The organism is Sphingomonas sp. Leaf4, assembly GCF_920939515.1.
GTDB lineage: Bacteria > Pseudomonadota > Alphaproteobacteria > Sphingomonadales > Sphingomonadaceae > Sphingomonas.
The window spans coordinates 1-55,635 of sequence record NZ_CAKLBB010000015.1 but is presented as its reverse complement, the minus strand read 5'-3'; the positions used below and the strand labels follow the sequence as shown (position 1 = coordinate 55,635).

Genomic DNA, 55,635 nt, shown 5'->3' with positions numbered 1-55,635 from the left:
CGGCGCGGACCCTGGCGCAGTTTCGAAGCCGTCGAGTACGCCACGCTCGAATGGGTCGACTGGTTCAACCATCGTCGGCTGCTGGAGCCCATCGGGAACATCCCGCCTGCCGAAGCCGAAGATCAATATTATGCTGCTGCGGACAACATCGATATGGCAGCATGACTCACAACCCAAGGCCTCCGGCAGACCCGGGGCGGTTCACATGCCTCGGTTCATTCAAAGCCACCCGCCCATTCATTTCGCATGGGGCGATGCCTGAAGGCGTCGTAATGCTTGTATTTTACCTACCGCTTTGCAGCGAGCGCGTTGAGGAGTGCGGCGATGTTGTCTGCCTCAGACCCGTAGAGGCACTCGTCTACGCCGGTAAAGTTAGCGACCGCCGCCTCTCGGCCAGCGTCCTCAGGGTCCGCGCCTGCGGAGATGAGCTGCCCAACCAGTTTTGACCAAGCCGCAATCTGCTCGTTTGAAGGATCGCGACGGAGCCCGTACTTCACTTTAAGCTTTACTTCGATCGGGATCATGAGTGGGACTCCAACAGCGGCCGGACCTTCAACCAGGTTTCATGGTCGTGACGATCAGCCACGAGCAGCGCCCCCTCGTAATCGCTCTCGCGGAACGCGCCATCGTATGGGATGCCGTAGTCGGCGCATTTCGCTGCCAACGTCTTGTAATAAAGCGGTATGTTCTTGAGCAGCGCATCCGCAATCTTAGGCACGAAGTCTCGATCGCGGGCGCTGTCGGTGACCCTTCCCTCAAGGACGGCTTGCGACATGACCCTGATAGTCTGAAAGTATGCCTCGCCGGTGCTCATCACCGCATGAATGTCCTCGATAGCTGGTTTCGGCTTTCGGACAGCCTTTGCTAACGCCGACGTGAATTCGTTACTTTTGTCGGTCTGCTTCGCGAGTAGGTCGGCGGAGTTCTCGAAGCGAGTTTGGTTCGCCTCCGTGCGGTCCTTACGCGACATGAAAGCCCAGTTGAAGGCAAGTGGAAGGGCTACGCCTATGAGCGTGAAAGTGGCCAGCACGACCGCGAGCGGCAGCTGCATTCCGAAGATGCCGACGGCACACGTCGCGCTCACTTCTTGGAGAGCTCCTTAAGTAGTGCCTCGATGTTGTCCGCCTCTGACTTGAATACTCGCGTTCTGTAGCCGGGAAGCACGTACTTGGCTGCAACGTCGCCAGCTTTTGAATTCGGCTCACCCTCGGCGATGAGGTTTTTCGTGACCCTGTGCCACTCATCTACCTCGTCCTGTGTCGGTTGGCGTTCCAGCCCGTATCTGAGCCGTAGGTCCTCGGCGACGTCCATCAAGCTCTCCCTAGCGATTGGCTCTAGTCTCTGCGGATAGCCGCCGTCATGCAAGTGGTCCCGAAGGTTTCGCAAGCCTCTCCCCCCGCACATCCACATCAACAAGCTCTGTCTTCGCGGTCAGTTTAGTGTGCCGCGACACGTCGGATAGGCGGCACGATCCGCTAACGTGTATCTGTGCCCGTTCTTTGTCACGGACCCGAGTTCGCTATTTCTGCGACGAGCGTGGCGGGCCACACTCGGCCAAGCTGAGCATCTCCGACGTCGTTCGTATGAAACCGGCCAGAGTAAATTCCGACAAAGCGGCAACCTCCGTCGCCAGCAACCATCCGACCGTGCGCGCCTTCAAGTTCGATCTCGCCGTGGACACGCTGGATGACCGGCGATCCCGACATTCCTGGTCGCGAAGCTGTGTCGACGATCAGATAGCGCTGCGCATCGTGGGCTGTGAAATATGGTTCGCTTGCGAAGCTCCCCTGTTTCCAGACCGGCATACCTAGACCTTGCCGACCGAACGGGTAGCCAAGGATGAAAAGCGGAAATCCGACGCGCTGTTTGAGGGGAACGGTGCGGACCGCGTTCATCGGCATCGTGGCGACGACGTCGGACGGTGGCAACGATATCGGCAGCGCGACGACATCCACCGCCCGCCCGTGTCGCTCGTGCTCAATCCATAACGCTTCGCCATCGCTGCCCACGGTAGGGATCTTGATGATAAGGGGAGGAATCGTACGATCTACATACGGCATGTGAAGCCGGAGGTGATCAGGAATACCGCCCATTTTGGATAGGCACTCGCCCGTTTCGGGGTTTCGCCCCGCGACCACGTGCCAATTCGTCATCAAGGCAAGCTTGCCATCGAACCTTAGCCATAGAAATGCGGTTGCTTGGCTGAGCTGCGTCTCACGGAAATGTGGCTCGACATAGAGCGGGACCAGCGAACAAGTGTCTATTCCTGGGGCGGTCACCGCCGTTCGGCCAATGCGGCGCCGCGCAGAAGGTAGACGCTGACGGCAGAGGCGACCGTCACGACAAGTTCGGCCTCTTCGAAGCATGGCTCCCTGCCCTCCTGGATGTGGCGTCCCTGCTCAGACGCAAAACCCCACAGCCGGTGCAGAGCACCGTCCAGAGGCGCAGGGAGCGTCAATCTGGGGATGATCTTGCCGAGTGTATCCTTGCTGCCATCAATCTCCCGAGCAACACATTCGAGCGCGGCCATCGCATGCTGAATTGCGCCCGTTACGTCGGCCTTGGGACGGCGCGAGATATCAGTCAGCGCTTCGTGGATTTCCGTTGCAGCCGTCACTTTGCCGGCGTCGCGCATGGTCGCGACCGCCTCTCTCGAGGCAATTGTAAAAGCTTCAGATCCTCGCGCGATGATAGCGCCGTTGTCCATTTGCCAGCCAACGCCATGCTCGCGAAACAGCCGGTTTAGCCGCCGCTCGAATTCGACCTGCTTGGTGCCAGCATAATCGTCCTTTCGGACTTCGCCATGGAGGCGCTCGGCGATGTCGTAGACATTGTACCAGGGGGCGTGATCGATCAAACGCGAAACCTCGGCCTCGACATTCCCCGGCGACCAGTTGCCTGGGTCCGGCCGTTTGAGCAGCACTTCGCAGATCGTGGACCGAAGTCCTGATGGCCCCATGCCGGCTGCGTAGCCGAGCATGAGGACCCCTGATCGGATGTCCTGAGGCGCATCTTCGCGAATGGTAATTTCTAGATCGTCACCGTGGTAGCCGTGCCGGTCCGAGAAACCTGATCGAAAATCGTTCATGAAGCTCGCTATAACACGCCGATCAGAGATCGCCGACCGTACCGGGCGGCTGAAGGACGCGTTCAGCACCGTCCTTGATATAGATCGCACGTTCCGTTTGGCCCGCAAACGCCAAAGATGCCGATGTGCGTCTTCGGATCGCAACTTCTGACGCACGGAGTATTTTCCGGATCGCGGGTACAATCCACGTTGTCGATGCTCTTTGAGAAGCGGTGGTGCCGCGCGTTGAACTCGTCGACGGTGATATCGAGGTTGTCGCGTAGGAACGTCTCAAGGCTTTCGATCCGCTCGTAGCCAAGCGCCCTCGCCTCCTCCAAGGTTGTGGGCATCTTTTCGTCTGACATTATGGTCTCCTTCAGCGGATGGCCTGTCCGAACAGTGCCGAGAAGTGGGCTTGGCTGGCTCGGTCTGTCGGTGCACCCTTTTTAGAATGATCGGTCGGACCGATGGTAATCAGGAGATCGTCGGTTCGCTTGCGCGAGGCACCAATGAGACTCCCGCTACCGGGGTTGATTACAACCCGCGCGAGGCTCCAAGTTGGATTGATCCCGCCGCTCGTGACGACGACGAAACTGACTTGGTAGGTGAACGCATCAAGGGGGGCATTGTCAGCGGGATGGTCTGGGCGAGGCTGCAGCAGACCCGGAACCTGCGCAACCCGGACCTTGCTGACAATGAATTCGTCGATCTTCAAGTCGCCATTTATGAAAAAGTCACCGTGCGGCTTACAACGAACTTCCCGCCCGCCGTAGCTCTCAGCAAGATCGGGAAAGTAGAAGTAGAACTGTATTGTTTCGGTACGCGTGGCCTGCGATGTGGCGGTAGCCGTGATGGGTAGGCCGAAGGATCGGGCGGTTGTGACGTCACCGGTCGAGAACTTGGTGAGGGCGCTCCTCATAGGCGTTTTGAAAGTAGCGCCGGGCGAGATGTTTGAGTTCTCGTCGATGGCTACCTTGAGCGATACCTGCGCGCCCCAATCAGCGAGCCACGGAGCGGGATTCATCGGCGCGAGCTTACCGTATTTAAGGCGATCAGCTGCATTTGCTGACATCACGTCGCGGAGAGCTTGGCCGATTGAACACTTGATATAACCGATGAGCCTCCCCTGACTCAGCCCCTCCTCAAAGTCCCCCCCGTTGATAGGTAGCCGCAGATCAGGGGTGGTAATGGCGCATCCAGAAAAGGCGAGCATCAATGATAGCGCACAAAGCTGTGTCAGTACGCGCGGTGCCAATGACGGGGAATTGTCGTGCACGGTGCAGCCCCCTTCTGCGTAAGTGTTGGTGCAAAGGCTCGATGATCTTCGCTATGAATGCAAGGCAAATGTGAGATCGCAGTTCATCGACTAGATCGGAATTGGTATCGTCTGAGAGAATGAATGTAGCGACAGGTCAGGCGACCGTGTCGGGTACGTAGCCGAGCGATGACGATCGGCTGTCTGTAGCGGTCTTGATAGGATAGGTGCTCTATGGTCCTCAATAACTCTAGAACCCAAAAGGACTTCGGCTAAAAATGGCCGCTGCTTTTGAAGCTTATTATCTACGGAAAAAGGACCAGCGCCCGGCGGTGCCCGAAGGGTATACCCATTAAGTACCGTATGTTTCTATCGGTGATGATAACAGGGCAGGGTAGAGGCTTCAAAACTTCGGAGCAAAACATCTACATTTCTAGAGGTAAGCGAGCGTTGCGGGTATCGAGCTGCAACATTTTGGGTACCAGCGGCGCACTAAAGCGCAAAGACGCTCGCGTGGGGCGGAGGGCACCTACGCCTTCAAAGGATCGAACCCAACTGAGGGTGGCTCCGACGAAAGAAAGGAATGGTGTCAAGCACGACTTGACAACGTAAAGCATCGCTTTACATTAAGACCATGGACGTTGAGAGCATCTCGCACAAGGCGCTCAAGCGGTTCTTCCTGACCGGCGATACTCGCGGGTTGGATGGGTCGCTGATCGACCGGCTACGCAAGATGCTGGCGTTCCTGAACGCCGCGAGCGAACCTGATGAATTTCGCGTTCCGCCAAATTACGGCGCGCACCAACTCACGGGCGATCGCGCCGGTGTCTGGTCCCTGACCGTCACAAGGAACTGGCGGATGACCTTTTCCATCAACGAGGCCGGCGCAATCGTCGACCTGAATCTGGAGGACTATCACTGATGCCTCTTACCATGCACCCCTCGCTAGCCGTCCATCCGGGTGATTGGGTCCGCACAGAGATCATCGACGCGCACGGCGTCGGGATTGGAGAAGCGGCCACGATGATGCGGATCAGCCGTCAGTCGCTCAGCACCTTGCTGAACGGTCGGTCGGACCTGTCGTCGACCATGGCGATCCGGTTGGAGAAGGTGTTCGGCGTCCGGGCCGACACCTTGATCCGGATGCAGGCCGATTGGGATATCTATCAGGCGCGCGCCCACGAAGACGAGATTGAAGTAGAGCGGGCCTACGCCTGACGGATACCACGATGCGGGTATCGAGCGGATCCAGTTTCCTGCTGACCCCGCGCGAATGGAGCATTTTTGCCATCGCGCTACATAACGACGGAGGGTGCATCCGCCGCGCGAAGGTCCGGATTTGGGCTGAATGCAGACGGTCCGTATTTGGGTAAAACTGGTGGAAAGCGGAATGGCCGGTTTCGGGCGATAGATGAGCATTCTGCCCATTCGTTTATGTCTCAGTGCCGCATCCCACCGGGGCGAAAGATAGGAAAGCCAGCAGGCGCAGTGGCATCGCGCTGGGGCCGTGCATGATGGGCGCCTTGGTGAAAGGCCGCACTGTTTAACGAGCAAGCAAAAACGCAATGACGCCTTGGCGACTGCGAATCCGATGCCAACTCGGTCTGCGACGCGGTCTAGAGGCTGTTATGAACCTGTGGCGAGCGCAGCGGCCTGTTTCATCATAAGGCAAGCGAAGGCGACGACGTGAAGTCCGGCGAGTGTTTCGGCATAGCGTTCATAGTCTTTGACGAGGCGGCGGAAGCGGGTGGCCCAGGCGAATGATCGCTCGACCACCCAGCGCCGCGGCAGCAGGACGAAGCCGCGCTTGGCGTCAGGCAGTTTGACGACCTCCAGGGCGATACCGTGTTCGGCCGCGGCGTTGGCGGCACGTTCGCCGGTATAACCCTGATCGACCCAGGCGACTTCGACATGGTTGTCGGTGACAGCCTGCACGGTGCGGGCAAGCCGTTCGACCTCGCCACGATCTTCAGCGCTGGCTGGCGTAACGTGCAGCGTAAGCAGGTGTCCCAGCGTATCGACGGCTATGTGGATTTTCGAGCCCTTCTTGCGTTTGCCGCCGTCATAGCCCGCACGCTCGCCGCTCTCCGGCGTGGAACGCAGCGTTCGACTGTCGATGATCGCGGCACTGGGTTCAGCCTTTCGCCCTGCCGCCAGCCGCAGCACGCCGCGCAGATCGTCCACCATCGCTTCAAAGCAGCCCGCCGCCAGCCAGCGTTGCGTCTGCTGGTACACCGCTGCCCACGGTGGCAGGTCGTTTGGCATCCAGCGCCACGGCGCGCCCGTCTTCACGATGTAGCGAAGGCCGTTGAACACCTCGCGCAGGTCATGCTCCCGCTGCCCGGCATCCTCACGCTGCAAAAGTAGATACGGGAATACCAGCGACCACTCCTCGTCGCCGATGTCAGACGGGTACGGCTTATGGAAAGTACTCATCCGACAACGGATGAATCAGCCTCACTCACAAGTCCATAACAGCCTCTAGGCCGAAAACATCTAGACCTAAATCGAATTCATAGATTGAAAAGTAAAATATTAGCTAAAATTGGCATCAATGTCGAAGACGAATTTGTATAGATATCATCTCGGTAGGTTAGCACTAGCGTTTCATCGTCAATTATTATGATTGCTACCGACGGTTTTATTTGCTGATTTTGCCGTCACCATCATCGCCATCCGATGCATTGAGCAACAACTATTGAACTATCTGAGCCATAAATGCCACAGCATAATAGTGCCGGGCGTGTTGTGAGGCGCAGCTATATGTCGATAGCTAAAGGCGCGATCGTGGACCGATGCTGCGACGTCCGCCAACGTCGGCATGAGCGCGGTGGGCGCCGTCTTGACGAGGTAAGTCGCGGCGTTGGCGGCTTGAGCGAGATACGGTGTGAGCTTGGTTGCGATCTTGGTGCCGTCGCGAACATAGGCGATCATGAACGCTTCCTGGCAGCCCCAGGCATACTCGCCCTCGACGAAACGACGTATCCCGTTGGTGCAGTAGAGGCGTTCGCCCACAGTCCTGTCGATGAGCTTGGCTTCCGCAATCAATGGAAAGCGTGCGGTTCGGTCGGAGAGGTGTATCGAGAGATCTGGGCGCTTCTCAAGAAGGCTACCGTCGTAGTTTAGGCTTTCCGAGCCCCTCGTCACGCAATTCACAAGGCGTCGCCAGAGTCCTTCTTCCTCGTCGATCATGCTGTTGAGCCGCGTCACAAGGAGCGCCGTCACCTCCGCCTCGCTGCCCGTGGCGACCGCGGCAGGGCTGGTGCGGCGGATCGCATCGAACGCGTCCGATATCCCCTCCGCTATGATTTCAAGAAAGACGTCGTCAATCGGGCCGAGCGGGAGAGCGAGGCCGCGGGTAAGCTCCGCGATCTGGTCGGGGCGGGGAGACGGCGCCGCCGAACTCATCCGCGGCGCTGCGCTTTAAAAAAATCAAGGCGTGACCAGATCAGGTGCTGGGCGAGCAACTGAGCCTGAGTGTCGCTCCAATAGCGTTGCTGTGCGAGGCGGCCGATCAACAGCGTCCCGGCGCCGCCATCCACGACGAGTTCGGTGGCCGCCGTCGCATCAGCAACGGCGAGCAGCGTCTCCCAATCTTTGGCGGGAAGAGAGGCTTCGGCGTCGGGTCCCAACTGCAGTACTAGACCCATCCAGGGCGAGGTCGGGCGGGCATCGATTAACTTGACGCTGAAATTCTTGGTGAAACGTCGCGCCCAAGGCGCGAGTTCGTCATGTAGGCGCGAACGAAAGATGTGTCTGGCCTTGACGTCAGGACGCGCTTGCGCGCTCGCCTTGGTCCTGGCGAAGGGCAGATTGTAGGTGAGGGTGTCTCGGATGATGCGCAGGTCGGTAGCCCCCAGCCCGTAGAGGTTGGCCACCCAAGCATCGACCTCCGGCCAGGCGTCTGGCGAGGCACGGACCTTATTAAAAAGTTCCTCGATCTTCGTACGTGCAGCCTCGTCCAGCCCGCGGAAGTCCGGCAGCGGCATGCGATCCAGGGCGAGCTTCTCAATTACCTCTCGCTCGAACCCGAACTCGCCGCTCGTTATCAGAGCAAACCAGAGCGCGAGCTCACTGCCTATGACGAGCGCGAGATATCGGGCCAGCGTCCGGCCGCCCGGAAAATCGCGGGCGCTGTACCCGTAGAACGTCTCGTTGTAGATGACCGGCTCGTCCGCTACGCCGACCCTAATCCGGCCACGACCGGCCGGCGGCGACTTGTGCACCAGCATGATGGGCGCATCGTAGTTTCTAGGATCGCGCAAGCGGTGGACGCGCCTCTCGCGAAACAGATCGAGCTTGCGGATGTCGACCAAAACATCGTCGAGCGCTGCCACCGATACTTCGCGGAGGTGGTGCAATTCGCTGGCATCCCGGCCAGGCGGGCGGCCATCGGCGCTTACCGACCCGCTGCTTTTGCGCAGCTTCTGATAGCCCTGCCCCGAGCGAAGCATGGTGTCGCCCGGAGCGATGCCGATGGCGTCCCGCCAGAATGCCTCCAGCGTCGAAAAGCCCCGGCCTCGGATTCGCTCGACAAGGCCTAGATCTGCTTTGGTGCCGCGAAACATGATCTTCAGGATGTCCGGCGTGGCAACCATCCGCTGGGTTGAGATGATCTCGGCCGAATGTGCGTCGATCCGCATCGCGCCGGCGGCGTTCAGGCCATGCTCCAGCCTGGGGCTGATCAGGCGGAAGCCGGCGCCGGGCTCTGGCGTCCGATTGGTGGCAATGAGTAGGCAGAAAGGCGCGGTGATCTCCGGCCACACCCGAGTCTGGCGCAACTCGACGCCGTTTATGATCGAGGTGATATCAAGCGCCTGAAACAGCATGCGCCTCGCGTCGGTCATCCCGTCGCCTTGCTGAAATAGAAGGCGGGCGTGCAGCGCGAAGGCGATCTGGCCCCCCGGCTTGGCCCATTCCATCGCCCGCCAGACGAACGGCAGGTCAAGGCTTTCGTTGGGAAGAGGTGGAGCTAGATCGACACCGGCGCGCGCACTCGCAATGGCGGACACCCGGGCAACTACTCGTGACCAGTCGGCGAGTTTAGTGCCGCTCGACCAGGGCGGGTTGCCGACGACCATGTCGTAGCGGCCCCGGTGCTCTTCGCCGATCCGTTCGCCGAGACTGCCGAGTCCGGTGCCGGGCAGCTCGTCTAAGCTCGAGACATGGTGCAAGACGCGGCCGCGCAGGTTGTCGAACTTTAGCTTGTCGATCGGACGCGGTTCGGGATCAAGCTCGATCGAGATCAGGTACAACGCGAGCGCCGCGAAGCGGAGCGCTTCCTCGTTGATGTCGAAGCCGGTCACTTGGTCGTAGAGGATCGTGCGCAGCACGCCGGTATCGGGGCGGGCGCCGTCCGCCAGCCACCGCGCTGCGACGAGTTCCCGGAAAGCGGTCAGCAGGAAGACGCCGGCACCTGCCGCGGGATCCAGTACTCGTGCACCAACGCTCCCGCCGTCGCGCTCAAGCGCGCGGAACGAGGCACGCACCAGCAGGTCTGCAATAGGTCGTGGAGTGTAAAAGCCTCCTTCCTTGCGCTGCTGCTCGGGTGCGTGTTTGCGTAGATATAGCTCATAGGCCTGGCTCAGCACCCCAACCGGGATGTGGGCAAAGTCGAGCCGATCCCAGCGTTCCGCCCACTCGAAGTAAAGCTGGCCGCCTGGGGCCCTCATCATCACGTTGCCCAGCACCTGAAAGGTCGCTTCCGGCAACGCGTCGAAAATGTCGCCCGACAAGGGCAGAAGGTCGCCGTTGAACGTCTGGTCGAGCCACGCGCAAGTCGTGCGGGTCACGAAGGCGTCGTCAAATAAGCTCGCCACCGTGGCAGGTGCAGCGAGTTCGTCCGGCAAAAGCTCGCGATCGCCAAGAAAGCGAGTGAACAGCGCCCGCCCAACGAGCGAGATCGCATCGCCGTTCGCGATCCCGAGCGTGACAAGGCTGTCGATTGCGCTGGTCAGCAGATTAAGCACCACGTTGGAGATCCAGCCCTGTCGCGTGCGAGCCGCCCGCGGGCGCGCGTTGGCCAAGAGCGCGAACAGGTCCTTGCTCGCATCGCCGGCGGCAGGCACCGCGACGCGCGCCTTGCCCGGCGTTTTGCGGTCGAGCGCGATCACGTATACGTCGATCCGGCCTGGCGCGACGACGCCAAGATAGGGTGCGTCACCGCGCATCGCGAGCAGGCGGCGTAGCCGATGCACCTCGTCCGGGCCGCTGATACGGTCGGCATCGGCCAAGAAGATCAACGGTGCACCCTGCCATTCGTAGACGGCTCCCACGTTCGAGAGTGGGGAGGCGTCGTCGCGGCGGGCGTTGGTCAAAGCCGCATAGGGGAGCATCTCGGGGCCGACGTCGTCAAGCCGGTGGAGCGCTCCCGGGTCGGCGCCGAACGGAGCGAGGCTGGTGAACCAGTCAATCACCGTCATATGCCTTCGCGACATGCGGCGCCGACGGTCCTAGATCGAAGGCGGGTTGCCGATCACTGCCGAACTGGCCGCGCGGTCTGCCCCTTGGCTGCCGTCCCGGCGCAACCTTAGTGATCGCGTCGGCATAGCCCACCCCGTGCGCCGTCATCTCGGAAACGAGCACCGCGATGATCGCGATATGCTGCGGTACCTGGCCCCGGGCAGCATAGTTGGTGATTGAGTTAGGATTCATGCCGATCAGCTGGGCGAAGCCACGCACGGTCAGGCTTGCCCGCTCCATCTCAACCAAGAAATCGGCGTAGAGCACCGCGTGCTACCCCTCCACAGTAATCGCTGTGTATGAGCACATTGCTAGATGTGCAATAGCATCGTTGGCGACGCGTTCAACGTATTTGCCACTACGGGAGCGCTTGAAGTCGGCAGGCATGATTGCCGGCGATTGACCGTTGGCGGACCGCCTCGCGCGACAGCCACTTCGCGACTGCGGCATGGCTCGACGGGCCCAGCCGGTAGGAGAAAAGAGAAGCCACCACATTAAGCGGCCTTATCGTCGAGCCTCCTTGCGACGCTCACCACGATCGATTGCGCATGTGATTGTGCAGCAGCTGCCAGATCACGCGTCGGCTAGTCAAACGACGGGGCCGGGCGGCGATGCGGCATACCCATCCCGCGCGACCACCCGGATCGCCCGCACCGCGCCCGCCGACCCGCCGTTGCGCTGCTCAGCCAGTGTAACTGCCCCTTCCGCTACGACGACGGCTCCAACGGCAATGCCATCTGTCCGGCCAGTTCGAGCTGAAGGCGCGGGCCGTCAAGCAGCACCGCCCGCAGCTGAGCCGCACTGGAGAAGCCATCCAGCATCCTGTCACCGTACTTGCGGCGTTCGGAGGCCTTTAACGCCGCGAACGTACCTTCGTTGAGCCGGTCCACGATGAACTTAGTCAGCACTGGCCCTGGCGTCAGACGCCATCGAATTATTCGACGCGCCGCGCGCAGCAGATTGCCCATCTCCCCAGGGTTGGATCGAAGGCTGATCTCGAGTTGGCGGCTATGGATGCGCGTGAAATAGGTCTTTTCGCACACGACCCGGCGGTTGCGAAGGTCATAGACCACCGCGTCCCAATCAAAAAACGTGCATTGCACGAGGTCAGCCAGATCGCGAACGGCGACATGACCGGCCGTTGCCGCCCACGTGTTCTGGAGCGCCCAGAAATCAATCTTCCATGGACCTTCGGTGTAGCCAAATCCACCAAACCTGTTCGCCACCGCGCCTACGCTCGACGCCAGCTGCGCAACCTCGCGCGGGTCGCCCTTAATGACTAGGTCGAGATCCGACTTAAACGCGTAGCGGCCGCCGAGTGCGAAATCGCGGACTAGCCCACCGATGATGCCGACGCCTTCGAAACTCATGAAATGCCGCTTCAAAAGTTGACGCAGCAATACGGCCTCTGGCGTCGTGTTCTCCCACACGAACCGGTCCAGCCGCCCCTTTAAGGCGCGACTGTCACGCGCGAACGATAATTGGGACATCGCTCAGCTTCCGCCACGTATTGATTGCAAAACCGTCCGTCATGCCTGAAATCATGTCGGTCAGCAGGCGCAGCTCGTGATAGCGACGGACGCGGCCGCCACCGCCGGTCGCCTTCGCTTCGCGGCATGCCGCCTCGAGATAGTTCGGGCTGATAAGCGAGAAAGCGTAGCTGTCGCGAGCCTCCATCCGCTTTGACATGAGGTCCTCGGGCCTCTTCCTGTTCTGGATAGCACTCCAGAACACCGACATCAGCCCGTCGATGGCGGCTGCGCCGATCGCTTCGGAATGCAGGACGGTCGGGTTCGCAAATGCATACTTTTTGGCGATGTCCTTCATTACGTCGCAAAGGGCGTTGCCCTGCATGATGGGCTTCTCAAACTTGTACGCCATGATCGCATCAGCGTTTCGCGCGTAGGAGTCGCCAGCGTCCGCGATCAGCGCCTTCATCATGTAGGCCCGGACAAACTGCTCCTTGATGTCACGCCGGATCTCGGTGCGTCGGGGACTGTCGTTCACCTCGATAAACTTCTCCTCGAGTTTCGCCACCGAACTCAGGTCACGGACACCGGCGGTATGCTTTAGTACTGTCAGGACATCGTCGGGCGAGATGATACCCTTCTTCAGCAGGTCGTCGACGTCGAGCACCGAATAGGCTATGTCGTCGCAGGCCTCCATAATCCACGTCAGCGGATGGCGTTGGCCCTCTTCCAACCCGGTCTCAGTGCGTATCCACTCGACTATGTCGCGTTCGGACTCGAAGTAACCCGCCTTCTTGATGTGGTCGCGATCCTTATCCCGCGCGTCGGCATGGACCGGATACTTGAGTGAGGCTGCTAGCGTCGCCGCGGTCAGGTCCAGCCCGACGTTGTGATGCGAGGTCTGCAGACGCGCCATCACGCGCATCGTCTGAGGGTTGCCGTCAAAGTCAACGAATTCGGCGATCAGGTTTGCCGGTACCTTTTCCTCGAGCTCGTTGGCTCCATCACCTTCACGTTCATGACTAAATATCCACGACCGCCGGCTTTCGAACCAGCTCCCGATCGCCACCTCGCCTTGGTGTCCGAAGGGCGGATTGCCGAGGTCATGCGACAATCCGATGGCCGAGACTATCGGCTGGATGGTGCGGTAGAGTTCCTGACGGCCGAAAGCTGCACCACCGCTTGCGCCCGCCACCGCAGTGGCGATGGACCGCGCGAGATTGGCCACCTCGTGCGAATGAGTCAGGCGTGTACGAACCCCGTCATTGGCATCCATCGGCCACACCTGGGTCTTGTCGGCCAGGCGGCGCACTGGCGACGAGAACAGCAGTCGATCATAGTCCTGTTGAAAGATCGATCGATCACCTTCCGACGATTCACGCTCGCTGACGATCTTGCCGGATTCATCATATCGGCGGCGAACGTCGGACCAGATGCTGGGCGTCGAGATTGTAACTCTCCTTCGCGATCGTCTTCCCTCAGATCGCGGACCAATGACCGTGGGTTCGGAAGATCTGCATCCATAGCAGATGCCCCACCGACGGTAAGGTGTCGACGCTCAATCCGGCGCGATCTGGATCGGATACCCGCAAAAAAGCATTACGAAGGAGCATGAGGCGACTGCGATTCGACAGGCTGGGGAACGTGACTGATGAGCGTGCCGCCGCACAGCCGAGGTGAACGAGCGGCCGGAGTTGAGGATGCGAGAAGAAGCTGGGAGCGTCCGCATCTGGGTCGACCCTAACGGGCGAGTTTATCTCCTAAGGTGAGCTGGTCCTTGCGCCTTCGTCTACAATCAGCGCCGCGGAATAATGATGTGGTCCAGCAAGAAGACCCGTCGCGGCCCCGAGCCGTTCAAACCGTGCTCGATCTGATTGCGCGCTACGATGCCCGTCACCGTGAACGTGGTCTTGAGTTCGTCCATGAAGGTCTTCCGTCCCGACGCCGTCGCTCGGTAGCGGCTCGCCCGCCAGTGCCCCAAGGCGGTCTCGGCGGGCGGCATGACCTCCGCCGCGTAGGCTCGGTCCCGCTGTTCTACTGCAACAGGCATGCCGCCGTTCAGGATGAGGACGGCGCCCAGCGCGCGATCCCGATCAACCAGAAGGTGGCAGAACTCGCGCGCGGCTGTGATCCTCTTCTCGAGAACGCTCTTGAATCTTGCTAGCCCCTTGCTCGCCCCTTGACCCCCATGCTCCCGGCCGGCAAGCGCACCGCGGAGACGGACTTGGTGCTCACTGCTCTTCCAACAGCGCGAACCGCACCTCCGGCAGCGGATCGTTCGCGGGGACAGCGAGCCACGTGCCGACGCCGGGTGCGTCGATATTCTTCGCGGCGAGCGCGCAGGCCAGTCGGACGCAAGCCGCGCGGACGAGCGAGACAGAGCCAGCCTCCTCCGTCCCGGCCTCGATGGCCCGGTAATCCGCTTCAGCGAGCAGCTCCTCAAGACAGACGGCGAGCCTATCGTTCTGCTCGAGTGTCGTCAGCCCCGCCCCGACCAGCCGGGACGCCGCCAGCAGCAGGTGACGCAGCGCGTGGGTCCGCCTGAACTCAATGGACGAGACCAGCGTCTCGACCAAGCCGTCGAGCTCCGCCGCCGCCTCCGGTTCGAAGGCCCGGTCCTGCCAGGCGAGCACGACCTCGAGCGCGTCGTACACCTCGCCCTCGTCGGTGGACCTGAGCGCCGCGCGCACACGGCGTGCTACGTCGCCGGGTGCACCCGCGTGTTCCGCGAACCTGAGTAGTGCGCTGGCCGCGACGACGGATCGGTTCCGCTCGGCGAAGCCGGCCACCAGGTTGCCGCGAGCCGCGGTCCGCTCCGATGAGTCGATCGCGCCCGCGAGGGCGGCGATCGCGTAGCCGAGCAGGCGGCGGCGCACGGCCGCGTCCCGTCCGGCGAACCGGGCGCTGATCACCGCGCCTGGGTCGCCCGGGTCGGGATCGGCGGGCGTCTCCCCGCACAGGCTGGCCAGCAGGGCGGCGGCTTGCGGGCCGGACGGACCGACGCGGCCCATCTCAATGGCGACGCGCAGGTCGACGAGGCGGTCGTCGCCGATCGGGTCGGCGTCGGCGAACACGCGCCGGCGAACCGCGTCGGCCGGGTCGAGCCCGTCGGGACGGGCCACGTCGTGCCAGAACGAAGGCCGGATTTGCGTGCTAGCCGGCAGCGCGGGGCTGCCTGCGTCCCGACGCGACCATACAGCCTCGGCGAAACTTGTTTCCTCGTCGGCTGTGAGCGGAGCCGCTTGCCTCAGAAGCAGTAGTCGTTTGAGGGCGGCGGGTCGCAGCTCCGCGACGTCGCGCGCGGCGGTGATCCAGGCCCTGGTCCACCCAGATCGGCGGGGGTCGGCCGCCGCGCGGTCCGCCGGTGTGGCGAATATCCAGTCCGTCGGCTCCACACCCCCATGGGCCGCCGCGAGCGGCAGGTCGAGCGTGTCCGCGACGAGATCGGGGCGCCGCTGCGGCGGAATAGCGGACCAGCTCCCCTCCAGCAGCAGCTTGAACACGTCGGCGTGCGCGGGCCCGCCAATCGCGCCGGCCACGCCCAGCCCCCAGAGGTAGAGGCGCTCCGCCTCGTCCGCGTCCAGGCGGACGGCTAGGCGCGCGAGGACGCGCAGGTGCAAGGCGAGGCGGCTGTCGGCTAGCATGATCGGCTCCCGTCGACTGGTCAGCCGCTCAAGCCAGTAGACGGCTCCGGCGTGGACCCGGGCCGCGAGCGCCCGCACCGCGTCGGGCCGCAGGTGCGCGACTGCGAGCCGGTTCAGGTCCTCCTCGAGGTCATCGTTCTGCCCGCCAACGGCGCGCAGGACGTGGAGGAGGCGGTCCCCCAGGTCCTCCCCGGCGAGCCGCAGCGCGTCGCGCCGCTCGTTCAAGAACAGCGAGACGTGCTCGAGCCGGGGCGGGACGCCGCCGTCCAGGAGCATCAGGTCGAGCTCGGTGAATGGCTCCATCTCGCTCCAGGACCTGAACCGCAGCGTCTGGGAGCGGTCCTTCACCCGGCCGGGTTCAAACCTCGGCACGCGGCCGGTAGTCGGCTCCTTGCCCATCCGCTCGAGTATTCTGTCGCGGAGCCCGGAGACCTCCTCAAAGGGGTCGCTCCGGAAGGCGCGGTGCCGGTCGTCCCAAGGCCGGAAGTCCAGCCGACTTTGAGCCATGGCACGCGCCAGCATCTCGGCCCAGGCGAGCCGCGAGTCGACCCAGATGGATCCGCGGTCCATGCGTGACCTCTCGCGCAGGTCGGCGAGAGCCTCGCGCAGCGCGTCCTCCGCCTCGTGCTGCAGCCCGGCCTCGGCCAGCATCGCTGCCCGCCTTGCGCCCCAGAACGGGTCGTCGCCCAAGACCCGGTCAGCGAGGGAGGGGATCTCATCGAAGCGCATCTCCAGGCAGGCGCGCGCCGCGGCGAGGTGAGCGATTTCGGCGGTTGCGTCAGACCGGGCCGGGGCCAGCGCGGCGATCGTCCGGTCCATTTCGGCGAACCTGGCCCAATCGCCGTCGAACCGGGTCTGCCAAGCAAGGGTGCGGGCGACGAGGAGACGGTCTTCGCGCGAAAGCATCGTGTCACCGTCCGGCGGCGCGAGGCGTCCCACCCGCTCGACAGTGGTCGGGTGCATCGGCCAGAGAGCGGTTCGGTGGCGCCAGCAGAGCTCCACCATCAGTCCGGCGGCCTGCAGGCCGGGCATGGCGTCGAGCGCCTGATCCGGCATCCGCTCCGAATCGACTGATAGCCTGAGCTGCCTGCGCTCCGCTCCCGGGCACACCACCCAGCCGGGATAGGACGCTCGCTCGGCCCCCCATCGCTCCGCAACGCTCGCCAGGCGAGCGGCCGCCTCGGCCGGCTTTTCGTCCAGAGTCATCGTCGGCGCGGCGGGCGACCACAGGTGGGCCGGCTTGGGTCTGGCGGCGGCAAGGTGTGCTAGCAGCAGGTCAACTGCGGCGCGGTGCCGTTGGGCGGGATCGAGGTGACGCACTAGGTCAGCGAGGTCGATGGGGGCGACGTTCCTCGCCTCGAGGAACTTGCGTTTCGCGGGGCCGAGGTCCAGCGCCCCGACCAAGTATATTCGCCGGGCGGTGGCACCGAGATGGTCGCGCACCCATCCCGACCAGGCGGCGAAATTAGGGTCGTCGCCGCTGAACCCGATCAGCGCTAGCTCATTCTCAACGAAGACCTGTCGCGCCAGGTTCACGAACGCGGCGTGGCGCTCGGGGTAGCTCCGGTAATCCTCCTCGGCGATGACGAAGCGCTCGCTCGCGCCCATTGAGCCGTGCAGCTTGACGATCCGGGGCGCTCGGGCGTGGGCCAGGTCTGCCTCGCACGCGACCGGTTCGTATTCCCGGTCGGCGAGGCGCGCGGCGCGCTCGAGCAGAGTGTCGTAGTTGGTGGTGAGGACGTCGGCCCACGGCAGCGCCAGCAGCGCGCCGTGGGTCTCGGACGGGGACCATGCGCCGTCCGAGACAAGGCTGCGTAGCAGTTCGTCGAGCGAGGCCTGACCGAAGTAGGTGCGGTACTCCTCCGCGAGCCTCAGCGGGTCCGCCGGCGCGTCGCTGATGCGGCCGGCGTAGAGCCTGGCCGCCAGCTCCCGGGAGATGTCGGGCCAGAGCGGCGGTGGCGGCGAATTCGCGGCGGCCAGTCGTGCCGTCCGGCTGAGGCCGGCGCCGACGAGCACGGCCGCGCCGCGGCCGCCGCCGGTCCGCCACAGGGCGCGGGACAGCTGCTGGAGCGTCGGAAAATCCGGGAGGCTTGTGATGTCGGACATCCTGCCATCAAGAGACCTGAGCGCGTACGACGTCAACGGGGTGGTCTTCGAGTTTCCTTAGCTTCGACCGGGTTGCCGCGCTCCCGCCACTTTCGAGTCATTCCTCCGCCCGGGCGCATGCGTCACGGTCCGATCACGTGCGGGCTGGAGGTAGCGGTCTAACCCCGAAGGACTGTACGCGCGGCTTATGTGGAATGGCTGGTCAGCATGTTCATGGCGGACCGCATCCGGCGCCTGAACGAACGTCCGAAAGTGGGAGACCTGCTAGCGCCGCCGAGTGGCCGGAACTGGGTCGGTCGCTGGTGCGGCGTGTATCGACCAGAGCGGGTCGTACAATTCCGCCCCGGTGAACGTCCGGTCCTGACGGAAGCCACCGATGGGGCTAATCGAAGCGAACGATCGGCAACGCGCCAATTTTTTGTCGTTCCTCACGGCATATGCGATGCAAAGCCGACATTTCTTCACCTGCACTGCGAGGATGCGCCGCGGCTCGCCCTAGTGTAGGGCTCACACCATCGCTCGCGTTATCTGCAGCACGTAAAAAGGACGGGAATGATCAAGGTCGAAAAAGATCATTTTATTCGGGCCGCTTTTGAAATCGGTAATAGCGGTGACAATGATACACTGCCTTACGATCTCGATGCTGCTTTCATCAAGGACAAGGCCACGGATCTCGCGGCGCTCTGCTTGGCTCTGTTTCAAGGCGTTGAAACGGGCGCCGTTGGGAAACCGGTTAATTTCATGAACGGGCTAGCGATAGGGTCGGAACGCCTACTCGTCCCTTCCGGGTCACATGGCTTCCGCATCACCACCAAGATCCATCCCTTCTGGAACCTCTATCTGAACGGTCTAGGTCTGGCGATCGCGGAGGTGAACGAAGGCCATCGGAGCATTCGCGCGCATTCTTATCGCCTTGCGGTGCAGGGGCCGGGCTTCTTCGACCGAACCAAATCCTGGCGCGCGTACAAGCTCGCGACGTTGAACGAGCCCGGTCTGGGTGACGAGCAGGCGGTTGTCATCCAGACGGATATCTCAAGCTTCTACGAGCATATCTACCATCATCGGCTTGAAAATGTCGTCAAGGATCTGGCGCCAGGATCGACCTTGGCGATGCAAATCGATCGCATCTTGAGCAAGCTGGCGGCAGGCCGCTCCTTCGGCCTGCCGGTTGGCGGCCAGTGCGCTCGAATCCTGGCGGAAGTGATGATGACTCCCATCGACCGGTCGCTGACCGACGTCGGGATCGTTTGGCACCGCTATGTCGACGACTTCACATTGATATGCCATTCGCAGCAGGACGCCTACAAAGCGCTGTCGGCGCTGTCGCATACCTTGGCGGACTATGGCCTGTCGCTCAATCGCAGCAAGACGACCATCTTGAGAGCCAAGCATTACAGGGACTTCGTTTCAGCGCAGTTGGGCGAGACCGAGGATTCGAGCATCGCGCTGCGAGAACTAGATCTCCATTTCGACCCTTATTCCGACAATGCGAGCGCCGAATATGAGAAGCTCAAACAGTCGTTCGAGAAGATTGATATCTCGTTTCTACTTGATCTCGAACGGGAGAAATCGCAGCCCGATGCCTTCGTCCTCGCGCAGATCGGTCGCGCGCTCAAGTTTCAGGAGCCGGCTGTCGCGGTTCAATTGTGCGCCACGCTCCTAGACCCGAACAATCTGGACTCATTCCGCGCCTCATGGTCGAAAATTATGCGAGGCGTGTACGCGGTCCGGTCGAACGACCAATTTGCATCGATCTTCGCTGCCCTCGACGATTTGCTCGATCGGATACCGTCCGCTGGCGTCCACTTGCTGGTTCCTGAGGCCAATATGCTGCATTTCCTAAGGGCGATCCGGTTCACCAGAACGGATATTCGTGGCGCGTTCGTCCGACAGACCTACGATATGACGATGTCTGCCTCGGTCCGACGAGCTTGCATCGATTGCTGGAGACATTGGGCCGACCGATCGAACTTCACACGCCTGCGCAACCAGTGGCCAAACCTTGGCGCCGGCGAGCAGCGGATGCTCTGGCTGGCGGCAGGCGCGTTCGGCGACGAAGGCGCGAAGACAAGGGACCAACTGCGCGGGTCCCTTGGACAGGCTTGGCAACTTGGCATCGAGGCCGGTGCATCAGATAGCTTTGCGGCCTGCTACGAAGACTGGGTCAAACATGCCGTTTAATAGGCTGCCGGCACGAGACCCAAGGACCGTCGCGCGTGACATCCCCGGCGTTCTGGACGTTCTGTTCCCCCGATTGACCGGCGGCCTCGTCAACGCTTTGAACGCAACAATGTTTTCCTTCCCCGGCATCAGCCCAATCCCAAACGAGATGATCGAGAAAAGCCGCCTGCAAAAGGCGATGATGTTCGAACTTTCGATGGCGCGAGCTGAAAGCGAGCTGCGCGGCGAGGTGGCGTCGTGGGAAGCGTGCCTGGCGATCGCATCGAAACGGCAGCAGCGCCATTTCGACGCCCGCATCCCGGGGGGACTCGAGCCGGGCGACATCCTGGTTGCCGATCATGCCGTTCGCAATCTCGTGGCGATGCTGCACAGCGTTCAGGCACAACGACCTTCAGCCATTTTGGAGCATGCGCCTCTTATCCCCGGCTTGGGCTGGGTGGCGTCCGGCAACGGGGATTTCACGATCGGCTCGACGCTTATCGAGGTCAAACATACGGCGCGCAACTTCGGCGCGGCCGATTTTCGCCAAGTCCTGATGTATTGGCTTCTGCGCTATGCGCGGACCGTCGAGAGCAACGGGGATATGTGGTCGGACGTTCTGCTGCTGAACCCGCGACGGAACGCAGCCCTTCTCGTCAATTACGATCATCTTCTCCGGTCCGCATCTGCTTCATCGAACCGCGTCGAGCTGGTCGAACTGCTGCGCTCGGCCGTTGGACAGGAATTCGATCGGCGCTGAGGGCAGCGATGAAAGGTCAGCTCTGCCGTGATCGGCACCCGAAAGCGGAATGGAGGTAACGGTAAGCCATTTTCGTTCGGAGCTACGAGACCGGTGAGCGTTTGAAGGTCTGCTACGGCTGGAAGCTGCTGTTTGCCACCTTTGTCAGGGACGGCGGAAATGTCCCACTTCTCGCCATTTCCGCCATCGCTGGTCGAGGCGTCGGGCGAACATGAATGGATGTCCTAAGTTGGGAAGCGCGAAATGACCGCTGAATGTCGTGTTGTGGGTCGTATACGATAGGGTCAATGATGCCTCCTACCGATCGAGTAGTCGTGCGATCGGGCGGAGATACCTGGGCGAAATCGTCAGCAAGACGATCACTGCCGCTGTCGCGGATGCGATCAGCAGGGGTCCAAGCAGCAGGCCAAGCCCCGGTCCGTCGCCTGCGATCGTTACGGCGAAGGACAACAGCAGTGCCGCTGATCCCCACAATGTGCTCCGGCGCCGACGCGTTGTGGGGGCGGCGAGGCCGGTAACGATACGGGACGAGGCTTGATTGGACATCGCGATCGTGGCGACGCCGAGGAAGGCGAGCAGCCAGGCCGTTAAGATCATTACCGAACCCCCCCGACCTTTTGTGCGCCGCCTGTCCGCGACAATTTTTGTGCCGCGCCGAAACAGATCCCTGCCGTCAGCAGCAGAACCAGATCGACCCACGCGACGCTCCATTGGCTCGAAAATAGACTGACCGGCAGGGCATCGGCGGTCGTGATTGCGTTCAGTGCCACGGCTACGACGCCACCGATAGCGATTGCCAGCGTTTGATCCCGCCAAGCGGTACGCGGGCGCAACCACGCGTGGACGAAGCCCAGGAGCCAGGCCGCGAAAAAGATGCGGACTTCGAGCCATTGCCGGGGCACGCCGACGACGAACGGCTGATCGGGCAAGACCCGGTTGGCAACCAAGAACATCAGTGAGGCGAAGATGATACCGGCCGTCGCACCCACTGACAGCCCGCGGATCAGCGCCATACCACGCACGCCGTGCCGCTCGTGCCGCTTGGCGCGTGACTGGACCCAGAACAGAAAGCCGGTCGCGATCAGGACGCAACCGGCAAGGCCGCTGAGGAAATACAGCCAACGCAGCGCCGCATGGCGAAACCATGCGTAATGCATGCCCGACAGATAGCCGAAGGTTCGCATGGCCGGGCTGTAGCGGTGCGGTCCGGCCACGACGCGACCGGTAGAGCCGTCGCAGACGACCGTATTCGCATCCATCGTCACGCGGGACGACGTGTCCTGATTGACGAAAACCGACGCTGCTTTGTCGCCCGGATTGAAGACAAGGATTGTGGCGGGGGTACCGCCGCCCCAGCGCCGCTGCGCTTCGGCGACCATTGCATCAAGCGACGCCAAGTCCGCCTTCTCGCCGGTAGGGGCGCCGCGGGGCGTCCCATACGCTTCGACTGCGAAGGCTGCTGGTCCGTCTGGGTACAGCACCGTGCGGATGCCGGGCAGGTACACGGACATGAAGATAACCAGCCCGGTAAAGGCGATCAGGAAATTGAACGGCAGTCCCAGCACGCCGGTGACGTTATGCAGGTCTAGCGTAGTCCGCTGCGGCTTGCGGACGATGCGTAGCGTAAAGAAGTCGGCGAAGATTCTGCGATGGATTACCACGCCCGACACACACATCGTCATCATCGTCAGCGCGGCCAACCCGGCCAGCCATTCCCCCAGATCCCAGTGGTGTATGAACAGGCTGAAGTGGAAGGGATAGAAGAAGCCTGTCGCGCCCAACGTCCGTTCCTCTGCAAGGACGCGACCGGTCGCGGGATCGAGATGCAGCACCTTTCGCTCGGTTTTGGTATCAAAATAGGCACGCGCCGTTGGTTGCCGCTCGCTCGGCATCTGGATGGCCCAGCGTCGCGCTTCGGCCGCGACTGCCAGAGGGTGCATCGTGCGCGCAATCGCGTCGAGCGACACGGTCTCGGCCATGGCGACGCGGGTCTTCGGCATCATCCAGCGGTCGATCTCCCGATCGAACACCGCAAGCGTCCCCATCCAGAAGATGGCGAACAGCAGCGCACCGAGCACAAGGCCGGCCCATGTGTGCAGCCAGTGCATCGACTGGCGGAACCGTTCGCTCATGGCAGAACGGGTGCGAGCACGCGGCATAGCGCGGTGGCGATGCCGGTAACAATGAGCAGCCCGACCCAGAAGCGCAGCAGGCGCGGCGTGTGGAACGCCCAGAGCAGCACGACTAGAAAGGCGAGGATCGCGACGATCGACGCCAGCACGACCGCGTCCGACCGCGCCATGCCTGCCGCCGCGAGCAGAATCGCCAGCAGCGAACCCGTCGCATCGATCGCAGCATAGTTGCCGGGCAGTGCCGCGCCAATCCGCAGGACGATCGTCGCAGTCGTGCGGAAGGGCGAAGCGCCGGCGATCGTCACCATCGGAACTGCACGCGCGCGGTTAGGCTGCGGCCCTGTCCGTAATAGCAGGCGGCGACACTATTGCAGGTCGCGACGAAGCGTTCGTCTGACAGATTGCGTGCGTTGAGTGACACCAGCATCCCTCGCAGCGCCGGGTTCGCCTTGCCAAGGTCGTAGCGGACGAACAGATCGAACAGGGTGTAGTCGGGGATGCGCAGCGTGTTGTTGGTGTCGCCCCAACTCTTCCCGGTATAGCGTACACCACCGCCCAGTCCGAGCCCTGCAAGCGCGCCGTTTTGAAATCGATGATCGACGAACGCCGACGCGAGCCATTCGGGAACCTGCGGTAGCGTCAACCCTACCTGCGAACGGCGTGGCCCGCCGGTCACAAGCGGCGGCAACGTCGCGTTCGACTTGGTGATTTCCGCATCCGATCGCGTACCGGTCAGGATGATGGCGGTGCCCCACGGCAGGCTGGCCTTGCCTTCCAGCTCGACACCGCGGACGCGCCCCTCGCCGGTCTGGACCAGACACACCGCCAGCCCGCACAGCGCGCCGCCCGGATCTGGTGTGGTGATGTTCTGCTGCGTGATCTGATAGCCGCCCAGCGTCACATAGATGCTGCGGCCGCGCTGGAAGCGCAGCCCGGCCTCGATCTGCTGACCGGTCGTCGGCACGAAGGGTACCGCGTTCAGTGCGGAGGCGGGGTCGCTGACCTGCGGCTGAAAGCTTTCCGCATAGCTCGCATAGGGGGCCAAACCATTGTCAAACAGATAGACCGCGCCGGCGCGCCAGGTGAAGGCATCGGAATCGATGCGGTAGCGGCCGATCGCCGCCGGGTTCGTGCGGTTGATGCTAACGTCTTCTGCCTTGTCGTGCCGCACGCCAGCAGTGACGCGCAGTCGTCCGGCCTCGATCTGATCCTGCGCATAGAAGCCACGCTGTTTCGTCACGCTCTGCAAATAGCCGACGGGGCTGAGGCTGGTCGCGTAGCCGACGGCACCGCGTGACACCGGGTTCAGCACGTCGAGGATCGGCAGCACCCGCGCCGCCGCCACGCCATCGCGGTCATGCTGCCATTCGGTGTGGAAATAATCGAACCCGGCGAGCAGCACATGTTCTACGGCGCCGGTGGTCAGCCTCGCCTCCACCTGTGTGTCGGTGGCGAAGCCATCGCTGTCGCCGATGCCCTGTACCGCGCGGCGTTGCACAGTCCGGCCGGGAATGCATCCAGCGATCGTCGCGGGGCACGTTGCGAGTGTGCCCCCGGACAACAGGACGCCGCGATACAGCGTCTCCAGTCGCGCATAGCGCGTGTTGTTGCGGATCATGAAGCGATCGCCGAAGTGATGTTCGAAGAAGCTGGCGACCAGATACTGGTTACGGTCGAACCGGTTCCAGTCGCGCTCGCCCAAATTGTCGTCGTTCGCAATGTAACTGTCATTGATCGGCGTCAGCGCGCCGACGCTCGGTAGGAACTGGAAGGTCGAATTGCCTTCGTCGCGTTGATATTGGCCGAGCAGCGTCCAACTGGTTTGTGGCGTCGCCTGCCACGTGACCGCCGCAGACAGATACTGGCGGGCATTCGTCGTATCCCTGACCGACGTCTCTCCATAGCGAGCAAGCCCCACGACCCGGGCGGCAATCGTATCGGTCAGCGGGCCGCCGACGTCGCCGGCACCCTGATAGCTCCACCGGCCAAGATCGTTATAGCCGACGCCTTGCAACAGCACCTCGCCGTGCGGAGTGAAGCTGGGGCGTTTGGAAACGATGTTGACGACACCGCCCGGGGCCGTCTGGCCGTAGAGCGCACCCGACGGCCCCTTCAGCACCTCAATCTGCTGGAGGGCGAACGGGTCGAAACCGGGGCGGGTCCATTGGCCGCCGGAAGGCAGGCGCAGGCCATCGACGAAATTGTTGTTCGACGAGAAACCGCCCGCACCAAAGCCCCGCACGACCACTTCATCGGTGCGGTTATCAGCTCCATAGGGTTCGATATAGACGCCCGCCGTGTAGCTCAGCGCGTCGGCGATCGTGGGAGAAGCCCGCAGGTCGAGTTCCTCGCGGCTCACGATCGAGATCGACTGAGGCGATTCCACCACCGGCGTATCGGTCTTGGTCGACGAACTGGCTCGCGATTGCGCAGTAGCAACAACGACAATCTCGTCATTTGTCGAATCAAGTTCGTTACGGGTTTGAGCAGACGCGCCGGTAGCGATCGCTATGGCTATTGTCGACGCTATGCCGGTTGCGAAGTCGATCATCATCATTCCCCTTTCCACCGGGGATAATGCGATAGAGTCGCATTAGCAATGTCGTATTTGCGAGAGGCTTGCATTAAGCTATGCGACATCGTGCGTTTAGAAGTTAGAGGGGGGTCGGCTAGCCGCGGATGCGATTGCAGCCTTGGTTGCGCCGGTCGACCGTTCTGGAGATAGCGGTCGCAGTGATCGGCGGCATAGTGCTGGTCAGCTAATCGGTGTCCGCCGCAGTCTCGTGTTGCTACGCCAGATTGTGGCGCACCGGCGTAGCAGCCGATGCTCCGTCGTCATGCGGATTGTACCCGATCTGACATGGTCGGCATCACGTCTACAGTGGTGCAGGCTGCACGTGCTTTGTCGATGAACTCGCCAGCAGGCAGGGCGCGGTGGTCGATCCACCATTTGGCATCGCTGATCTGCAAGCATAGTGCGCAGTCGGCGTCGGCCGTTCTGAACGGATCGAGTGTCAGCGCGGCAAGCCGACTGGCGCGGATGGTGGTCGCCCATTCGATTTGCCGCCCGCTACCGGCCAGTTCGGGCAAGTCGAGATGGGCAATGGCTGCTTCGTTCCGTGCAGCCTCTTTCGCCTGTTCAGCCTGTTTGTCGGCGATGAAGCAGGTGCGACATTGGGTGGAGCGCAGCCATCGCGCCTTGCGTGCAACCTGCGCATCGAAGCCGTAGATGACGTGAACCTGCTCGTGGCCGCAGGCATGTACGATCCGCTGTTCGATGTCGGATAGCGTGCCGTTAGCAATCCATTCGATCAATTGAGATGAGTCGGCCTGAATCGTTCTCACGACGAACGGTTACACCCCGCGCAGGCGCTCGATCAGATTGATGAAATTCCCCGCTCGCTTCTTCCTAAACGAAGAGGCCGTCCGCCAGAACTCGATGAACGAATGGCAGAAGCTGGGAGGAGGGCGGGGGGCTTTGAATGACCGCATCTGGGTCGTAACACTAGTGGCAGTCACCTGGCGGGCCTGATGTCAGCCGAAGCGCACCATCCCGTCCAGTCCTGCAACCTTGCCTGCGAGGCCGGGCACCTCCTCCAGTTGTCGCAGCGCGTCGAAATGGCCGCGCTCTTCGCGGTAGCGGACGATCTCGAAGCCGTGCCCCTTGAGCGCGGGGAGCGCGTCGATCTCCTCCGCAGTGGCGACGTTAACGTCAATGCTGTCGGGCCCGCTCATAGGTTCGCCTGCTCGTCACGCGGCAGATCGGCGTCCGGCGGGTAGTAGAGCGTCGCGCATTCAGCGCGAAGACAACCGCCCTCGATCGTGATGTCGCCGCGGTAGGCGTCAGCGATGAACGACAGCGTGTCGACGTGCCGTGCCTCGAAATACATCGGATGCACGTCGTCGCGCCCCGCGCCGTAGACGACGCGCCCGACCTTGGACCAGATCGAGGCCATGGTGCACATGCCGCACGGCTGGAGCGTCGAGTAGAGCGTCGCACCCCGCAGTTCCATCTCGCCCGTACCCTCGCACGCCCGGCGGATCGCCATCATCTCGGCGTGCGCGGTGGCGTCCGGCAATTCTTGGGTCTGGTTGCGCTCAGCCGCGATTTCGCGCCCGTCGAGCACGATCACGCAGCCTAGCGGGGATGTTGACGGATCGGAGCCCCGGGATCGTGCGACCTCGATCGCGCGGCGCATCCAGTGCTCGTCCGTCGGCGCAGGGGCGTTGCCCGCCATCTCAGGCCTCAGTCACGTCGTCGGCGTGGAACTCGGCGAAGGCTTCGCGGACCTTGGCGGCCTTCGCGTCGTCCTCGATGTCGACCGATACGCTGACGGCTCCGTCCAGCGGTGCGTCGTCCCGCGGCTCTGGACTGGGCTCGCCCGCCTCCGCGTCGGAACCCGCCAGTTCCTCGCCTGCGCTGTTTTCTTCGCCCTCTGCAGCGATGAAAACATCCGTTCGCTCGATGCCGTGCTCCTGCACCAAGCGCTCGACCGTCATCTCGGCCTCGCGCCGCGTCTCGAAGGTGGCGGTCAGCGTCGTGCCCATGATCGTTCTCCGGTGCCGCCGACAGGGGCCGGGGTCGGGGGGCATAACGTTTGGCAAGGCACCGGGTCCATGCATCGCGCGTTAGCCGTCGATGAAAATCGTTCGATTGCCTGATGGCACCGATGTGCCCGCCTTGGGTCAGGGCACCTGGATGATGGCCGAGGACCCGCAGCGCCGGGGCGACGAGATCGCGGCGCTGCGGGCCGGCATCGACCTCGGCATGACTCTGATCGACACCGCGGAGATGTATGCGGATGGCGAGTCCGAGCGGTTGGTCGGCGAGGCGGTGGCTGGCCGTCGCGACGACGTTTTCCTGGTCAGCAAGGCCTATCCCCAGAACGCCTCTCGCAGCCGACTGCACCATGCGTGCGAGGCCAGTCTGGAACGGCTCGGCACCGATCGGCTCGACCTGTATCTCCTCCACTGGCGCGGTACGGTTCCGCTCGGCGAGACGGTGGAGGCGATGGAGCGGCTGGTGAACGCCGGCAAGATCCTGCGCTGGGGCGTCAGCAATCTCGATACCGACGACATGGAAGAACTCGTAGCGGCGGGCGGGCAGGCATGCGCGACCGACCAGATCCTCTACAACCTGACACGCCGCGGCCCCGAACACGATCTGCTACCCTGGCTGGCAGCGCAGGGGATGCCGGTAATGGCGTATAGCCCGGTCGAACAGGGCCGGCTCGTCACGGACGAAGGACTGGGCGAACTGGCGGGCGAACTTGGCGTTACGCCCGCACAGGTCGTGCTCGCCTGGCTGCTGGCGCGCGACGGCGTGATCGCGATTCCCAAAGCCGGTACTGTCGAGCATGTACGGGAGAATCGCACTGCCGCCGACCTCGCGCTGTCGCGCGAGACTGTGGCTCGGCTCCACGCCATGTTTCCACTGCCGAGCGGTCCCGTGCCGCTTGCTATGCTTTAGGTTCGCCGGCTGCTGAACGAATGTTTGGTTCTGCATAGCGAAGTGGTGAGGCTGAACGGCGGGAACTGGGTCCTATCCTGCTTCGATCCCCTCGCGCAGCGCAGCAACGTCGCTGGTGCGGCAATCGGGCCGCTCTGCCATCACCCAGATGCCCTGACCAAGGGCGAGCATCTGTGTGATCTTGGGGAAAGCGGACTGTCTTAATGCTGCTGCAACCTACAGTCGGGGCGTCGGCGTCAGCCCTTAGGTGTGACCCATACCGAAATCGGCGTGATCGACTTTCCAGGGGCGGGCTTGCCGATATCGACGCGGTCCGCCTTTACCTGTTCGCCGGTCTGCAGCGTGAACGAATCCCACGGCTTGGGCATCCGCCCAAAAATGTGCTTCTGGATTGGCTGACCGGTGGTCGAGTTCATGATCGTCGTCGAAATCGGCATTGAGCGCCGATACCGATGCAAGCCGCTCTCTGTCCACCCTCGCATTCCCAAATTTGCGACGAGGTGAGGCTTGCACTTCGCCGCATATCTGATGTGCGAGCATCGCCGATTTTAGCAGCCCCCATTGGGTAGTCCGGGTAGATGCTTCTCACCATCTTCCTGGAACGGCATGGCAACGCTGGACGGCTCACTGTGATTGCATCAGACTGCCGATGAGAAATCCGGGAGATTTGAATGCTGCTCTTGTCCATGCTGCTGGCGGCTGCGCCGGTGGCGACGCCGTCCGTTCAGGCGACCGACAATCCGTTTGCGCAAGGTGCCAAGGCCAAGCGTACGGCAACCCGGCGTACGCCTGCAAGGCGGTCTCCAAGTGGCTCTTCTGCGAACTCGGGCGGAAGCGTCTACTATGCAAACTGCGCAGCTGCCCGGGCTGCAGGCGCAGCGCCGGTGATGCGAGGGTCCCCCGGCTACAGCCGGAAGCTCGACCGCGACAATGACGGGGTCGGCTGCGAGTAGCCGTAGGTGCGATCGCGGCCTTGGCTGCGCTGGCCGAGCGTCCTGGAGATTGAGGTCGCAGCGATTGGCAGCATAGTGTTGGTCAGCTACGCACAAGGCCTGTGGTCAGCCATCGCCATGGTCGTCCGCTGGGCCTATGCGGTAGCAGCATAGCTCAGGCGAACGGGTTGGCGACCTCGTCAACTGATGCCGTCTGCGTAGGTGCGACCTGCTCAGGCGCAGGTTCTGCCTCCAACGTCGCTACCAGCTCGTCGGCCAGTTGCTTCAGCGCACGGGCGCGCTCGAGCCCCGCCTTATCCCGCGTGATCTCGACCGAGCCCGAGATCGCGATCCTGCTGGTACCATTCTCGATGGAAAGGTCCCCGATCGAGGCTGCGGCGTCATCGTCAGCGAACGGCTTGATCATCAGCTAGCTCCTTTGAGGGTCGGTCAATCGAAGACAGGGAACGCAGGAACCTTGGCCTTGGCTGCGGCATCGAGCTGGGGGAAAGGATCGATGCCGGTACGGGCGGCCAGGGTCGAGATCGACACGACTTCCCACTCCGCGCTCCGGTCATTACTGACAATCCAGGCACCGGCCCCCTGGCCCGGGACATAGATCGCCTTCCAGACGTGACTGGGCACCAGCACACGGCCGTTCAGTCGCTTCAAGCTGCCACCAATGAAGGCAGGACCGGTCACAACATAAGTCTCACCCAGCTTCGTGGTGAGGTCGCGGACATAGCCCTCAAGATCCGCCCAGCCATTGCGGTTCAGCGGACCATTCTGCGGCACCATGTTGGCGAGGCTGAAGCTCTCATAATCATCCTGCGGATCGCCCATGTCGCCGGACGGCGCCATGTGACCGCGGTCGAACCCGGACCCGCGGTAGTCAACGAGTTCGGCTCGTTCAGTCTCGGATAATTCGGGCTCGGGATGAAAGCGGTTGTCGCGCGTGTTGAGCGCCTGCGCTGCCTTGACTGACGCGCGAGTGAGGTGCTCCGCGACATAGAGCGGGGTGCGGGTGGCGCCGGAGTGCAGAAGGGCAAAGGCGCGGAAGCAGAGCGGTCGTGTGTCGGCGGTGAGCTTGCGGTTGACCAGCACTGGAGCGGCACTAGCCGCGTAGAAGCTGGTACAGGTGCGAACCGCCGGTGCTGTCGTTTCGACCGAGCAGGCGGAGGTAAGGGGTAGCAGCATCGCCGCGATGGCGAGCACGATATCAGTGCCCTTTGGTTCGACCTTCAGCTTGGTAAAATTCATGCGGTGCTGGTCGCGCTACGAGCGTGTGCCTGTCAAGCGAGATCCCCTGTCATTCGGCTGTCCCAGTTGATGCCTGCCGCGGTGTCCTGCTGGTACGTCAGGTCGTGGCGCACCGGCGTAGCAGCCGATGCTACTCCTTCATGCGGCTTGGACCCGATCAGACATCATTGATGACGCATCCGGAGTAGTGCAGGATGCCTGTGCTTTGGCAACGAACTCGTCAGCGGGCAGGGTGCGGTGGTCGATCCACCATTTGGCATCGCTGATCTGCAGACATGCTGCGCAGTCGGCGTCGGCGGTCGTGACCGGATCAAGCCTCAGCGCGGCAAGCCGACTGGCACGGACGGTGGTAGCCCAAGCGATCTGCCGCTCAGTGCCGGCCAGTTCGGGCAAATCGAGATGGGCAATGGCCGCTTCGTTCCCGGCAGCTTCTTTCGCTTGTTCGGCCTGTTTGTCGGCGATGAAGCAGGTACGGCATTGGGTGGTGCGCAGCCAGCGCGCCTTGCGTGCCACCTGTGCATCAAAGCCGTAGATGACGTGAACCTGCTCGTGGCCGCAGGCATGTACGATCCGCTGTTCCATGAGGCGAAGCGTGCCGTTGACAATTCACTGGATCAATCAAGATGAGTCGACCTGAATCGTTGCCGCGATGAACGGTTGTCGCCCGGTACTGGCGCTCGGTCAGATCGGTGAGAGGCTGTCAGCATGAACGATGCCGGGGGCAACCAGCGTACCGGTCAGCCGGAACCGTTTCTCAACCTCATCGATCGGCGTGCGGTGCAGTTCGAGCTGGTAGCGGCCCCCGGCGTCACGGCGCAGGTAGAAGGCAGCACCATCGCGCACCAGCGTGCCAGTCTCGTCGATACGGGTGCCGATCGGAATCATCTGTATGGTCGAAACGTGCGATCAGCGATCGCGTTCAGCGCGCTTGCGGTCGGCCTTACGCGCACGGCTGACGGCGGCGGCACGCTCGCGAGCGCGCTTCTCCGAGGGCTTCTCATAATGCTTGCGCAGCTTCATCTCGCGGTAGACGCCTTCACGCTGCAGCTTCTTCTTAAGCGCGCGGAGTGCCTGATCGACATTGTTGTCGCGGACGATGATCTGCATTGGGACGTCGCTCGTGCGTTGTTGTCGGTTGAAACGAAAGGAACGGCGGCACCGCCCCTACGATCGTGCCCGTATCCGCATTTTCTGGCACCTGGCAACCGATGATCAGTGGCCACCTTGTATGAACCATTCTACAGCATTCGGTTAGCGAAGGGGCATCGTACTACCGCCAGCGCGATGGACCATGTTTCAACAGCTTGATCGCAGAGCCCTCGGTTTTTATCAGCCAGTAGGCGTCTGAACGCGGACGCCGTAGGGGGATTGAATTGAACAAGGTAATCGGAATCGCGCTCGGCGCGATCATGGCCGGCTGCGCGATGCCCGCGCAGGCGCAAATCGTGCTGGAAGCCAATGGCGCGCGGGCAGATGAACGCTGGGGCGGGGAACTCGGCGTTGGTTACGACCTCGCAATCCTGCCCGGACTGAAGGTGACCCCGGCAGTTGGCGCGCTGATCTACGCGCAGGACAATGGTCGCTACTATCTTGACGATAACGGCGGATCCCAAGCTTGCCGCGACAACACCAACGGCCGCTACGCTGACAAGGAACTGTGCAACAATACTCGGCTGCGTGCTTATGGTCGTGTCGAGGCCACCTATTCGGTGCCGTTGGTTGCCACGCTCGGCATCGGTGCCCGCATCAGCGACGAGATCGTACCCTATGGTACCATTGCCTTCCCGGTTGCACCCCGGATCCAGCTGAAGGGCAATGTCGGCGACGGCTATTATGCGGCCGGGCTGCGCCTGACGCTGTGAACCTTTGAATGGCGCTGCCATCAACCGGCTGTGGCACCTGTAACCGAGCAGCCAAAGGAATCAATTTCAACCCGCTGTTGAAATGTACGTCGATCAGACGTACATAATATTTCAGGTTGAATGAGGTGTTCCATGCTCGGCTTTCAGGATGAGGTCGGCGCGATTGATGAGCGCAGCAGCGAGCGGATGAATTTCCGTACCAAGCCGCGCATCAAGCAGGCGATCCAGCAGGCAGCGGCGCTCTCCGGTGTGGACGATTCCGTCTTCACGATGAACGCCGCCTATCGCTCGGCGATGGAGACAATCGCAGCGCATGAGCGTACCGCTTTGCAGCCGGTCGATCATGCGCGGTTCTTCGCAGCACTCGATACGCCGCCTGCTCCTACCGATCGGTTGCGCTCGGCGTTCGCCCGGCATCGCGAGACGATCGTCACCAGGTGACGGCGGACGAGAACGCCAAGCCATGTGGTATCGAACCGCTCGATCCTGCCAGGCATGATCGAGCCGCTTTCTCTTGCGGCATATCGCAGGTCGACAATTTTTTTCGTCGAACCGCCAACAAGCTTGCCAAGGCCGATACCGTCCGCACGTTCGTGATGGTCAGCCCCGAGGGCAAGCTGATCGGCTTCTATGCCACCAATGCCCACGCCATCGACTATACCGAACTGCCCGGACGTTTCGCGCGCAACCGGCCTGCTCATGGTAGCATCCCGGCGGCCTATATTTCGATGATCGGGGTCGACAGCCGCTTCCAGGGGCAGGGGTATGGTGGTGATCTGCTGGTGGATTGTCTGACGCGCTTGACCAAGGCAGCCGAGGTGCTGGGGATTGCTGTTGTCATGCTCGACGTGCTCGATTGCGGCGATCCGGAGAAGGTGGCGAAGCGCTTGGCACTCTACACCAGCTACGGCTTTCAGCCGCTGCAATCGAACCGCTTGCGGCTGTTCCTGCCGATGGCGACAGTTCGGATGCTGACTACGCGGGCCGCAACATGAAATGGAATGTGGACGCTTGAGCGCAGTGCAGCGGCGAGTGCATGAGCAAGCTCGCTTTTTCCGGAGCGCGAGCGCTCCAGCGCCTCCTTCGGTATCTCGACCTCCGGCGTCTTGCGGCCGAGCTGACGCTCCAGTTCGCGGATGCGGGTCGCCATCTCGCGGGGGCGAAGCTCGCCACCGAGCGGTGACGTGACCCCTATTTCTTCATCCACCTAGGACTAGAGACCGACCCGGAACCTGCCGCACGATCCGGGCGCTCCGAAATCTGAAATTGAAGGGAAGAGCATGGACGATTTTGCACGGATGATGCGGATGGAGGGCGTACGTCCCCTGGAACAACCGAAGACGGCTTCTTCCCCGAAGAACAGGCCGCGTCCGGTCGCCAGTCCGCGTATCATGGCCGCGCCAGAACCCGCCGGCTATGCATGGGTGACAGGCGCGCGTGCGCGGATCGCGCTCGAGACCGCACTCGAACGTCTGGCGCAGGAGATACGGGACGGACGGCGTGGCTGGGCAACCGGCATCCGGCAGGATGGTACGAACGTGACCTTGGCGGCTTCGGCGGGCGCGGCATCCCTGCTAGGCACTGCGGATCGTCAATCACTGCGGCTCATGATTGTCGGCGGCGATGGATGGACCTTCGTGATGCATCCCCTGATGGGGGTCGCCACGTTGGACGAGGATCCAGCGCAAATTGCATGACCGTCCGATGGCTGAAGTGGCGGCTGCCTGCATTCAGCAAGGCTCGTTTCCTCAACATAAACTCCCTGCACCAATCTTGCCTTAGCCTTCTCGCAGGTTTCGATCGGCGGCATTGGCTACGATGAACGAATGGCAGAAGCTGGGAACCGAGCAGGGAGGTCTGGACGTCCGAATTTGGGTCGTCGGAGCTGGCCATCGGGGAAGCGTCGACGATGTCAGCGATAGCGCATTAGCCAACCGATCCGGCGGGTGGTCTGCTTCGTCAAACAGGCAGGATGGTTCAACGTCTCGATCGTGCCGGCACCGTCGCGATCGTCAAGCGGACAGGCCGCATCACGCTCCCGGATCCACGCTCGTTGCGACGTCCGGAGGGTGACCCGACGGGCAGTAGGAAGGCGCCTCATTGTCCTGGTATACGTCGCGTTCAGTTGAGCATCTGCCCGTTTGTAGTCTGCGACGAAACAGGCCGACATCGCGGATGTCACCCCCTTCGCCGCCTCGCCTGCGTTTAGGCAGCGATCGAGCGGGCTGGAGGCGGCAAGGGCAAATACGAGGACGAGCATCGGTGATCTCCGTTGTCCGATGAACGTCGGGCACCACCTGCGGTTGCGACGTTAGCGGTCGTCCTGTCGCGTCAGCCGGTGCCCGGCTAGCCGCTGTCCGCCAGCAACGCTGGTCAGATCTGGAGCGGAACGGTGCCGCGACGGGCGGTCATCGCCGCGCCGATTGAGGAGCATACGATCAGCCCGATCGCCAGCCACTGTCCGGTGCTCAGCACCTCGCCGAGCAGCGTCAGGCCCATCAGCGCACCGACCGCCGGTTCGGCGCTCATCAGCGTGCCGAACGTATTCGACGGCAGCCGCCGGAGCGCGATCATCTCCATGCCATAGGGGATGGCGCTCGACAGGATGCCGACGACGAGCCCCAGGGCGAGCACCTCCGGACGGAGCAAAGCGGTACCGGCTTCCGCGATGCCGACCGGCGCCGCGACCAGAGCTGCGACGATCATGCCACCAGCGGCTGCGGCCGGGCCGTGCGCCTCGCTCGCGCGCTTGCCGATCAGAATGTACAGAGCCCAGCACGCACCGGCGAACAGCGCCAGCATGATCCCGCGCCAGTCCAGCGAAGCCGAACCGCTCCACAGGGGCAGCAGCAGTGTCAGGCCGGCCACGGCCAAGCCGATCCAGACGAAGTCGATCCGACGTCGCGAGGTGAAAACGGCGACCGCGAGTGGGCCGGTGAACTCAATCGCGATGGCGACACCGAGCGGAATGTATGTGAGCGCGTTGTAGAAGCTGAGGTTCATCGCCCCAAGCACGACGCCGTAGCCGACCAGCGGTCGCCAGCCGGCGTTGAGGCGCAGGCGCCACGGCCGCAGGATGATCGACAGGACCAGCGCACCGACGATCAGGCGGATCGCGGTCGCGCCGTCGGCACCGACGATCGGAAATAGGCGCTTGGCGAACGACGCGCCACAGGTGACGGACACGAGGGACAGGACGAGTGCGCCGAGCGCCGGATAGTCGGTGGTCGAGGAAGTATGCGGCGTGCGAAGGGAAGGGGTCATGGTTGTTCTCGGAATGGGATACTGCCGAGAAAGTACTGGCCGAACGAGATCGGCGTGGTTCGATTTGGCGCTGAACCGATAAAGTTTATCGACTACACGACTCACGATGAGCAAGGCTATCGCCCTCGACGCGTTCGACCGGAAGCTGCTGGAACGCCTGCAGGTCGACGCGCAGACACCCATTCCCGTCCTCGCCGACGAGATCGGGCTGTCCGCGCCGGCCTGCTATCGACGCATACGGCGCCTGCGTGACACCGGCGCGATCAACCGGGAGGTGGCGGTCGTCCACCCTCGCACTCTCGGTTGGCCGCTGTCGATGCTCGTGCTGGTCACGATGGAACGCGAGAACGCGCGCACGGTCGACGAGATGATGCGGATGCTGAAGAACGTTCCCGAAGTGATCGAGGCATGGAACGTCACCGGCGATCACGACTTCGTCGTCCGCATGCTGGCGCGCGACATGGAGAGCTACGACGAACTGGTACGCGAATTGTTCGCCGCGGACGATCGCGTGCGCAGCTTCAAGACGCTGGTCGTCATCCGCCAGGTCAAGGATGCGAGCCCCGTTCCCGTCGCATAGGCGGCGCGCTGATCAGCCAGTCCGGGGCTTGGAGTTACATCCACAAGGCTGGGCAGCTTTTCGCCACTTGGGCCTGAGCAGCAAGCTGAACAAGAGTCCGCTTTCGAGCGGGGCACTAAGGCTGCTGAGCGACTGTTTCTGGGTCGGAGTGCGGGGAGAGGGGGCGGGGTGTAGTCGAAAGCACGAACTTACGAACGAAGTAGGTCGCTCTCAGAGATAGGGCAGGGCGGCTGCTCTAGCCCAGATAGCGGACGGTCAGTGCGGCACCGCCTGGTAGGTTAGGCGTATGCCGTCAACGTGGTCGGCTCTGTTAAAAACGCGCGATTTGGTAGCATATCTGATGAGGAGATGGTCTGCCGCCAACCACTTCATCTCAGCCCATGGGCCGCCCCACGTTCCCGCTACCGCTGCCCCATGATCATCGTCAGCACGAAACACATTGCCAGCGCCAGAGGGATCTTCGCCGGGAGCAACTAGGGATATCTGGGTCGAGAAACCCGTGGTTGCTCCGCAGTCACGCTGGAACAAAGCCGCGCTGTGTCGCCCATCTGGAGCGACGGCGCTCGTCACCACGGTGTTTGTGCAAGCGTCTGAACATCCACCGACGAGAGGCAGGAGCGCAGCAATTAGGAACACTCTCATCCCGCTAGCCTACGTTTCAGCACCGCTTCGTCAACGGCGGCTTACCACCAACGCCTGACACCCAGTCGACCAGCCCAGCTGTGCATGCCCCGTATAATTGGGATATGAACGAATGGCAGAAGCTGGGAAGCGGGCAGGGCGTCCATAATAACCGTTTCTGGGTCGCCCTGACGACTGATTGCAGGGAACGCAATGGCGTGCGTAGCCTTAGCCGACGCAGATGGCGATCGTAGTGAACCGGAAAATATGGATATGCGCATACTCATGATCGGGCTGGGCGACATTGCCCGCAAGGCGTATCTTCCGGTGCTGTCGCGGCGCGGCGATCTCGATATCCATCTCACGACCAGGAATAAAGTCGTTCTCGACGAAGTCAGTCGCGAGTTCCGCATCGTCAATCGGCACGCCAGTGTGGCCGACGCGCTTTCGGCGACGTCGTTCGATGCCGCCTTCGTCCACGCGGCCACGCCCGCGCATGGCGAACTGGTCAGGCTGTTGATCGACCGGGGTATCCCGACCTTCGTCGACAAACCGCTTGCGGATACTCTCTCTGAAGCAGAAGGGCTCGTTACCCTCGCGGCGGCGCGGGCCACACCGCTCGTCCTCGGCTTCAATCGGCGGTTCGCGCCGGACTATGTCGCCTTGCGCGCCGTCGATGCGAACCTCATCGTCATGGAAAAGCATCGCCACCAGCAACCGGACCTGCCCCGCCGCGTCGTCTTCGACGACTTCATTCATGTCGTCGATACGCTGCTTTCGCTTGCCCCTGCGCCAATTTGCCGACGCACCATCGAAACCCATGTCGTCGACGACATGCTGCACAGCATCACCCTGACGCTGGCAGGCGACGGGTTCACCGCAATCGGCATGATGCATCGGAACAGCGGACTCGACGAGGAGCGTCTGGACGTCATCGGCGATGGGATGCGCCACAGCGTGCGGAACCTTGCTGAGCGTGTCGAAGCGCAGGGTACGCAATGCATGCAACGACGGGCGGACTGGATTTCGGTCGGACGGCAACGCGGCTTCGAAGCGATGTGCGACGACTTTCTGATCGCGGTTCGGCAGCGCAGGCCGGTCGATGCGACCGCCATCTTGGCGACGCATGTGATTTGCGAGGCTATCGTCCGCCATGCGGAGACAGGCATTCGTGAAGAAGTCTCTGCTGGCGCAGACTACAAGGACGGCGACAAACAACAACCTATCTGACTGACTATCGGCAGTCGGGAAGCGACCAACGAGACGCGAACGTTCATCTGTCTCGGCGGCGATCGGCGTCATCCACCTTCACCGTCGACCGAATGAACCCCGCGACATCCGCCAGGACCGGCCCGCGACCGCGGAACGGGCGGGCAAGCGCGAGCAGGATGCCGACATGGCCCAGTTTGGGATATGCCCGTTGCTCCACGTTCACGTCGCCTGCGCGTAGCTTGGCAGCCAGCGCTTCGCTGTTTCGGGGACGCACGACGGTATCCTCGGTCCCGTATAGCAGGAGCGCAGGTGGATCACCGGTTCCGGCCCATGTCACCGGCTGCGTCTCCGCGGGGTTGGATACCTGTCCGAAGGCCGCACGGCTCGCATCCACATCGAACGGGGCGAAGTCATAGGGTCCGGCAAGTCCGACGAACCCTCGCACCACCGACCGCGTCTCTCCCAGCCAGCGCGGGTCGACCGCCAGCATCGCAGCGATATACGCGCCCGCCGAATGGCCCATCAGCACGACCGACTGGCCGTCGCCGCAATAGTTGCCGGCGTTCGCGCTCACCCAGCGCACGGCGGCGGCACCGTCCTCGACGAACGCCGGATAGCGGACTTCGGGCACCAGTCGGTAGTCCGGGACGACGGTCACGAACCCCTGCGCCGCCAGCGCGCGGCCGACAAACGCATAGCCAGCGCGCGTCCCGCTGTTCCAGCTGCCGCCATAGAAGAACACCACGACCGGTCGCAGCTGACCGCAACTGCCACGCGGCGCGTAGACATCCAGTCGCTGGCGTGGCGCCGACCCATAAGCCAGCCCGCTGGCGACCAGCGTACCGCCCCGATCCTTCGGCACCAGTCTGTCGAAGGCACCAAGCGGCGAACAGGCGGCGGCAAGCGACCCGAGCAAGGCGCCAATCCCAAGACTCATGCTGTGCCGTCCCATGCCATTCCCGCTCCGGATCATATGGGGCGTCCTCTCGCTGTTCCCGCAGCATAGCCGCCGTCGCGACACGGGACATGCCCCACGAACCTTTCAAACGCCATCTTCGCACAGCATAGGGGGGTGATGGCCGACCCCATTCTCTACAGCTTTCGTCGTTGCCCCTATGCGATGCGCGCGCGACTGGCACTGGCCGTCAGTGGCGTGCGCCATGAAGTTCGCGAGGTTCGCCTCTCGGCCAAGCCCAATGCGATGCTCGCGATTTCGCCAAAGGGTACTGTGCCGGTCCTGCGAACCACCGACGGCGCGGTGATCGACCAAAGTCTCGGGGTCATGCGGTGGGCGTTGTCGCTCCGCGACGCAGATGGCTGGCTGGCACGCGACGATCCAGCCCTGATCGCCCGCAACGACGGCGACTTCAAGCACCAACTAGACCGCTACAAATATCCTGATCGCCATGGTTCGAACGCGGCCAGGCATCGCGATCTCGGTCTTCTGTTCCTGCGAGAACTCGACGCGCGACTGGCCGCGACGGGCCAGCTTGCCGGGACACGCATGGGTATCACCGACGCGGCGATCCTGCCGTTCGTCCGGCAGTTCGCCGCAGTCGATCGCGAATGGTTCAACACGCTGACGCTGCCCCATTTGCAGACGTGGCTCGCGGCGCACCTTGCCTCCGATCTGTTCCGGCGGATCATGTACCGGGTCGCGCCATGGTGTCCGGGCGAGCGGATCGTCATCATGCAGGGCGGGGCGCCGGTCGATCCGCCCGCGAACGCCGGGTTGCAGCCCGACTGCCCCGCATTCCTCTAATCCCCAATAAGGCTAGCCGGGCAGCCGCGCGGAGCGGTTGGTAAGCGCCGGACGCCAAGATGAATGAGCGACCGGAGTTGGGAAGCGGGCAGGGCGCTCGGAACGACCATTTCTGGGTCCGTCTTGACTCTTAAACGGTCAAGAAGATTGGTAGAGAGCGCCTATCCATAATTTAACAATATCACTAACAATGCAGACGCTTGTTCAGGCGAAAAAGCAGGTAATATATTGCATGCTTCTCCGTGCATGGAAGAAATCATAACCGTTTCTCGCAGGCGGATAGGCAGATACAGCAACCTTCAATCACCCTGTTCAGCAGACAGCGAGGTCAAGATCGTTGCATTAGTACGCAGGAATTCTAGTGCGCTTGCCATATGGTTGACGATCGGTGCCCAATCACCTTGGCATTGCGCGCGCCTCGCCCGGACTAGGAAGCTGGGGTAGGACAGGCTTTGCAACGCTAGTACGGGGATGAACACACTCCTTTGACTACCCCACCGCAGGATCGCGGCGAATAGGATGCGGGCGATCCGGCCGTTGCCGTCGGCAAACGGATGAGCGTGTATCACGCCTACCATCGCAAGAACGGCGGCCAGCGTATAGGATGAGAGGAGTTGCGATCGAAGGGGGGCGTCCAGGTCCGTAAGCATTTTCAAGCTGTCGGCGGGCGCCGGGAACATGATCTGCCGCCCGAGTGAATCGCTAATGATGCCCGCGGACACCTGCCTGAAGAATTGAACTTGTCCGAAGGCGAGCGCGCTGACGGCATGTAGTAGCGATGCAAGATTATACCGGCCTCCTGCAAAACGTTGTACTAACGGCACCACGTGTTCCACGAGCGCAGCTTCCTCGTAAGTTTTGCGAAGGACGCTGTCGCGATCGCGACGGTTCGAGGGGCAGACATGCACGGCCAGTTCGTCGATCAACGCTTCGGGTACCCCGGTTTCGGCAATGGTCAGCAGATCATCGGTCAATGGTATCAACGGTCCGTTGTGCAGCCTTTGCAAGGTGGACGACATCGCTTCTCCAACCGCGACAAGCGGCAAACTATGAAGCGGTTCGGTGTGCAAGCGCGGCGGAAGGTGCAGGAACATTAGTTCGCATCCCTGAGTCGGATCGCAAAAGGTGGCGTGATCGCAAGCGACAACCCGAATTCCCGTGAGAAACATCAGAACGTTACGGTATTATAGTTATTATCAGTATCTTAGCTATCAGACGGTCCCGATTTTAACACGTTCGAACGAGAGCGCTCTTCCTGATCCTTGTTATAATACGGGTGTATGTAATGCTTCTGTTGTCCGGCACTAGCAGGGACGACAGAAGGAAACGCAGATGCACAATACCTTCCGTGAACTGACGAACGAAGAACTGCTCTTGGTCGCAGGCGGCCTTTCAGATTCGACCATCACGGTCACCGGGCCTGGTGGCGGCGGTGGCTGGGGGGATGGTGGACCCCCGTCTGACCCGTGGGGCGGGGGCGGACCGCCCAATGATCCGATCGACACCGGCGGCGGCGGCGGCGGCGGCGGGGGTGGTTACGCCGACGACGGCGGTCAGGACTATACTCCGGCAGATGTGAACGGGGACGGTGCCGCTGACCCATCCTTCTATCGGGGCGAGGACGGCAAGATTTACTACCGGACCACGAGTACAGCCGGTGAATCCACGCTTTTTCAAGTTACCGAGTTTACCGGGACGACGGGAACCAGTGTCTCCGTGAGCGGTAATTTCGGTGCGACCGGTCCTGTTCCGCAGGCGGGGATTACGTACACGACGACCACCAGTAACGGCGTGATCGGCTTCAAGGTCGATACGAACAACCCGAAACCGGTGCATCCGAAGTAATATCTCCGACGGATCCCGTGCCGATGGCTGGCAGGGGATCCGTCAGCCTGTTTCAAGGAACGGATCTTGTACAGTACATGGCTCGTGATGCTATTGGTCCTTGGCCAGCCGGTCCTGCGGGATTCAGGACCGGCTCGCCCGGGAACCGACCCGAATACCAGGCGCGCGGTCCTGCCAGGGAAGCCAGAACCCCGGCTTCAGCCGATCGACGGTTTTTCATGCCGGACCTTCCTCGGCTATTCCGAGGACCAGACTCATTTCAACCTGGCAACGGGTGACAAGGCGTGTTCCGGGGAAGTGTTGTCGGCGCGCGGGGGAGGTTTCCGGCAAGTTAACTATCTGCCGACTCCTGTGGGGGCGCTACCGGTTCTTATTTTCAGTCCGACCGAACGCATCGACGCCGCGAGCCGTATCGTCCTTTATCTGAACGGTGGTCCGCGTTCCCTGGTAACCGAACGTCCCTTGGCGCAGCAGATGGTAGCGAAGGGCTATACTGTCCTTATGCCGATCTATCTCGGCGAACTGGAGACACTGCATCCCGCACCCGACCTGCCTGGGGCGGTGCAGCAGATCCGCGCCTTGACGCACTGGGCGGGCAAGCGACTGGTCGCGACGGTGGGGGTGAGCACCGGAGCCTATCTCGCGGCTGCGGCTTGCACGGTCCGCTGCGCGCCGCGCATTCTGCTCGCGCCGCCGCTGACGACACCGGAGGACGGATTGTCGGACACACGGGTCGAGTGGGAGAAAATCACCGAGGGTTCCTGTATCTGGCGGTACAACGGGCCGAACCGGGTATGCAGCGATATGCGGCCATTTTTGACCTCCTTCTGGGGCAGTCGATATTATCGCACCAGTCTTGCGCGGCTGTTGCGCAGGCAGTGCGACCGGGTCCGGATTTTGGTCTCATCCGACGACGAACGGGTCTATGATCCAAAGGGAGTAGCCGACCTACGTGCGATCGGTTGCACGGTGGAAACGCCGCCGGGGTACGCGCATGCGCAGGTCGATGCCGCCCCTGCGCTCAACGACCGCACGCTCGACCTGATCGCACAGCATGATCCGCGCCGTGCCAGGGACGGGCTCGCCTATTCCTCTCGATAGCGTGGAACCTTGCGAGATGCGGCACAGGACGCAACCGGTAACATCCGAACCGGCCCATTGCACGATAAACGACGTCGCTGGCGGTTTTGCCGACCCGGAGCCGCCCGCGCCCGCGCCCCTGTTCCGGCCGGAGGCGGTGGCCGCCGCGCTGAACGCCAACGAAGGACGGCCGGTCGCCTTGCTGCCGATATCGTGGATCGTTGTCACGCTGGTGTTGCTGTCCATGGCTGGTATCGCCATCGGCTTCATGACGCTTGGTACATATGCGCGAGCAGAGACCGCCGTCGGCATCGTGAACGCCACCGGGACCAGCGCTCGTATCGGCGCGCCGGTCGCTGGCGTGCTTACCCGTCTGTATGTCCATGAGGGACAACAGATCCAGGCAGGCGAACCGCTTGCCATAGTTTCAACCGAACGGATAGGCGTCGATGGGCATTCGATAGACGATGGCACGGTCGACAGCCTGAACCACGAACTAGCCAATCTGACGGATCGCATAGCGGCCCTTGGCCCTACGGTCGCGTTGCAACGCGAAGGCACCGAGGCCCGTCTAGCCGCGCTGGATGGCAGCAAGGCCGCCGAACGCGCAGCGGAGCAGGCCGCTACCGAGCGGTTGCGGCTAGCCGAAGATTCGGTCGTGAGAATGGCACCGGTGGCCCAGCGGGGTTTCATCTCAAGCGAATCAATGCGCCGCCGCCGGGAGGAAGTGATCGCCCTGCGCGAGGCAAGAAACGAGGCACAAAGCCGCCAGCAATCGCTGGATGCGCAAATGAACGGGTTGCGGACGGAACTACGGGCGCTTCCCTATACGCTGGTCCAGCAACGCGGCGAACTGCTGTCGCAGATCGCCCGGACCCGGCGCGACCGTGACATTGCGAATGCGCAGCGCGGCTATCTAATCCGGGCAGCGGTGGGAGGAGTGGTCACGGCCCTTCAAGTGCGTCAGGGACAGGCGGTCGACCAGCGCGGCGCGTTGATGACCGTTGCCTCCACCGAAGGGAGCATGGGTGCCGAACTGTACGTCCCGTCTCGGGCAATTGGCTTTATACAGAAGGGGCAGCGGGTACGCCTGCGATACGACGCCTTTCCCTACCAGCGGTTTGGGGCGGGCAGTGGGTCGATCCGCCATGTCTCACGCGCGATTCTGCGCCCTGAGGATATCCAGGCCGCTGTCGAGGTGAAGGAGCCGATGTACCGCGTGACCGTTGCGCTCGACCGTCCGTGGCTCGAAGCCTACGGCCGGCGTCACCCTTTGCAGACCGGCATGGCGCTGAGCGCCGACATCGTGCTGGAGGAGCGGAGTTTCGGTGCCTGGTTGCTGGAGCCGATCTTGGCATTGCGGGGTCGGTTATGATTGCCCCAGTTCTTAATCTGAGCGGTCGGCGGCGGTTACCCTTGATCCGCCAGTCGGAAACCGCGGAATGCGGGCTAGCCAGCCTGGCGATGATCGCGGGCTATCACGGCCACACGGTCGATCTCAGTACGTTGCGACGCCAGTTCCCCCTATCGATGAACGGTACGACGCTGCGCACGCTGATCAATGTAGCGGGCGCGATCGGGTTGGGGTCGCGTCCGATCCGTTGTGAACCCGACGAGCTAGGTCTGCTGCGCCTGCCCGCAATCCTACACTGGGGCACTAATCATTTCGTCGTGCTCCGATCGATGCATCGCGGTAAGGTCGTGATCCACGATCCGGCGCATGGCCTGCTGGCGCTGACGCAGGCGGACGTGTCGAAGCGGTTCACAGGCATCGCTCTCGAACTCGCTCCCACCGCCGCGTTCCAACCTAAGCGAGAACGCAATCCTTTACGGCTCGGCACGCTGGTATCGTTCGACAGCGATACGATGCGTGCCTTCGTCCAGACCGCCCTGCTGTCGCTGCTGATCGAGGGGCTGCTGCTTGCGGCGCCCTTTTACCTTCAGTTCGTGATCGACGATGCAATACTGAAGGCAAACGCGGACTTGCTGAAGGTGCTGGCCATCGCGTTCGCGCTGTTACTGCTGTTCAGAATCGTCGCTCTCGGCTTGCGGGGACTCTCGACCCAGTTCATCGCGAACACCCTGTCGTTCGACATGAAGGCTCGCCTGTTCCACCATCTAATCCGTCTGCCGTTGGACTGGTTTCAGAAGCGTCAGGTCGGTGACATCCAGAGCCGGTTTCTTGCCGTCAAGGCGATCCAGACCTTCATCGCCCAAGGGGCGCTCGCCGGGATACTCGACGGCCTGCTCGGCATCGCGGTGATGGCCCTGATGTTCCTGTATTCGCCCTTACTAACTTTTCTCGTGCTGGGATCCATCGTCGCCTATGCGTTGTTGCGGTCGGCAACCTTTAGTCTGGCTCGGCGGTATGCGGCCGACGTCATCGTCACGGATGCGCGTGAGCAGACCCGGTTTCTTGAAACGCTGCGCGCGGCGCAAACAATCAAGTCGTCCGGATCGGAAACGGTACGCGAGACGCAATATCGCAATTCGGTCGCCGCTTCGATCAACGCTCAACTCCGCGCTGGCAATATCAATATCGGGTTCTTGACCGGCGAACAGGCGCTCAGCGGATTAACCGACATTCTGGTCATCTACCTGGGCGCGCAACAGGTGATTGCGACCGACCTTTCGGTCGGTATGCTGACGGCATTCCTTGCCTATAAGATGCAGTTCGTAATGCGGTCCACGAACCTGATCGAACAGCTGTTCGCATGGCGATTGCTCGACCTGCAACTAGAACGCTTGTCGGACGTCGCACTGGCCCCCCGCGAGCAACGGATCGACAGCGGAGGCTATGAAGGTCCGATCAGCGGCCGTATCCAGTGCCAAGGGGTAAGTTACCGCTATGCCTTTGGCGAAAAGCTAGTTCTTTCCGGACTGAGTCTTGAGATTGAAGCCGGCGAATGCGTGGCGATCGTTGGCGCGTCGGGATGCGGCAAATCAACGTTCGCCAAGATATTGACAGGTCTTTACCCGCCAGCAAGCGGGGAGGTGTTGATCGACAATCGTCCGCTGCGTCACTGGAACAACCATTGCCTACGCACGCAGATTAGCTTTATCTCACAGGACGATCAGTTGCTCGCCGGGACGATCGCGGAGAATATCGCACTGTTCGCGGAAGATTTGAATATGGCCCGTGTGCGTGAATGTGCCAGCCTAGCACAGATCTCGCGCGAGGTGGAAGCTATGCCAATGGGGTATGAAAGCCTTGTCGGCGATATGGGTTCCAGCCTCTCTGGTGGGCAGAAGCAACGATTACTGATCGCGCGCGCCTTGTACCGGCAACCACGTGTGCTGATTATGGATGAAGGCACTGCCCATCTTGACGTTTGCAACGAGCGCGCGGTTAGCGCTGCGCTAGCCGAGCTCACCATCACTCGCATTGTCATTGCACACCGGCCCGAAACTATTGCAGCCGCTGATCGGGTCATCTCACTTGATAGTCGTGACGCAACCAAGGATTTGCTGCGTACTGTCGAACGCCTGCGGCAGGCTACAGTCGCTGAATCGCAATGAACTCAAATTACAAATCAGATACGTATGCCTAACATTCCCGTAATCCCAGATTTACCATTTCTCGTTTCCTCAGAATGCCGATCGAGACTGACGGACGGGATGCGTCGCGGCATCTTTGTTTTTCCACCTTCGATTGATCCGGTTGCAGTAGCAAATGCGATTTGGGTCGATAGAGAAGAGCTTCTTCAAAGCTATCCCGAATTAAGTGACCCTCTCGTAGAATTCATTGGGTCCACGCACGGGGCGACTAACGATATTTCCTCTACTTTTGAACGAGAGATCTTCGCTGCGCGGAATATGGGCGTTGCTGGTTCTGAATTTGGGTGCGACCTAGGAACTAATCTATGCACCGCACTTATCGCGGCACGCCAAGCCTATGGTTTTTCTGAAGTGGAAATCCGCCGGGTTGCAGCTCAGACGGATGTTCCTACTGAAGAGGTAAGTACACTATATCCAGATCCCGATAAAATTTCTAATCTTCTCGCAGTAGCCAGTAGTGCGATTACCGGTTTGCAGGAGAGCGATGTCGCGTTGTCCGCAATATTTGCTTATTGCGCTGTTATACATTGTCATGCTTTTAGTGATGGTAACAAAAGAACCGCTCGAGTACTTTGGGCAAAAATCATTGCGCCAAAGGGAAGGGATGCGGTGCCGCTCGCGCTATTATCCAATCTAAACAGAAGTTCGTTCATAATCCAATTTCGGCGAGTCCTGCTATTTGGGAATTGGGAGCCGTTGATAGTCTATCTGTCGATAGCAGCAGAAGCTTGTTTTAATTGGATGCAGGCGAAAATAGACCGCGGCTTCATAGCTGAAGCATCGAACGCCCACTTACCCGGAGCGACCGCTAATGGCAGATCATTCAGATGAACGAATGGCATAAACATGGAAATGGGTAGGGTGCCCCGAGCGGCTGTTCCTGGGTTTCAGTGGAAGCGCTCACCTCGACTGAGCTGCTCGAGGATCTGCTGCATCCTGCGCGCGCGTGTCTCCGGCCGTTTGGCTGTCTGCAGGCGGTAGTAGATCGGGTACAGGTTCTTGCGGTCGAGCGTCCGGAAGAACGCTTCGGCCTCGGGAAGAGACGCTAGCGCGTCCAGGAAGTCCTGCGGTATGACCATGGTGGCCGAGCCCTCGTAGGCGGCATCCCAACGTCCATCAGCGCGCGCCGCCTCGACATGAGCGAGCCCGGCGGGGGTCATATGCCCTTCAGCGATCAGCCGATCGGCGTGTTCACGGTTCTTGGTTGACCAACTCGATCCCGCCCGGCGCGGCGTCAGACGCTGGAGGTAGGAGCGCTCGTCGCCGGAACGCTTCAAGCCGTCTATCCATCCGAAGCGGATCGCCTCTACGACGCAATCGGCCCACGTGACCGAGCGTTGGCCCGATCTCGCCTTGTAGATGCGGATCCAGAGCTCCCCACTGTCCGCGTGGTGCTCAGCGAGCCAACAAGCCAGATCCTTGGGGCTTTCGAACTCGAGAGCATGGGCTGGAGGATTGGTCATCATCAGAAACTAACGAAAGCGTATGCCGCTGAGAAGCGGCATGGAACCTTTCCCGACGTCGCGGTCAAATGGTTGACGGAGGCGGGGGTCACATGAACAAACGGCACCTCTGGGGAAGCGTGCAGCTGCCGCTAGATGGCCGGTATTGGGTCCTTGGCTCAGATTACGATGCTCGAAGGTGTCCATTGCGGCACCTGTTGATCCTGCCACAGCCGGAGCTGCTGCCATTCCAGCGCATCATACACTACCGCACTGTTCTGAGCGCTGCTCAGAGCCCAACCGGAAATTAGGTTGAGCGATTTCAGCCAGTTGTGATTCACCGAGGGTTGCGAAGACCACGGGGATCATATGGGCTGGACCGAAACCGCTCGTCGTGAGCATGACAGAAGAAGGCTGCGCTACACAAGCGACTGCACCGATGCGGAATGGGCGATCATCGCGCCGCTGCTGACACGAACCTCGAAGGTGGGGCGTCCACGCCTGCACCGCGCACGGGATGTGTGGAACGCGATCCAGTATCTTGCGGCGACGGGATGTCAGTGGGCGCAACTGCCTCGAGACTTCCCACCGTCCACAAGCGTGCATTATCATTTCTACCGGATGCGCGACAGCGGCCTGCTCGATGCGGTCAACGCGGTGCTGGTGGCCGGGGTGCGGGTCGCGGAAGGCCGGCGCTGCCGAACCGACCGCGGGCATCATCGCCAGCCAGTCGGTCAAGACTACCGAAGCGGGAGGCGCGCGCGGCTACGACGCGGGCAAGAAATCAAAGGGCGCAAGCGCCACATCGCGACCGATACGGCCGGCAGCTTGCTCGACGCCCTGATCCTTCCCGCCGGCGTTCAGGATCGCGATGCTGCACCGGGCCTCCTCGAGCGATGCCGGGATGCATATCCTTCGCTGGTCCGCTTCGTCGCCGATGGCGGCTATGCAGGGCCGAAACTGGAAAACGCGATCGCGCATATCGACCGGCTCGCCATCGAGATCGTCAAACGGTCGGATACCCGGTCCTTCGTCATCCTGCCCCGCCGCTGGGTCGTCGAGCGCACCATCGCGTGGCTCAACCGATGCCGACGCCTCGCCAAGGACTGGGAGGCTTCCATCGCCTCGTCAGAAGCATGGCTCGTCATCGCATCCATCAGACGAATGACCCGACGTATCGCAAAGCTCGAATTATGAGTCAGGCTTTAAGGGGCGTTATTTCCATCGCTTCAATTGAACAATAGAAACATATAAACTTTTACGAAACAATGTACAAAATACCATGTTGCAAAAAAAACTAGCTCGGAGCGAATATAAGTCTACTAAGCTGTATCTCCGAACTGGACACCCCCCTGCTAATCACATCTATTGTGTATATGCCACCATGCAAGCTATTTGATGTCGCTACAATATCCGCATACCTTGGAAGGGTGGCAAGTATTCTGTATTTTCCTTTATCGATATGGTATATTTCTGCAAGGCGCTGTTTTTGGCTGGCGTACAGTGCAATGTAGCCCGCATCCCCTAGTGAGCTGGAATCAACAAGCCTTAACCCATTGGCGAGCTGGTTTTCCAATCGTTCTCGATGATGCTGGTTGGCTTTTTTAAACTTTCCACAGAGAAGTTCTTGTCGCCCAGTAGGGCTTTGGTTGCTCCCGTTAAAGAGTAGCCTGACTGCGTAACCGCGTGATGTGATAATTAGATTTTCATTCGGCCTTGAGTCTACAGCATCTGCTAAGCTCAGCATTTTGCTGTCAATTATAGCTGAAAAAACCGGCCTTAAGAAACCGGTTCCCGTATAACTAGATTTTATTCGGTTAGTATAACGAATGTTTGATAGTTGGGCGGCCCCACAAACACCTGCAGTTTGTGGGCGTTGCTCATTCAGCGCTTGACTCGATGCTACGCTCCCTTGGCTACATACCAATAGGGTAAGAATTACATGTTTCATCTGACGACCCTAAATTATCATCCAATCGCTACCCGCCGATACAAAGCCATAGTCCTTAAAGAAATTATCTTCCTCACGGGAAAACGCAATATCAACACTTTGCAAAAGATTGCTATTATTAGTTTCTATGTTGTTGTCACGACGTTCGTCCTGCATGAACGATAAAATGGAGTCCTGTTGATATAGAGACTGATTCTGGATCGATTTTTCCTCAGAGCCCTCGATAGGGTTATCTATATTGGTCATTGCGCCACTTGGGTTTGGCGAGGTTTTTACAATCTTATAGGTGTCACCATACCCTTCATTCGGACTCCAGTCCGGTGTCGACATGCCGAGCATCTCTAAAATGGCTCGGCCAGCACTGAAAGCGAACTGCTCGTTTTTGAGATGTTCGGCGGCAGTCATCACCTTATCGCTCATCAATGCGTCATCAAGCTTCTTGCCAAACGCTGTAAGAGCCCGTTTGAGAATGGGTTGAAGTACGCTCTGCGGCATGATTCAGAGTTGGGATGTGGACCCGAGAAAGCCGCGGCCGGATGGCTGGATTTGAACGACGAGCGAAGCGCTATCCAACCGATTTGACGGACGAGGAATGGCGGTTCGTCCAGCCTTTCCTGCCGCCAGTTCCAAAACGCGGGCGCAAGCCGAAGACCGATCTTCGCGAGGTGCTCGACGCATTACGCTATCTTGCCCGGACGGGGGGTGGCTGGCGGATGTTGCCGAACGACTTTCCGCCGTGGCAAACGGTATATTGGTGGTTCCGCCGCTTCGTACGCCGGCTGCTGTTCCGCACGATCCACGACGTCACGCTGATGCTCGACCGCGAGCGCGAAGGACGCGAGCAAAGCCCGAGCGCCGCCGTGGTTGATAGCCAGTCGATCAAGGCGCCAGCGGCGCAAAAGCGTGGGTTCGATGCCGGAAAGAAGGTGGTCGGCCGCAAGTGACACATCGCCGTCGATACCAACGGCAGGCTGCTGATGGTCAATCTCACCACCGCCGACATTTCCGATAGCGCCGGGGCTCAGGCGATCGTGGCGACCATTCGAAAGCGGTGGCCGTGGCTCAAGCATCTGTTCGCCGATGGTGCCTATGACCGCACCCGCCTCATGGATGCCGCTGCGTATCGCGACTTCGTCCTCGAGATCATCCGCCGCACCGATAAGGATCCCGGCTTCAAGGTCCTGCCCCGGCGCTGGGTCGTCGAGCGCACCTTCGGATGGATGACCAGATGGAAACGCCTCGTTCGCGATTACGAACAGCGCCTCGACGTCTCCGAGGCCATGATCCATGTCGCCCTCGGTAGCCTCATGCTGCGCCGGATCGTACATCCCTGACCATTCTCAAACGGTCTCTTAGCCCGTTCCGTTTGGCGAAACGTTGAGATATTTCAGTCGCTTTTCCGATCCCGGCGGAGTTCCTGCTCACACGGAGAAGAATCATGCGCGCACTCTGCTGGCACGGTAAGGGCGACGTCCGCGTCGACACCGTCGCGGATCCCGAAATCAAGCACCCCCGCGATGCGATCATCAAGGTTACCGCATGTGCTATCTGCGGGTCGGACCTCCATCTACTCGACGGCTACCAACCCACCATGGAGGCAGGTGACATCCTCGGCCACGAGAACATGGGCGAGGTCGTCGCGCTCGGTTCCGAGGTCACCAACCTCAAGATCGGTGACCGCGTGGTGGTGCCGTTCACCATCAGTTGCGGCGACTGCTGGTTTTGCAAGAAGGGTCTGTTCGCGGCCTGCGACCGGACCAACCCGAATGCCGAAATGGCCGCCAAGGCGATGGGCCACTCACCCGCCGGCCTGTTCGGCTTCAGCCATATGCTGGGCGGCTATTGCGGCGGTCAGGCCGAGTATCTCCGCGTGCCGATGGCGGACATCGGGCCCATCAAGATCCCTGACAGCGTCACCGACGATCAGGCGCTGTTCCTGTCCGACATCTTCCCGACCGGCTACATGGCCGCCGAGAACGCGCAGATCGAACCGGGCGACACGGTCGCGATCTGGGGCTGCGGCCCGGTCGGCCAATTCGCGATTCGCTCCGCATTGATGATGGGGGCCGGTCGCGTCATCGCGATCGACGAAGTGCCCGAGCGTCTTGCCATGGCGGAAGCCGGCGGTGCCGAGACGATCAACTTCGCCGAGACGGACGTCTATGACGAACTACAGGCCCGTACCAAGGGACGCGGACCCGACAGCTGCATCGACGCGGTGGGTTGCGAGGCGGCCGGACACGGCGCGGCCGATGCCGTCATGGACAAGGTCAAGGCGTCGATGTTCCTCGCCACCGACCGCGTCCACGTGCTGCGACAGGCGATCATGAGCTGCCGCAAGGGCGGCACGGTGTCGGTGCCTGGCGTCTACGTCGGCATGGGCGACAAGCTGCCGATCGGTGCGGCGATGAACAAGGGGCTGACCATCAAGCTCGGCCAGACCCACGTTCAGCGCTACACCAAGCCACTGCTGGAAAAGATCGTGGTCGGGGAGATAGACCCGAGCTTCGTCATCACGCACCCGGCCAGCCTTGAGGACGCGCCCGAGATGTACGCCAGGTTCCGCGACAAGGAGGACGGCGTCATCAAGGTGGTCATGCGCCCGCACGGCTGAGTTGCGCATCCCTCATCGTCGTGGCGGCGTGCGATCCCTTTTTGCGGATCGAACGCCGCGACGACCGGCGCACGGCAGCTAGCAGATTAAATGGTGCCATTCACGGACGGTGCTCGTTGAGCCGTAACAAGTAACCGAAATGGAATGAGATGCACCAGATCAACCGTGGCTCTGGCCCCAAACTGCTGCTTGTCCACGGGCTGGGCGGAAGCTCGCGGTCATGGAGCCCCATTCTGGACTCGCTCGGCGCCAGTCGAACGGTGATCGCGATCGATCTGCCCGGACATGGCGCGACGCCTGCGGAGCACGATAGCGGAACGTTCAACGGCCTGGTCGGGAGCGTACAGCGCTATATCGTGGAACACGAGCTGACCGGGATCGACGTCGTCGGCAGCTCGATGGGCGCGCGGATGGTGCTCGAACTTGCAAGGCGCGGCGTCGTCGGCAACGTCGTCGCCCTTGACCCGGGTGGGTTCTGGCGTGGTTGGGAGCGCACCTTCTTCAAGACCACGATCGGCGTCTCGGGCCGCTTGTTGCGGGCGATCCGGCCCGCCCTGCCGACGCTGAGCCGTAACGCGGCCTCGCGCACTGCCCTGCTCGCCCAATTGTCCGCGCATCCTTGGGCGCTTGATCCGCAGATGGTGGCGACCGAGCTGACCGGTCTCAGTACGACACCGACGTTCGATGCGCTGGTCCATGACCTTGCGACCGGGCCCGAGCAGACCGGTCCTGCTGCCGACAGCACTGGCCGGATCGTGATCGGATGGGGCAGGCACGACAGGCTCTGCCTGCCGGGTCAGGCAGCGCGCGCAAAAGCTGCGTTCCCGTCCGCAGAGCTGCACTGGTTCGAGTCCAGCGGTCATTTTCCGATGTGGGACATGCCGGAGGAGACGGTCGAGGTCATCCTCAGTGCTACGCAGTGAAAGTGGCGGGGAGTAACGCCGACCCAATCCCAGTCGTTCAAGCCCCCTTTGCCACTTTCTGAAACCGACCATCTATACTCGTCGCCGGACTCGCGGTTTAGCTCCGTTGCGCGCGCTGCCGAAGCTTCGTAGCGTCCAATGCAACTGCCGCCGTAGCCACATTGGAGATCTGAATCGATGGCTCATTCCAGCGTCCGCTTCGAGAAAAGCGAGTACGAGTGGGTTGCGGAGCGCGACAGCGTGGGATTCGTCGGCATGACGGATTTCGGCGAGGTCGAGTTTCTCATCACCGCCGACGCGCTGGCGGAACTGTTAAACCCGCAGCTTGAAGGGGTCGACCCCGAGACGGCATTGGAGGTGTTTGTAGAATTCGAAGCTGACATTCATAGGATCGCGCAGCGGGAGTTCGTCAAGCGGCTCGGTGGAGAGCCGCCAATACTCCTAACTTCGGCAGATCTCGACGGCTGACAACGCTTGGCAGGCGAACTCTGCAGTTCGCATTTCCGCCGCGCGCAGACCACGATAATGCGGCTGACCCGTGAATGTGCACCTTGACCCAGAACCGGTCATTATGGACGCCCTGCCCGCTTCCCAGCTTCTGCCATTCGTTCATCTCCCAATTACAGGGAGCATCATGCAAAGCCGAAGCGCCCAACCGGGTATCTGGCATGGGTGGTGGACAGACGGCGCCGGTATCGCACCGCGCATTTGAGGGTATTGGAGGCGCGCCAAACCAAAGGAATACCCTGGCGCGGCGGAGGAGTTCTCCGCGGCTTGATCGCCCAGGGATCGCGGACTGCGTCATGAACCGGGCATTGCTTCTGACCTGCCATGTTGGCATTCGATGTAGATTGGGAGATCTTCAACGATGATCGTTGCCACAGCCGTACTGGTCCAATCGCTATTGCCGCTGGCACCCCCTAGTTTTGGACCACATCCGTATCCGGCTCAGAAGAGCGAGCAGGTAACGACGGGTCAGTGCGGGCGGCAAGACGTCAAAGTGCGGGTGACAAGGCAAGCGGGTACGCCCAAACAGGATACGCAACAGGTTGTCGAGGTAACCATTGCAGGGAAACGTCTGCGAAAGGCAGATCAACTCAGTATCAGCCGCGCGGCAGCAGACCTTGGCGCAGTTTCAAACGTCTACATCTACTGCCTTGAAGGAATGCTGGCTCAATTATGGCTGGTTGGACCCCACGGTGCCGACCAGGTAAAGCGCATGCTTGTGAGCTTCGATCGGGGGCGTGTTACGTACGTCAAGTAACCGAATCAAGAACTACGTCCGCGACGATCCCTTTAAGCCGTTAGCGGACTGCGCGGGTATCGTATCGCGCATTAAAGGGTATGGGGAGTGCGCTCAACCGCAGAGATGGTTGGCTTAGCGGAGGGGACCTCCGCCGCGCCAACGGCCAAGTTTGGTAAGGAACCGGTCAAGGTAGTGTGGCCGGCAAATCTATTTTCACTGCATGCGTCTGGATCGGTGTCGTCAGAAACACCGCAGCGCTCAGCAGCCCGATAGTTCCCCAGACGTACCTTCGTGCACGAAGGTCGATCACGGCTTTGGCGATGCAGTATATTGCGGCGGCTAGGGCCGCCACATTCCAGAAGAAGAAGGTCGACATGGACTGAAGCTATGCCGGCTCCGTCACGTTGGCAATTTCCGCAGTTGGGCTTCTCCTGCCATGGGTACTACACTTACCACATGCGGGTACGATGGCCGCTGAAACCCGCGAGTTTCAAAAGGGGCGGCGGAGGCTGCCTCCGCCGCGTTTCCCTTCAGGCCAACAGAAACTCGCGTCCGAAATTATAAAGCACGCTCATCGGATTTGTCACTTTCTGTTTTCTTCGACTTCCAAGACAGCGTGCTAATCATAAGTGCGATCATGAATGGAGCCATTCTAAAGCTACCGAGATCGATTAGCCCGAAGCCGTCGAGGAGCACGGGCATCATCAGAATTATCGTCGTGACTGCGACGGCCTTCTGGCGGGCGGAAAGTGGTTCTGTTGCTCGATAACTCACACCAAATAATGCAGCCGAAAACAGGGATCGGCAACAGCCGAGTGGGTATCATTCTAGCTAGAGGTTGTTATGGACTTGGAAGCGGGCCTGATTCATCCGTTATCGGATGAATATTTGCTGCAAGCCGTATCCGTCTGACGTCAGCGATGAGGAATGGTCGCTGGTCATGCCCTACCTGCTGTTG

60 protein-coding genes and 2 pseudogenes (1 of these 62 only partly in view) are annotated in these 55,635 nt (G+C 61.5%); 24 read left to right on the top strand and 38 right to left on the bottom strand.

The window, feature by feature from the left end; translation table 11 throughout:
- Positions 1-165 (top strand): IS3 family transposase gene (locus LRA89_RS18325; RefSeq protein WP_443025013.1); it begins 1,067 nt to the left of the window's first position. Within the gene, positions 1-165 belong to an annotated coding region that runs on past the window's edge; the region does not span the whole gene.
- 122 nt (positions 166-287) lie between these two features.
- On the opposite strand, the gene LRA89_RS18320 is transcribed toward LRA89_RS18325, so the two are convergent.
- From LRA89_RS18320 to LRA89_RS18290, 7 genes are all read right to left on the bottom strand, one after another.
- On the bottom strand, positions 288-524 hold the full coding sequence (locus LRA89_RS18320; protein ID WP_230772418.1) for a hypothetical protein: 237 nt from the start codon (positions 522-524) through the stop codon (positions 288-290).
- The gene (locus LRA89_RS18315; RefSeq protein ID WP_230772416.1) at positions 521-1,051 is read right to left on the bottom strand and encodes a hypothetical protein; all 531 of its coding nucleotides are present in this window, start codon (positions 1,049-1,051) and stop codon (positions 521-523) included. Before LRA89_RS18315 ends, LRA89_RS18320 begins: the two co-directional genes overlap by 4 nt.
- Before the next feature lie 29 nt (positions 1,052-1,080).
- Positions 1,081-1,311 (bottom strand): hypothetical protein, encoded by a 231-nt coding sequence (locus LRA89_RS18310; protein ID WP_230772414.1) that lies wholly within the window; start codon positions 1,309-1,311, stop codon positions 1,081-1,083.
- A 191-nt stretch (positions 1,312-1,502) separates the two neighbouring features.
- Positions 1,503-2,279 (bottom strand): trypsin-like peptidase domain-containing protein, encoded by a 777-nt coding sequence (locus LRA89_RS18305; RefSeq protein WP_230772412.1) that lies wholly within the window; start codon positions 2,277-2,279, stop codon positions 1,503-1,505.
- The gene (locus LRA89_RS18300; protein ID WP_230772411.1) at positions 2,276-3,088 is read right to left on the bottom strand and encodes an AbiJ-NTD4 domain-containing protein; all 813 of its coding nucleotides are present in this window, start codon (positions 3,086-3,088) and stop codon (positions 2,276-2,278) included. Before LRA89_RS18300 ends, LRA89_RS18305 begins: the two co-directional genes overlap by 4 nt.
- Before the next feature lie 62 nt (positions 3,089-3,150).
- The gene (locus LRA89_RS18295; protein ID WP_230772410.1) at positions 3,151-3,432 is read right to left on the bottom strand and encodes a hypothetical protein; all 282 of its coding nucleotides are present in this window, start codon (positions 3,430-3,432) and stop codon (positions 3,151-3,153) included.
- A gap of 11 nt (positions 3,433-3,443) precedes the next feature.
- Positions 3,444-4,343: a hypothetical protein gene (locus LRA89_RS18290; protein ID WP_230772409.1), complete on the bottom strand. Its 900-nt coding sequence runs from the start codon at positions 4,341-4,343 to the stop codon at positions 3,444-3,446.
- Positions 4,344-4,956: 613 nt separating this feature from the next.
- On the opposite strand from LRA89_RS18290, the gene LRA89_RS18285 reads away from it, so the two are divergent.
- Positions 4,957-5,244 (top strand): type II toxin-antitoxin system RelE/ParE family toxin, encoded by a 288-nt coding sequence (locus tag LRA89_RS18285; RefSeq protein WP_230772408.1) that lies wholly within the window; start codon positions 4,957-4,959, stop codon positions 5,242-5,244.
- The gene (locus tag LRA89_RS18280; RefSeq protein WP_230772407.1) at positions 5,244-5,540 is read left to right on the top strand and encodes a HigA family addiction module antitoxin; all 297 of its coding nucleotides are present in this window, start codon (positions 5,244-5,246) and stop codon (positions 5,538-5,540) included. The genes LRA89_RS18285 and LRA89_RS18280 overlap by 1 nt, the downstream gene beginning before the upstream one ends.
- Before the next feature lie 408 nt (positions 5,541-5,948).
- On the opposite strand, the gene LRA89_RS18275 is transcribed toward LRA89_RS18280, so the two are convergent.
- The 8 genes from LRA89_RS18275 to LRA89_RS18245 all read right to left on the bottom strand — a co-directional run bounded on the left by LRA89_RS18275 (position 5,949) and on the right by LRA89_RS18245 (position 18,003).
- Positions 5,949-6,758, bottom strand: coding sequence for an IS5 family transposase (locus LRA89_RS18275; RefSeq protein WP_230772406.1), 810 nt, complete (start codon positions 6,756-6,758; stop codon positions 5,949-5,951).
- A 267-nt stretch (positions 6,759-7,025) separates the two neighbouring features.
- Positions 7,026-7,730 (bottom strand): hypothetical protein, encoded by a 705-nt coding sequence (locus LRA89_RS18270; RefSeq protein WP_230772405.1) that lies wholly within the window; start codon positions 7,728-7,730, stop codon positions 7,026-7,028.
- On the bottom strand, positions 7,727-10,744 hold the full coding sequence (locus LRA89_RS18265; protein WP_230772404.1) for an HsdM family class I SAM-dependent methyltransferase: 3,018 nt from the start codon (positions 10,742-10,744) through the stop codon (positions 7,727-7,729). The genes LRA89_RS18270 and LRA89_RS18265 overlap by 4 nt, the downstream gene beginning before the upstream one ends.
- Positions 10,731-11,051: an XRE family transcriptional regulator gene (locus LRA89_RS18260; RefSeq protein ID WP_230772403.1), complete on the bottom strand. Its 321-nt coding sequence runs from the start codon at positions 11,049-11,051 to the stop codon at positions 10,731-10,733. The genes LRA89_RS18265 and LRA89_RS18260 overlap by 14 nt, the downstream gene beginning before the upstream one ends.
- A 440-nt stretch (positions 11,052-11,491) precedes the next feature.
- Positions 11,492-12,274 (bottom strand): hypothetical protein, encoded by a 783-nt coding sequence (locus LRA89_RS18255; protein ID WP_230772402.1) that lies wholly within the window; start codon positions 12,272-12,274, stop codon positions 11,492-11,494.
- Positions 12,249-13,607, bottom strand: coding sequence for a deoxyguanosinetriphosphate triphosphohydrolase family protein (locus LRA89_RS18250; RefSeq protein WP_268934946.1), 1,359 nt, complete (start codon positions 13,605-13,607; stop codon positions 12,249-12,251). Before LRA89_RS18250 ends, LRA89_RS18255 begins: the two co-directional genes overlap by 26 nt.
- Before the next feature lie 441 nt (positions 13,608-14,048).
- Positions 14,049-14,177, bottom strand: a complete 129-nt coding sequence (locus tag LRA89_RS20525; protein WP_268934944.1) for a hypothetical protein — start codon at positions 14,175-14,177, stop codon at positions 14,049-14,051.
- 307 nt (positions 14,178-14,484) lie between these two features.
- The gene (locus tag LRA89_RS18245) at positions 14,485-18,003 is read right to left on the bottom strand and encodes an SIR2 family NAD-dependent protein deacylase (RefSeq protein WP_230772399.1); all 3,519 of its coding nucleotides are present in this window, start codon (positions 18,001-18,003) and stop codon (positions 14,485-14,487) included.
- A 552-nt stretch (positions 18,004-18,555) separates the two neighbouring features.
- Between LRA89_RS18245 and LRA89_RS18240 the strand changes: the two genes are divergently transcribed.
- Both LRA89_RS18240 and LRA89_RS18235 read left to right on the top strand, forming a co-directional pair.
- Positions 18,556-20,184, top strand: coding sequence for an RNA-directed DNA polymerase (locus tag LRA89_RS18240; protein WP_230772398.1), 1,629 nt, complete (start codon positions 18,556-18,558; stop codon positions 20,182-20,184).
- Positions 20,185-20,257: 73 nt separating this feature from the next.
- Complete coding sequence (locus LRA89_RS18235; protein WP_230772397.1) at positions 20,258-20,923, top strand: hypothetical protein; 666 nt, start codon at positions 20,258-20,260, stop codon at positions 20,921-20,923.
- Positions 20,924-21,220: 297 nt separating this feature from the next.
- Here the strand turns inward: LRA89_RS18235 and LRA89_RS18230 are convergent, their stop codons facing one another.
- The 8 genes from LRA89_RS18230 to LRA89_RS18195 all read right to left on the bottom strand — a co-directional run bounded on the left by LRA89_RS18230 (position 21,221) and on the right by LRA89_RS18195 (position 27,603).
- Entirely contained in the window at positions 21,221-21,520 is a 300-nt protein-coding gene (locus LRA89_RS18230; RefSeq protein WP_230772396.1) for a DUF3325 family protein, read from the bottom strand.
- Entirely contained in the window at positions 21,520-23,055 is a 1,536-nt protein-coding gene (locus LRA89_RS18225) for a PepSY-associated TM helix domain-containing protein (protein ID WP_230772395.1), read from the bottom strand. The genes LRA89_RS18230 and LRA89_RS18225 overlap by 1 nt, the downstream gene beginning before the upstream one ends.
- Complete coding sequence (locus LRA89_RS18220; protein ID WP_230772394.1) at positions 23,052-23,363, bottom strand: hypothetical protein; 312 nt, start codon at positions 23,361-23,363, stop codon at positions 23,052-23,054. Before LRA89_RS18220 ends, LRA89_RS18225 begins: the two co-directional genes overlap by 4 nt.
- Positions 23,357-25,444, bottom strand: coding sequence for a TonB-dependent siderophore receptor (locus LRA89_RS18215; RefSeq protein WP_230772393.1), 2,088 nt, complete (start codon positions 25,442-25,444; stop codon positions 23,357-23,359). The genes LRA89_RS18220 and LRA89_RS18215 overlap by 7 nt, the downstream gene beginning before the upstream one ends.
- Before the next feature lie 446 nt (positions 25,445-25,890).
- Positions 25,891-26,370 (bottom strand): hypothetical protein, encoded by a 480-nt coding sequence (locus LRA89_RS18210; protein WP_230772392.1) that lies wholly within the window; start codon positions 26,368-26,370, stop codon positions 25,891-25,893.
- Between the two features lie 219 nt (positions 26,371-26,589).
- Positions 26,590-26,790, bottom strand: a complete 201-nt coding sequence (locus LRA89_RS18205; RefSeq protein ID WP_230772391.1) for a ComEA family DNA-binding protein — start codon at positions 26,788-26,790, stop codon at positions 26,590-26,592.
- Positions 26,787-27,293: a nucleoside deaminase gene (locus LRA89_RS18200; RefSeq protein ID WP_230772390.1), complete on the bottom strand. Its 507-nt coding sequence runs from the start codon at positions 27,291-27,293 to the stop codon at positions 26,787-26,789. The genes LRA89_RS18205 and LRA89_RS18200 overlap by 4 nt, the downstream gene beginning before the upstream one ends.
- Position 27,294: 1 nt before the next feature.
- Positions 27,295-27,603 (bottom strand): hypothetical protein, encoded by a 309-nt coding sequence (locus tag LRA89_RS18195; protein WP_230772388.1) that lies wholly within the window; start codon positions 27,601-27,603, stop codon positions 27,295-27,297.
- A gap of 91 nt (positions 27,604-27,694) precedes the next feature.
- On the opposite strand from LRA89_RS18195, the gene LRA89_RS18190 reads away from it, so the two are divergent.
- Entirely contained in the window at positions 27,695-28,525 is an 831-nt protein-coding gene (locus tag LRA89_RS18190; protein WP_230772387.1) for an aldo/keto reductase, read from the top strand.
- Positions 28,526-28,761: 236 nt separating this feature from the next.
- Here LRA89_RS18190 and LRA89_RS18185 read toward each other — a convergent pair whose 3' ends face one another.
- Positions 28,762-28,962, bottom strand: coding sequence for a hypothetical protein (locus LRA89_RS18185; protein WP_230772386.1), 201 nt, complete (start codon positions 28,960-28,962; stop codon positions 28,762-28,764).
- 234 nt (positions 28,963-29,196) lie between these two features.
- Between LRA89_RS18185 and LRA89_RS20520 the strand changes: the two genes are divergently transcribed.
- The gene (locus tag LRA89_RS20520) at positions 29,197-29,478 is read left to right on the top strand and encodes an excalibur calcium-binding domain-containing protein (protein ID WP_329958528.1); all 282 of its coding nucleotides are present in this window, start codon (positions 29,197-29,199) and stop codon (positions 29,476-29,478) included.
- 154 nt (positions 29,479-29,632) lie between these two features.
- On the opposite strand, the gene LRA89_RS18175 is transcribed toward LRA89_RS20520, so the two are convergent.
- The 5 genes from LRA89_RS18175 to rpsU all read right to left on the bottom strand — a co-directional run bounded on the left by LRA89_RS18175 (position 29,633) and on the right by rpsU (position 31,824).
- A complete protein-coding gene (locus tag LRA89_RS18175) occupies positions 29,633-29,884 on the bottom strand; it encodes a hypothetical protein (RefSeq protein ID WP_230772385.1) in 252 nt (83 codons plus the stop codon).
- 23 nt (positions 29,885-29,907) lie between these two features.
- Positions 29,908-30,717, bottom strand: a complete 810-nt coding sequence (locus LRA89_RS18170; protein WP_230772384.1) for a DNA/RNA non-specific endonuclease — start codon at positions 30,715-30,717, stop codon at positions 29,908-29,910.
- A gap of 138 nt (positions 30,718-30,855) precedes the next feature.
- Positions 30,856-31,299, bottom strand: a complete 444-nt coding sequence (locus LRA89_RS18165; protein WP_230772383.1) for a hypothetical protein — start codon at positions 31,297-31,299, stop codon at positions 30,856-30,858.
- Between the two features lie 99 nt (positions 31,300-31,398).
- Positions 31,399-31,602 (bottom strand): DUF5818 domain-containing protein, encoded by a 204-nt coding sequence (locus LRA89_RS18160; protein WP_230772381.1) that lies wholly within the window; start codon positions 31,600-31,602, stop codon positions 31,399-31,401.
- Positions 31,603-31,623: 21 nt separating this feature from the next.
- On the bottom strand, positions 31,624-31,824 hold the full coding sequence (gene rpsU / locus LRA89_RS18155; protein ID WP_230772379.1) for a 30S ribosomal protein S21: 201 nt from the start codon (positions 31,822-31,824) through the stop codon (positions 31,624-31,626).
- A gap of 266 nt (positions 31,825-32,090) precedes the next feature.
- Here rpsU and LRA89_RS18150 point away from each other — a divergent pair, with 266 nt between their 5' ends.
- The 3 genes from LRA89_RS18150 to LRA89_RS18140 all read left to right on the top strand — a co-directional run bounded on the left by LRA89_RS18150 (position 32,091) and on the right by LRA89_RS18140 (position 33,574).
- Positions 32,091-32,579, top strand: a complete 489-nt coding sequence (locus tag LRA89_RS18150) for a hypothetical protein (RefSeq protein ID WP_230772378.1) — start codon at positions 32,091-32,093, stop codon at positions 32,577-32,579.
- Positions 32,580-32,711: 132 nt separating this feature from the next.
- The gene (locus LRA89_RS18145; RefSeq protein WP_230772377.1) at positions 32,712-33,020 is read left to right on the top strand and encodes a type II toxin-antitoxin system TacA family antitoxin; all 309 of its coding nucleotides are present in this window, start codon (positions 32,712-32,714) and stop codon (positions 33,018-33,020) included.
- Complete coding sequence (locus LRA89_RS18140; RefSeq protein ID WP_230772376.1) at positions 33,017-33,574, top strand: GNAT family N-acetyltransferase; 558 nt, start codon at positions 33,017-33,019, stop codon at positions 33,572-33,574. Before LRA89_RS18145 ends, LRA89_RS18140 begins: the two co-directional genes overlap by 4 nt.
- A 26-nt stretch (positions 33,575-33,600) precedes the next feature.
- Here LRA89_RS18140 and LRA89_RS18135 read toward each other — a convergent pair.
- A pseudogene (locus LRA89_RS18135) lies at positions 33,601-33,735 on the bottom strand (IS3 family transposase); the annotation flags it as partial.
- 124 nt (positions 33,736-33,859) lie between these two features.
- Here LRA89_RS18135 and LRA89_RS18130 point away from each other — a divergent pair.
- Complete coding sequence (locus LRA89_RS18130) at positions 33,860-34,276, top strand: hypothetical protein (RefSeq protein WP_230772375.1); 417 nt, start codon at positions 33,860-33,862, stop codon at positions 34,274-34,276.
- A 215-nt stretch (positions 34,277-34,491) separates the two neighbouring features.
- On the opposite strand, the gene LRA89_RS18125 is transcribed toward LRA89_RS18130, so the two are convergent.
- A complete protein-coding gene (locus LRA89_RS18125; protein WP_230772373.1) occupies positions 34,492-34,839 on the bottom strand; it encodes a lysozyme inhibitor LprI family protein in 348 nt (115 codons plus the stop codon).
- 113 nt (positions 34,840-34,952) lie between these two features.
- Positions 34,953-35,948: an EamA family transporter gene (locus LRA89_RS18120; RefSeq protein WP_443025014.1), complete on the bottom strand. Its 996-nt coding sequence runs from the start codon at positions 35,946-35,948 to the stop codon at positions 34,953-34,955.
- Position 35,949: 1 nt separating this feature from the next.
- Between LRA89_RS18120 and LRA89_RS18115 the strand changes: the two genes are divergently transcribed.
- Entirely contained in the window at positions 35,950-36,423 is a 474-nt protein-coding gene (locus tag LRA89_RS18115) for an Lrp/AsnC family transcriptional regulator (RefSeq protein ID WP_230772372.1), read from the top strand.
- 906 nt (positions 36,424-37,329) lie between these two features.
- Positions 37,330-38,274 (top strand): Gfo/Idh/MocA family protein, encoded by a 945-nt coding sequence (locus LRA89_RS18110; RefSeq protein WP_230772371.1) that lies wholly within the window; start codon positions 37,330-37,332, stop codon positions 38,272-38,274.
- Positions 38,275-38,317: 43 nt separating this feature from the next.
- Here LRA89_RS18110 and LRA89_RS18105 read toward each other — a convergent pair whose 3' ends face one another.
- Entirely contained in the window at positions 38,318-39,193 is an 876-nt protein-coding gene (locus tag LRA89_RS18105) for an alpha/beta hydrolase (RefSeq protein ID WP_230772370.1), read from the bottom strand.
- Between the two features lie 138 nt (positions 39,194-39,331).
- Here LRA89_RS18105 and LRA89_RS18100 point away from each other — a divergent pair, with 138 nt between their 5' ends.
- Positions 39,332-40,018: a glutathione S-transferase gene (locus LRA89_RS18100; RefSeq protein WP_230772369.1), complete on the top strand. Its 687-nt coding sequence runs from the start codon at positions 39,332-39,334 to the stop codon at positions 40,016-40,018.
- 299 nt (positions 40,019-40,317) lie between these two features.
- Here the strand turns inward: LRA89_RS18100 and LRA89_RS18095 are convergent, their stop codons facing one another.
- On the bottom strand, positions 40,318-41,112 hold the full coding sequence (locus tag LRA89_RS18095) for a Fic family protein (protein ID WP_230772368.1): 795 nt from the start codon (positions 41,110-41,112) through the stop codon (positions 40,318-40,320).
- Between the two features lie 238 nt (positions 41,113-41,350).
- Here LRA89_RS18095 and LRA89_RS18090 point away from each other — a divergent pair, with 238 nt between their 5' ends.
- From LRA89_RS18090 to LRA89_RS18070, 5 genes are all read left to right on the top strand, one after another.
- On the top strand, positions 41,351-41,863 hold the full coding sequence (locus LRA89_RS18090; RefSeq protein ID WP_230772366.1) for a hypothetical protein: 513 nt from the start codon (positions 41,351-41,353) through the stop codon (positions 41,861-41,863).
- A gap of 66 nt (positions 41,864-41,929) precedes the next feature.
- Positions 41,930-42,964, top strand: a complete 1,035-nt coding sequence (locus tag LRA89_RS18085) for an alpha/beta hydrolase family protein (RefSeq protein ID WP_230772365.1) — start codon at positions 41,930-41,932, stop codon at positions 42,962-42,964.
- A 16-nt stretch (positions 42,965-42,980) separates the two neighbouring features.
- Positions 42,981-44,318 carry an HlyD family secretion protein gene (locus LRA89_RS18080; protein WP_230772363.1) on the top strand — a complete coding sequence of 446 codons (1,338 nt, stop codon included), beginning with the start codon at positions 42,981-42,983 and terminating at the stop codon, positions 44,316-44,318.
- 41 nt (positions 44,319-44,359) lie between these two features.
- Entirely contained in the window at positions 44,360-46,462 is a 2,103-nt protein-coding gene (locus tag LRA89_RS18075) for a peptidase domain-containing ABC transporter (protein WP_230772362.1), read from the top strand.
- A gap of 99 nt (positions 46,463-46,561) precedes the next feature.
- Positions 46,562-47,332 carry a Fic family protein gene (locus LRA89_RS18070; RefSeq protein ID WP_230772361.1) on the top strand — a complete coding sequence of 257 codons (771 nt, stop codon included), beginning with the start codon at positions 46,562-46,564 and terminating at the stop codon, positions 47,330-47,332.
- Positions 47,333-47,388: 56 nt separating this feature from the next.
- On the opposite strand, the gene LRA89_RS18065 is transcribed toward LRA89_RS18070, so the two are convergent.
- Positions 47,389-47,967 carry a YdeI/OmpD-associated family protein gene (locus LRA89_RS18065; RefSeq protein WP_230772360.1) on the bottom strand — a complete coding sequence of 193 codons (579 nt, stop codon included), beginning with the start codon at positions 47,965-47,967 and terminating at the stop codon, positions 47,389-47,391.
- Positions 47,968-48,312: 345 nt separating this feature from the next.
- Here LRA89_RS18065 and LRA89_RS18060 point away from each other — a divergent pair, with 345 nt between their 5' ends.
- Positions 48,313-49,140 carry an IS5 family transposase gene (locus LRA89_RS18060; protein ID WP_230772359.1) on the top strand — a complete coding sequence of 276 codons (828 nt, stop codon included), beginning with the start codon at positions 48,313-48,315 and terminating at the stop codon, positions 49,138-49,140.
- 100 nt (positions 49,141-49,240) lie between these two features.
- Here the strand turns inward: LRA89_RS18060 and LRA89_RS18055 are convergent, their stop codons facing one another.
- Both LRA89_RS18055 and LRA89_RS18050 read right to left on the bottom strand, forming a co-directional pair.
- Positions 49,241-49,894 (bottom strand): hypothetical protein, encoded by a 654-nt coding sequence (locus tag LRA89_RS18055; RefSeq protein WP_230772358.1) that lies wholly within the window; start codon positions 49,892-49,894, stop codon positions 49,241-49,243.
- Positions 49,895-49,903: 9 nt separating this feature from the next.
- Entirely contained in the window at positions 49,904-50,389 is a 486-nt protein-coding gene (locus LRA89_RS18050; protein WP_230772357.1) for a hypothetical protein, read from the bottom strand.
- Between the two features lie 14 nt (positions 50,390-50,403).
- On the opposite strand from LRA89_RS18050, the pseudogene LRA89_RS18045 reads away from it, so the two are divergent.
- From LRA89_RS18045 to LRA89_RS18030, 4 genes and pseudogenes are all read left to right on the top strand, one after another.
- A pseudogene (locus tag LRA89_RS18045) lies at positions 50,404-51,228 on the top strand (IS5 family transposase).
- Positions 51,229-51,332: 104 nt separating this feature from the next.
- Positions 51,333-52,508: a zinc-dependent alcohol dehydrogenase gene (locus tag LRA89_RS18040; protein WP_230772356.1), complete on the top strand. Its 1,176-nt coding sequence runs from the start codon at positions 51,333-51,335 to the stop codon at positions 52,506-52,508.
- A 149-nt stretch (positions 52,509-52,657) separates the two neighbouring features.
- Positions 52,658-53,431 (top strand): alpha/beta fold hydrolase, encoded by a 774-nt coding sequence (locus LRA89_RS18035; protein WP_230772355.1) that lies wholly within the window; start codon positions 52,658-52,660, stop codon positions 53,429-53,431.
- A 177-nt stretch (positions 53,432-53,608) separates the two neighbouring features.
- The gene (locus tag LRA89_RS18030) at positions 53,609-53,899 is read left to right on the top strand and encodes a DUF1488 family protein (protein ID WP_230772354.1); all 291 of its coding nucleotides are present in this window, start codon (positions 53,609-53,611) and stop codon (positions 53,897-53,899) included.
- Positions 53,900-54,861: 962 nt separating this feature from the next.
- Here the strand turns inward: LRA89_RS18030 and LRA89_RS18025 are convergent.
- Positions 54,862-55,053 carry a hypothetical protein gene (locus LRA89_RS18025; RefSeq protein ID WP_230772353.1) on the bottom strand — a complete coding sequence of 64 codons (192 nt, stop codon included), beginning with the start codon at positions 55,051-55,053 and terminating at the stop codon, positions 54,862-54,864.
- Between the last annotated feature and the right edge of the window lie 582 nt (positions 55,054-55,635).

Coding starts and splice junctions, on each gene's coding strand:
- LRA89_RS18320 (WP_230772418.1), bottom strand. CDS start 524: ATGATCCCGATCGAAGTAAAGCTTAAAGTGAAGTACGGGCTCCGTCGC.
- LRA89_RS18315 (WP_230772416.1), bottom strand. CDS start 1,051: ATGCAGCTGCCGCTCGCGGTCGTGCTGGCCACTTTCACGCTCATAGGC.
- LRA89_RS18310 (WP_230772414.1), bottom strand. CDS start 1,311: ATGGACGTCGCCGAGGACCTACGGCTCAGATACGGGCTGGAACGCCAA.
- LRA89_RS18300 (WP_230772411.1), bottom strand. CDS start 3,088: ATGAACGATTTTCGATCAGGTTTCTCGGACCGGCACGGCTACCACGGT.
- LRA89_RS18295 (WP_230772410.1), bottom strand. CDS start 3,432: ATGTCAGACGAAAAGATGCCCACAACCTTGGAGGAGGCGAGGGCGCTT.
- LRA89_RS18285 (WP_230772408.1), top strand. CDS start 4,957: ATGGACGTTGAGAGCATCTCGCACAAGGCGCTCAAGCGGTTCTTCCTG.
- LRA89_RS18280 (WP_230772407.1), top strand. CDS start 5,244: ATGCCTCTTACCATGCACCCCTCGCTAGCCGTCCATCCGGGTGATTGG.
- LRA89_RS18275 (WP_230772406.1), bottom strand. CDS start 6,758: ATGAGTACTTTCCATAAGCCGTACCCGTCTGACATCGGCGACGAGGAG.
- LRA89_RS18270 (WP_230772405.1), bottom strand. CDS start 7,730: ATGAGTTCGGCGGCGCCGTCTCCCCGCCCCGACCAGATCGCGGAGCTT.
- LRA89_RS18265 (WP_230772404.1), bottom strand. CDS start 10,744: ATGACGGTGATTGACTGGTTCACCAGCCTCGCTCCGTTCGGCGCCGAC.
- LRA89_RS18255 (WP_230772402.1), bottom strand. CDS start 12,274: ATGTCCCAATTATCGTTCGCGCGTGACAGTCGCGCCTTAAAGGGGCGG.
- LRA89_RS20525 (WP_268934944.1), bottom strand. CDS start 14,177: ATGGACGAACTCAAGACCACGTTCACGGTGACGGGCATCGTAGCGCGC.
- LRA89_RS18245 (WP_230772399.1), bottom strand. CDS start 18,003: ATGTCCGACATCACAAGCCTCCCGGATTTTCCGACGCTCCAGCAGCTG.
- LRA89_RS18240 (WP_230772398.1), top strand. CDS start 18,556: ATGATCAAGGTCGAAAAAGATCATTTTATTCGGGCCGCTTTTGAAATC.
- LRA89_RS18230 (WP_230772396.1), bottom strand. CDS start 21,520: ATGATCTTAACGGCCTGGCTGCTCGCCTTCCTCGGCGTCGCCACGATC.
- LRA89_RS18225 (WP_230772395.1), bottom strand. CDS start 23,055: ATGAGCGAACGGTTCCGCCAGTCGATGCACTGGCTGCACACATGGGCC.
- LRA89_RS18220 (WP_230772394.1), bottom strand. CDS start 23,363: ATGGTGACGATCGCCGGCGCTTCGCCCTTCCGCACGACTGCGACGATC.
- LRA89_RS18205 (WP_230772391.1), bottom strand. CDS start 26,790: ATGAGCGGGCCCGACAGCATTGACGTTAACGTCGCCACTGCGGAGGAG.
- LRA89_RS18200 (WP_230772390.1), bottom strand. CDS start 27,293: ATGGCGGGCAACGCCCCTGCGCCGACGGACGAGCACTGGATGCGCCGC.
- LRA89_RS18195 (WP_230772388.1), bottom strand. CDS start 27,603: ATGGGCACGACGCTGACCGCCACCTTCGAGACGCGGCGCGAGGCCGAG.
- LRA89_RS18190 (WP_230772387.1), top strand. CDS start 27,695: ATGAAAATCGTTCGATTGCCTGATGGCACCGATGTGCCCGCCTTGGGT.
- LRA89_RS18185 (WP_230772386.1), bottom strand. CDS start 28,962: ATGCCGATTTCGACGACGATCATGAACTCGACCACCGGTCAGCCAATC.
- LRA89_RS20520 (WP_329958528.1), top strand. CDS start 29,197: ATGCTGCTCTTGTCCATGCTGCTGGCGGCTGCGCCGGTGGCGACGCCG.
- LRA89_RS18175 (WP_230772385.1), bottom strand. CDS start 29,884: ATGATCAAGCCGTTCGCTGACGATGACGCCGCAGCCTCGATCGGGGAC.
- LRA89_RS18170 (WP_230772384.1), bottom strand. CDS start 30,717: ATGAATTTTACCAAGCTGAAGGTCGAACCAAAGGGCACTGATATCGTG.
- LRA89_RS18165 (WP_230772383.1), bottom strand. CDS start 31,299: ATGGAACAGCGGATCGTACATGCCTGCGGCCACGAGCAGGTTCACGTC.
- LRA89_RS18160 (WP_230772381.1), bottom strand. CDS start 31,602: ATGATTCCGATCGGCACCCGTATCGACGAGACTGGCACGCTGGTGCGC.
- rpsU (WP_230772379.1), bottom strand. CDS start 31,824: ATGCAGATCATCGTCCGCGACAACAATGTCGATCAGGCACTCCGCGCG.
- LRA89_RS18145 (WP_230772377.1), top strand. CDS start 32,712: ATGCTCGGCTTTCAGGATGAGGTCGGCGCGATTGATGAGCGCAGCAGC.
- LRA89_RS18130 (WP_230772375.1), top strand. CDS start 33,860: ATGGACGATTTTGCACGGATGATGCGGATGGAGGGCGTACGTCCCCTG.
- LRA89_RS18125 (WP_230772373.1), bottom strand. CDS start 34,839: ATGCTCGTCCTCGTATTTGCCCTTGCCGCCTCCAGCCCGCTCGATCGC.
- LRA89_RS18115 (WP_230772372.1), top strand. CDS start 35,950: ATGAGCAAGGCTATCGCCCTCGACGCGTTCGACCGGAAGCTGCTGGAA.
- LRA89_RS18110 (WP_230772371.1), top strand. CDS start 37,330: ATGATCGGGCTGGGCGACATTGCCCGCAAGGCGTATCTTCCGGTGCTG.
- LRA89_RS18105 (WP_230772370.1), bottom strand. CDS start 39,193: ATGAGTCTTGGGATTGGCGCCTTGCTCGGGTCGCTTGCCGCCGCCTGT.
- LRA89_RS18100 (WP_230772369.1), top strand. CDS start 39,332: ATGGCCGACCCCATTCTCTACAGCTTTCGTCGTTGCCCCTATGCGATG.
- LRA89_RS18095 (WP_230772368.1), bottom strand. CDS start 41,112: ATGTTCCTGCACCTTCCGCCGCGCTTGCACACCGAACCGCTTCATAGT.
- LRA89_RS18090 (WP_230772366.1), top strand. CDS start 41,351: ATGCACAATACCTTCCGTGAACTGACGAACGAAGAACTGCTCTTGGTC.
- LRA89_RS18080 (WP_230772363.1), top strand. CDS start 42,981: ATGCGGCACAGGACGCAACCGGTAACATCCGAACCGGCCCATTGCACG.
- LRA89_RS18070 (WP_230772361.1), top strand. CDS start 46,562: ATGCGTCGCGGCATCTTTGTTTTTCCACCTTCGATTGATCCGGTTGCA.
- LRA89_RS18065 (WP_230772360.1), bottom strand. CDS start 47,967: ATGATGACCAATCCTCCAGCCCATGCTCTCGAGTTCGAAAGCCCCAAG.
- LRA89_RS18060 (WP_230772359.1), top strand. CDS start 48,313: ATGGGCTGGACCGAAACCGCTCGTCGTGAGCATGACAGAAGAAGGCTG.
- LRA89_RS18055 (WP_230772358.1), bottom strand. CDS start 49,894: ATGAAACATGTAATTCTTACCCTATTGGTATGTAGCCAAGGGAGCGTA.
- LRA89_RS18050 (WP_230772357.1), bottom strand. CDS start 50,389: ATGCCGCAGAGCGTACTTCAACCCATTCTCAAACGGGCTCTTACAGCG.
- LRA89_RS18040 (WP_230772356.1), top strand. CDS start 51,333: ATGCGCGCACTCTGCTGGCACGGTAAGGGCGACGTCCGCGTCGACACC.
- LRA89_RS18035 (WP_230772355.1), top strand. CDS start 52,658: ATGCACCAGATCAACCGTGGCTCTGGCCCCAAACTGCTGCTTGTCCAC.
- LRA89_RS18030 (WP_230772354.1), top strand. CDS start 53,609: ATGGCTCATTCCAGCGTCCGCTTCGAGAAAAGCGAGTACGAGTGGGTT.
- LRA89_RS18025 (WP_230772353.1), bottom strand. CDS start 55,053: ATGTCGACCTTCTTCTTCTGGAATGTGGCGGCCCTAGCCGCCGCAATA.